The following is a 56,646-nucleotide window of genomic DNA, read 5'->3' as shown; positions in this document are numbered from 1 at the left end:
GGCGCGCGCCGTCCGCTGACGCTGAGCGAGGCGGCCTTCACCGCTGTCTCGGCGCTGACCACCACCGGGCTATCGGTGATCCAGCCGAGCCGCGATCTGACGCTCTTCGGTCAGCTTGTGCTGCTGGTGCTGATGCAGCTCGGCGCGATCGGCTTCGTCGTGCTGGCAGTCACGGTCTTCCGCCTGCTGGGACGGCGCATCACCTTTGCCGAGCGCGTGGCGCTGCGCGACTCGCTGGGCGTGGTCGATCTGTGGGCGATCGTCCAGCTGGCGCGGCGAGTGCTGCTGGGCGTGCTGGCGATCGAGGCGCTGGGCACGCTGCTGCTGTGGTCGAGCTGGGCCGGTCGCTTCGGCGCTGGACGCGCGTTCTTCCTGGCGTTGTTTCACAGTGTCTCGGCATTCTGTAATGCCAGCTTCGATCTGTTTGGCGGCGGCGTGGGCGTGGCGACCAATCCGTTTCCCAACGACTGGTACACGCTGCTGGTGATCGCACTGCTGATCGCGCTGGGCAGTATCGGCATTCCGGTGATCGCCGACGTGCTGAACTGGCGGACGCATCCCAAGTTCACGCTGCATACCAAGCTGACGCTGAGCCTCTGGACGATTCTGACCGTGGCGGGCACCGCGCTGGTCGTGATCAGCGAAAGCCAGGGCGACACCGCCTTCTCGTCCGAGCCGCCGATGCATCGGCTGCTGCTGGCGCTATTTCACGTGATCGCCAGCCGCACATCGGGCTTCAACGTGCAGCCGATCGAGTCGCTGGCTCCCGCGAGCGTGCTGACGCTGCTGGCGCTGATGTTCATCGGCGGCTCTCCGGCTTCCACGGCGGGCGGCATCACCACGGGCACCTTTGGCGTGCTGATGCTGGCGGCGGTGGCCTACGTGCGCGGCGCCGACGAGATTCGCATCGGCAGGCGGGCGATCTCACGCGACTCGATCCACAAGGCGGTCGCGATCCTGTTCGTCTCGACGGCGGTCGTCGGTTCGGGCGCATGGCTGCTGATGGTGACGCAGGGCGCGGCGCTCGAGGCTGCGCTCTTCGAGGCGGTATCGGCGTTTGCTACCTGCGGATTTAGCCTGGGCCTGACCGGCAGCCTCGACGGATTTGGGCGGCTGGTCGTCGCGCTGCTGATGATCTGGGGCCGTCTGGGGCCGCTCACGATCGTCGTGGCGATGGCGCGCACGCAGCGTCCCTCGCCGATCAGCTATCCTGAGGAGCGTATTTTAGTAGGCTAGGCGAAGCGATGGATCTCCCCGCACAGCTCGATCGCGCGCTCCGCTGCTGCGGCTTTCCGCCGCTCCAGTCGCCGTCGTCGTACCGTCAGGTCGGCGCGGGCGCGTGGCACGATGCCTATCTGGTGACACTTGCCGACGGCGAGCAGCTCGTGATTCGCTTGCGCAAACAGGTGATCTACGGGCGGCAGGAAGCCTTCGACGCCCAGGCGCTCCACGAAGAGTACGCGCCGGTCGGGGTGTACTATGCTCAGGCGCATAGGTGCCGTCCCGGCGTCTGCCCGGCGATCTACACGTATCATATCGCGCCCGATCTGATCTGCACGATCGAGTCGTACGCGGGCGCGTCGATCGATCTGTCGTCGCTCACGACCGGCGCTGCCCTGGCCTATGGTCGGCGGGTAGGCGATTTCTTTCGCGCGATGCACGCGATCGATCCGGCCCTCGACGGCTTCGGCCTGCTTGGCTGGCGCGATGGACGAGTGGCAGGTCAGGAGCAGGGCGATCGAGCGGCGATCAGACAGGCCGAGGTTCTTCGTATACAAGAGCAGTTGGAGCGCGTGCTCGCATCCGACCTCCACTTCGACCGCGCCAGAGTGCGGCGCGCGGTCGAGCACGCGCTGGAATGGCGCGGAGGGTTCGACGAGCCGATCGCGCTGGTGAACCGCGATATTACGCCCGAAAACCTGCTGATCAAGGCCGATGGCGCGCTGGGGCTGGTCGATCCCGTGCCGCTGCTGCATCGCCCGACGCGCTACGCGAGCTGGTTTCGGTTCTGCTATACCTTCTTGCTGCCAGCGCTCGGCGACGCGCCCCGCTACGCGCGGCACGAGTTCAAGCGTCATGCGGCGATTATGGCCGCGATTGCCGAGGGCTATACCGCTGGCTACACTCAGGGCGATCCCGCGCTGCGCCACGCGCTCGATATGGAGGAGCGGCTCTGGCTGCTGGGATCGACACACGATAACTATCAATTGCTGAACTCCGCGATCAGCGAAGAGCAGCGGCTGCGTACCGGCGGCAAAGCTGCCATCTCGACGAGTCTACAGCTTGGTCTGCGCAAGCTCGAACAGGCGCGCCTCGACTAAGTCACATCAGGAGCCTATCATGGAAGCACTTGTTATCGGCTGCGGCGTGAGCGGTCTATCCACGGCGATCTGTCTGCAAGAGGCAGGCTGGCGTGTCAAGATCTGGACCGCTGCACTGCCGCCCGATACGACCTCAAGCGTCGCCGCCGCGATCTGGTATCCATACAAGGCCTATCCTGAAGATCGGGTGCTGCAATGGGGTGGCCTGACCTATGCCGTGTTCCAGACGTTTGCGCGCAACTCGGCAACTGGCGTCCAGATGCGCGAGAACATCGAGGTGTCGCGCACGCCGCTGCCCGATCCCTGGTGGCGCGACGTGGTGCCTGATCTGCGGCGGTGCGTGCCTGAGGAGCTGCCGCCCGGCTACGTCGACGGCCTGATGTTTACGACGCCGGTGATTGAAATGCCGGTCTATCTGCGCTATCTCATGGATCGCTTTACGCTGGGCGGTGGAACGATTGATCTGCGGATGGTGCATACGCTCTCCGAGGCCACAGGGATCTATCCCGTTGTATTCAACTGCACCGGCCTCGGCTCGTACTCGCTGGTCCACGACACACAGCTCGTGCCGATTCGCGGCCAGATCGTGCGCGTAGAGAATCCCGGCATCGAGCGCACCTGGCTCGACGAGGACAATCCCGAAGGTATTACCTACATCGTGCCGCGCACGAAGGATTGCATTCTGGGCGGTACGGCGGTGGACGGCGTGTGGGATATGCAGCCAGATCCGGCGGTGGCGGCGGCGATTGTGCGACGGTGCGCGGCGCTTGAGCCGCGTCTCGCCGACGCGCCGATTCTGGAGCATAAGGTTGGCCTGCGCCCTGGTCGCCCGGCGATTCGGCTGGAGCGCGAGGATTTTCCGAACGGCACCTGCTGTATCCATAACTACGGTCACGGCGGCGCAGGCGTCACGCTATCGTGGGGCTGTGCGGCAGAGGCCGTGCAGCTTATCGGATCGTCGCAGCTCTCGCCGGGCCAATGAGCGCCGGTCGATGTAGGGCACGCGCTATAGCGCCTGTCAGCTTGATTGAGCCATCGACGATTCGGAGGGGCACGCCAGCGACGTGCCCTGCCGCCGCGCTGGATGGGCGCGTGCTACTGCGACCACTCCGTCGGGACGCGATCCCAGCGGTGCGCGCGTAGCTGTTCGAGCAGCTCGGCGGGCAATCGCTTGCGGTCGCTGGCGGCGATGTTGGAGCGGACATGGTTGAGCTTGCGCATGCCCGGAATAATCGTGCTGACAGTCGGGTTGCTCAAGATAAAGCGCAGCGCGAACTCCGGCATGGTCATGCCTGCGGGGATCAGCGGCTTGAGCGCATCGGCCCGATCGACGCTGGCCGCGAGGTTTTCGGGCACGAAGTAGCTGTTGCGCCAGTCGCCCTCAGGCCAGCGCGCCTCTTTGGTCAGGGTGCCTGTCAGCGAGCCCTCATCGAAGGGCACGCGCGCGATCACGGCGATTTGCAGTTGATCGCAGAGCGGGAATAGCTCGTCCTCAGGCGCTTGGTCGAAGATGTTGTAGATCACCTGCACCGCGTCGATCATGCCGGTGCGCAGTGTATCGAGGGCGTTCCACGGCTCCCAGCGGTTGATGCTGATGCCGATGCCGCCGATCAGCCCCTCGTGCTTGAGGTCTTCCACCGTGCGCTGCCAGCGATCATCCTGCGACCAGGCATCCTCCCAGACGTGGAACTGCATCAGGTCGATGCGACCGACGCCCAGGTTGGTCAGGCTTTTCTCGGTGTACTCCCGAATATGATCGGGCGGGAATGTTTCGGCCAGCTTGAAGCCGCGCCGCGAGGGCCAGATAAAGTTCTTGGGCGGGATCTTGGTGGCGATGTACAGCCGCTTGTCGGGGTGGCTGCTGACAAGCTCGCCTAGCAGCCGCTCGCTGTGGCCTTCGCCATAGCCCCAGGCTGTATCGAAGAAATTGCAGCCAAGCGCGACGGCCTCATCGAGCGCGGCCATCGACTGATCATCGTCGGAGCCGGTCCAGCCGCCCATGCCCCACATGCCATAGCCGATCTCACTCACCTGCCAGCCGAGTCGCCCGAACGTGCGGTATTGCATCTCCTGCCTCCTATCATAGAACAGAGAACAAAGAACAAAGGGAGAAGCGAGAAAACTCGAAACTCAAAACTTTGAACTTTGAACTTTGAACTTTGAACTCGAAACTCCGAACTTTAAACCACATATGTTTTGTTCTTTGTTCTTCATTGTACTACCGTTGCAGACGATGGACATTCACCACGACATCGGCGTCTTCCGGGTCCGGCCAGGGGCCGACATGCTGTGTCAGCTTGTCGCGCCATCCGCTGGCGAGCGCCGTCTCGACAAAGTGCTGCGCGGGCGGTCGTCCCGGCTCCGCCAGCCAGAGCACGCCGTCGGGCGCTAAAAGCTGCTCGACCAGGCTCAGCAGCGGCTGGACATCGCGCTTCTCGTAGAGCACATCGGCGGCCAGGATGATCGGCAGGCGCGGACGAGCGAGCGCCAGGAGCGGCGGCGAGGGCTGTCGCCAGTTGATGCGGAGTGTCTGAGGCGCAAGGCCGACGTTGCGCAGTGTGTTCAGGCGGCACAGCAGCAGCGTTTCCGGCGAGTAGTCCGTGACGTGGATCTGCGCGCCTGCGGCAAGCGCGGCGGCGGCGGTGACGCCCAGGCCGCTGCCAAGCTCAAGCACGCGCCGCCCCGCGAGCTGCCTCCTGTGCTGCAACAGGAGATCGGCCAGCGCGATGCCGCTGGGCCAGATCGTCGCCCAGTAGGGAAGCTGCTGCTCAGGATCGCGGGCGGCGGCGGTCAGCAGCCGATCGAAGGTCGCGGGCTGAAAGATGCCGTAGGTGATCCCGCTCTGGGGCAGCGGAACGGCCTGCTCGATCAGCCGGAACTTATGGGCCAGCCGAGTCATCAGACGGGCCGAGGCGCGAAACGCGGCGGATGGTGCTGTCAAAAGCGCTGCCTTTCTTGTGTTGTGTCAGGCTGTATGCTCAATGTCCAGCCAGCGCCCTGATTTTAGCGTACAATACTTCTTTTGTGAGTCGGCAAGCGCGCCGCTCGACGGCAAGACAAAGGATGACAAGATGCGATCCACGCACGTTCATAGATCGTACCGGGGTGCTCAACCAAGCGATCGGAGGGATCGCCGATGAGCCGCCGCCGAATCTTTTGGCTCTGGCTGCCGCTGGCCGTGTCGTTTACGCTGATGATGCTCGAAGGTCCGGCGGTGCAGGCGGCGATTGCGCGCCTCGACGACGCGGCGCTCAATCTGGCAGCGTTCGGGCTGGTGCTCTCGATCTCGCTGATCATCGAAAGCCCGGTGATCATGCTGATCTCGACATCAATCGCCCTGGCGCGCGATGCTCAGTCGTACCGCGCGCTGCGGACGTTTTTGATCTGGCTCAATCTGGCGCTCACGGCGCTGACCGCGCTGGTGGCCTGGACGCCGCTCTACGATCTGATCGTCGGCGGCATGCTCGGTATTCCCACCTCGATCGGCACTGCGGCGCGGCCTGCTCTGCGGATCATGCTGCTGTGGACGGCGGCGATCGGCTGGCGGCGCTTTTACCAGGGCATTCTGATCCGCCACGACATGACGACTCGCGTCAGCTACGGCACCGCGATCCGCCTGGTCTGCGCGATCGGCACAGCGGTGGGGCTGGTGATCTGGGGTGGCCTGCCGGGGGCGCAGGTAGGAGCGTGCGCGCTGATGGCGGGCGTGCTCTCCGAGGCGCTGGCGACTCATCTGTTGGCGCTGCCGATCGTGCGGCGCGCGTATGCCAGCCGCGAGATGACCGAGCAGCCGCTTACGCTGGGCGCGATCCTGCGCTTCCATGTGCCGCTCGCGGCGACCTCGCTGCTGACGCTGGTGGTTCAGCCGCTCACGGCGGCGGCCCTGGCCCGTCTGCCACATCCAACCGAGACGCTGGCGACCTGGCCGGTGCTCTTTTCGGCGACGCTGGTGCTGCGTGGCTGGGGCATGGCGCTGCAAGAGACGACGATCGCTCAGGCCGCCGATCAGCGCGCCCACCGACCGCTGCGTGAGTTTACGCTGATCGTGGCGGCGGTCACGTCGCTTGCCGCCGTGGGGCTGGCGTTCACTCCGCTGCTGAGCGTCTATCTGCGCGAGGTGATCACGCTGGATACAGGCTTATGGAGCTACGTGCGGACGGGGCTGCAAGTTCTGATCCTGCTGCCGGGGCTGACGGCGCTGACCAGTTGGCTGCGCGGCCTGCTGGTGGCGGCAGGAACCACGAGCAGCGTGTATCGCGGGATGGGTATTAACCTGGCGGTCAACGGCGCGCTGCTGGCGGCTGGCGTCGCGCTGCAACTGCCGGGAATCGTGGTCGCAGCGGTGGCGGTGCTCGTGGCGATCGGCGTCGAGGGCTTGTATTTGCAGCGCCGCTACGCTGCCGTCGTCGAGCAGCGCACTGCGACGGGGGCCGATCCCGTAACGGTTTCGTGAGCAGACGCGCCGCCGGATCGGTTCAATATCACAGCATGTGCTCGTGTTGGGGCTTGATGCAAGCGGTATAATACAGAGTACCTGCGCCGCGACTGTTAGCCTTTAAGGAGAAGCTTGATGTCATCGCACCCTCCATCTCGTGATCCTGGTCCGACGTCTCGCCTGGCCGAGCAGGAGCCGCCGCGATCGGTGAGCGAACTGCAACGACAGCTTGCCGAAGCACAGACCACGATCCGTCGGTTGACACGCGAGCTGGCGAAAGAACAGGCGCGTCACGCAGAGACATCCGAGGCATACACGAAGACCGTCAGGAATATGGTCGAGATCGCCCGCGAAAACGCGGTCCTGACGCATGAGCTGGAGCGGCTCAAACGCTCCGCGCGCGTGGCGCCGAGCATCAACCTCAGCTTTCTGGATCTCGACATTACATCGCACGAGGCTAAGGCGATTCGCAAGGCAATGGCTCGCCTGCATCATCCCGATGTCGGCGGCGACGAGCAGCGCATGAAGATCTGGAACGCGCTGCTGGATCGGCTGGACGACAGCGCTTGAGCCGCACGCATAGCCTAAAGAGGGTGATCATGCCGCGAGTTCTCTTCCTGTGTACGCATAATTCGGCCCGCTCCCAGATGGCGGAGGGGCTGCTCCGCGCGATCGGCGGGCCTGGTTTCGAGGTCTTCAGCGCCGGAACCGAGGCGACACATGTGCGGCCTCTGGCGATCAAAGCGATGGCCGAGCTGGGGCTGGACATCAGCGGGCAGCGCTCGGAGGTGCTCACCGGGTATCTTCGGCAGCCTTTCGATTACGTGATCACGGTCTGCGATCAGGCCAATGAGTCCTGTCCGATCTTTCCCGGCGCCGCCCACCGGCTCCACTGGAGCTTTCCCGATCCGTCGCGCGCTACGGGGACGGAGGCGCAGCAGCTTGCGGCGTATCGTGAGGTGCGCGATGCAATTGCCGCGCGCATTCGGGAGTGGCTTGCTACCTTGCCGCAGACTCAAAACGGTTAGCCATAACTGTGGCGATCGAAGATCAGCGCCGTCTGCATACGCGGGCGGCGCATTCAGCTTAAGGCGTATTGACAAACATCGATATAAGGTGTATGCTTATCACGTAGCGTATTGACAGACATCGATATAAGGTGTATCCTCTCCACGAAGGAGAGAAATCATGGCAACGGCTGAAACAATCATCTTAGAGCCAAAGCGACAGACGGGGCAGGGCTGCTGCACGGTTGTAACATCTCGGCTGGACGACGCGGCGGCGAAAACGGCGGCGGATCTCTTCAAAGCCCTGGCCGACCCGACGCGCCTACAGATCCTCGATATTCTCGTGCAGCATACCGGGAAGGTCTGTGTCTGCGATTTCGAGGGCGTGGTTGGGCTACCAGACCCGCAGACGGGGCAGCGGCCCAAGCAGCCGACGATCTCGCATCATCTGCGGGTGCTGCGCGATGCCGGGCTGGTGGACTGTGAGAAGCAGGGCTTGTGGGTCTACTACTTCGTTCAACGCGAGCGCCTGGCCGAGATTCACGCGCTGCTGGACACGTTGCGCTAAACTGTGCGCGATAACGTGTCCTTTTTTTGGTGCATATATTGATAAATTTCGATATAGCCGGGAGGCAATCATGAGTCCGCTGCAACTGGAACTGATGGTGCTGAGCGAAAGGCACGAAACCGCCCTGCACGACACGGCACGGAGGTGCCAGCGTACGTCGGCGCGGCAGCAGGCGCGTGGTATCACGTGAGCCTGTTCGCCTGGATCGGCACATGGCTGCAATCGCGGCGGCAAGCAAAAGCTCCGGCCTATGTCCACTGCGCCTGCTGAGTAGTTACCACTCGTCGGCCCGTTTACTTCTCACCGTTTGTCGTTCCGTCTCATCTGCTAGTGAAGCCATTCACCAAGGAGGAAGCTATGTCCACCGAAAATCAGACGATCACCGAAGCCGTCCGCGCCCGCTATGGCTCGATCGCCGCCGAAGTGCTCCAGGGCAGCGAGAGCACGAGTAGCTGCTGCGGCACAAGCTGCTGCGGCGATAGCGCAGTGTCCCAGAGCAGCGAGAGCACGAGTAGCTGCTGCGGCGCAAGCTGCTGCGGCGGCAGCGCCGACAATACGATCTCGCAGGGCCTCTACGCTACCGCCGAGCTTGAGGGTCTGCCGCTCAAGGCGGCGCTGGCCTCGCTGGGCTGCGGCAACCCGACCGCGCTGGCTGAGCTGCATGCGGGCGAGGTAGTGCTGGATCTGGGCAGCGGCGGCGGGATCGACGTGCTGCTCTCGGCGCGACGTGTGGGCTCTACGGGCTTTGCCTATGGCCTGGACATGACCGACGAGATGTTGGAGCTTGCCCGGCGCAATGCGGCGGAGTCCGGCGTGCAAAATGTCGAGTTTCTCAAGGGCGACATCGCGGCAATCCCGCTGCCCGACAACAGCGTCGACGTGATCATCTCGAACTGCGTGATCAACCTGGCTGCCGACAAAGCGCCGGTTCTGCGCGAGGCGTTTCGGGTGCTCAAGCCCGGCGGTCGCTTCGCCGTCTCCGACATTGTGATCCACGGCGGGCTGCCAGCCGATCTGGTCGACACTGGGGAGCTCCGGCGCGATCTCTCGTCATGGGCGGGCTGCATCGCGGGCGCGCTGACCGACGCCGAGTATCGCGCGGGGCTGGCGGCGGCTGGCTTCGAGCAGGTCGAGCTGGAGGTTACGCGGCGCTACAGCACCAGCGATCTGCCGCAGCCGCTGCCGCAGTGGGTGGCACGTCTGGGTAATGAGCGGGCCGAGCAGATCGTCAGCCGCTTTGCGAGCACCTTCGTTCGCGCGACGAAGCCCGGCGCGTAGATGAGCCAGCGCTTAGAGGAAGAACGACGAGCGCAGCACATCGCGGATCATTAATGCGACACTGCCCCTGGACACGCCACGCCGATCAGGGGCGGTGTCTGTTTAGAGCGTGCCCTCGTAGCGCTGCACGGCCATCAGCGAGGCGTCATACGGCACCAGCAGCGCTTGCAGGCGGTCCGGATCAGCAGCGTTGGGATCTAACCACACGGCCTCGGCGTCGGGCGACAGCATCACCGGCATGCGGTTATGAACCTTTTCAACAAGCTCGTTCGGCGTGGTCGTGATAATAGTGTAGGTGTACAGCGGCTCCCCGCTCGGCGTCTTCCATACGTCATACAGCCCGGCAAACGCAAACAGCTCGTTCTCTTCGAGCGAAAAGCTATACGGCACCTTGCGCCCGTTTTCGGTCAGCCACTCGTAGAAGGCACGCGCAGGAACAAGGCAGCGCTTGTGCTTGAAGGCATGGCGGAACGCCGGTTTTTCGGCGATCGTCTCGGCCCGTGCGTTGAAGGTTTTATAGCCAATCTTGGGATCTTTGGCCCACGCGGGAATCAGCCCCCACTGCATCGCGTGTAGCTCGCGCTGGCCCTTGTGCTCGATGACGACCGGCGCGGTATGGGTTGGCTTGATATTGGCGCTCGGCGCAAACGATTCAAGCGTTGGCTGGGCATCGAAGCGCTCGACGAGCTGCTCTACGTTTGTGCCTTCATTTGAATATCGACCACACATCGCTGTACCTCTATCAATAATCTTATTGTTGTAGTCGAGTATAGCACAGCGCTGTGACACGTACTGTCACGTGAGGCGCTCAGGCTGCTCTTGATCATCAAATATGCTTGTCAGTGAGTGCGATCTTAAGCCAATCACGCGATGAGGGACACCAGCAGTGTCCCCCATGATTGCACGAGATGGTTTCCGTGCTACTTCGGCATCAGCTACCGCACGTTATGCTGATTCTGGACGATTTCGCCTGGCCGACTCGGCCAGATCCTCCAGCTCTCGTTCAAGCACCCGCTCGATCGGAAGACGGGGAGCATTGCGCAGCATCTCCTCTACCGTATTTTCAAGCTCTCGGACTCGCTCAGGATCGATGCCTGCCTGACCTTTGGTAGCCAGCACGCGCAGGCCTACCAGGAACCAGTCCCAGCAGAGCCGAACCGTGGGGTTGTACACTTTGACACACGCGGTTTCGTCACAGCCAACCTGAACAATGCCGACGTGAGTAGTGTAGTTGAGGTGGATCACCGGCCCCGGCGCACCGACATACCCGGCGACAACCCAATAGCATCCGGGCGGAACCTCGACCTCCAGATGACCGCATCGGAAGGGTAGATCCTTATATCTACCATTCGGCACTTCTTTCCACTCACCTTCGGGCGTTCGGAAGCGACCGCAGCGCCATTCCAAGATGCCGTTGCAATCGAAGATCGTCATCCTTCCATCCCCTGACCATGTTCCGCAGGGGTCAGCAACGTCACTGACCCAGATGTTCAGCGTTCCTAATCCCATGGTCGAGCCCTCCTTATCACGTGATTGGCTACGTGAGGCTCCGGCGCATTGTCGTCTAGCGATGGCCTATCGAGACTCACCAGCCAAGCGGCGACATACCATGGCAGCGGATGAGCAATTGGGTGCGATGAACGTCGTGCGAATCGGTGTTATTGGGAGATTGTAAGGATACGAAGTAGGAAGCGGTTGTTAATCCGAGTATATACCTGTGGATGCTGGTTTGCAATCGGTGTCTGGGGCGTATATTTGGATAGAATCACTCGCTGATGCTCCGAACTCACGACCTGGATGCGGTACGAGGGGCACACGCGGTGCCCCTCATTGCTGACCTGTTAGAACCCTAGCGACGGCGGCATGACCTCGGCGGTGGCGCCGCTGGCGCTGACGTGAAGCGTCGAGCCACGCCACTGGATCGGGAAGCGCAGCGTGCTCCACTCCTGCGGCACATGCGGCTCGAAACGCAGGCGATCTGCCTCGACGAACATGCCGCCAAAGCCAAAGACTAGCGCCTGCCACATGCCGCCCAGCGCCGCGCTATGCACGCCGCCCGCCGCCGTCACGCCCTTTGTAAAATCAAGATCGATGCTGGCGGCCTGGGCAAAGTAGCGTCTGGCAAGCTCTAGCTCGCCGAGTCGGGCCGCGGCCAGCGCGTGGAAGCTGGGGCTGAGCGAGCTATCGTGCGAGGTGCGCGGCTCGTAGAAGCGGAAGTTGGCCTCGTGAATCTCGCGCGGATACCGATCGCCGAGCAGGAAGAGCAGCATGACCACATCGGCCTGCTTGATGATCTGCGTCCGCGTGAGCCGGTTCCAGCCCAGCAGCACATCCATCGTCTTGTTGCGCGGCTCGAAGCTCTGGAGATCGACCTGCTCCAGATCGTAGTAGCCGCGATGCTGCTCGAACAGCCCGGTCTGAGGATCGAAGTTGTCGACCAGGCCATCGGCCACCTCGTGCCAGGTCGCTAGCTCGCCGTCGTCGAAGCCGATGCTGGCGGCGAGATCCTGCCAGCGCGCGGCGTGCTGCGCTTTGAGCCAATCGACCACCTCCAGGCCACGCCGGAGCACCCACTGCGCCATCCGGTTGGTGTAGGCGCTGTCGTCGGCGTGCTCGTGAAACTCGTCCGGCCCGATGACCTTGCGAATATGATAGCGATCGTCCTCGCCGCGCTCGGCCCGCGACGCCCAGAAGCGCGCCATCTCCAGCAGCATCTCAGCGCCCGCGCTCAGCAAAAACTGCTCATCCTGCGTGGCGTGCCAGTACTGCCAGACCGCGTAGGCTATATCCGCCGAGATATGATGCTCTTGCAGCCCGGTCAGAATTTCGAGCCGCTCGCCCGCCGCGTTATAGACGAATGGCGGCGTCACATCCACGCCGCTATCGGTCGATTCCCAGGCGTAGAGCGCGCCGCGATAGCCGTGGGCGCGGGCTTTGTCGCGGGCGGCGGGCAGCGTATGGTAGCGGTACATCAGCAGCGCGCGCGCCGTCGGCGGGTGGGTATAGACGAAGAACGGAAACACGAAAATCTCAGTGTCCCAGAAAACATGCCCTTTGTAGCGCTCGCCGGTCAGCGAGCGAGCGCCCGGCGAGGCATACTCGTCGTCGGGGTTGGCGCTGCCGATCAGGTGATACAGCGCGAAGCGCGTCTGCCGCTGCATCTGCTCGTCGCCGCCGATCTCGACATCCGCCGTCGACCAGCGCTCGGCCCAGGCGCTTGCGCTGCGCTCAAGCAGCGCCGGAATGCCCAGTGCCACGGCCTCGTTGAGCCGCTCGACCGCTCGATCCGCCGGGTTGGGATCGTCGCGCGAGGTAAAGACCGTCACGATCTTGTGCATTGTGAGCGGCTGGCCCTGGCGCGCTTCGACCTGCCAGCGCTTGATCAATGCCTGACCGGTATCCTGGTCTGCGCTTGAGGCAGCGCCGTGTAGCTCGGCGGCGGTAGCAAAGCACAGCCGGGTCTGCTTCTCGGAGGTCGCGGTGCTGAGCAGCATGCCGCCGTCGAAGGCGCTGCTCTGGTAGCTGACGAGATGCTGCACGCTGCCCTCGTTCGTCACCGCGCCATCCACGATCGCCTCCAGCGTGATCGTGCCCGACCAGTCTTCGGGCGTGATCTCCAACACCTGACAGAGCACGTGCCGCTCGTGCAGCGAGGCAAAGCGCAGCGAGCGCAGCCGTGTGGTCCGTCCATCCTGCCCGATACGCCACTCGCGCAGCAGCACGCCCCGGCGAAAGTCCAGGGTGCGGCGCTGCTCCAACAGCTCGCCGCTCTCGATCGCAAGCGGTTTGTCGCCTGCCATGATCCGCAGCCTCGACCAGTTCGGCGCGACGACGAGCTCCGGCGTCGGCGCGGCGATCACGGCGTAGTCGGGCGTGGCCGCAGCCTGGGCCGCCTGCTTGGTCGATGCGTCGAAGACGCCGTTGATAAAGGTGGCCGGTGTGGACGCCGTGCTGCCCTCCTCGACGGCGGCGCGCGTGCCCTGGTAGCCGTTCACCAGCGCCAGCACCGCCTCGATCCCCGGCTCCTGCTGCGGATTCCAGCCCTCGATCGTCATCCGCCAGCGCGGATCGTCTGTGAGCGCCCAGAGATCGCGCTCCGTATGCGTTGCCATCAGCGTACTCTCCTTCGCTCCAGCCGCCCGGCGAGCAGCGCGTCGAGCGCCACATCGTCGAGCGTCGTCACCACGAGATCCGCGCCCGCCTCCGCCAGCAATGCCTCGTCGTTCAGCCGCGCCACGCCGAGCGCGGTCATGCTGCCTGCCTTCGCCGCCTGCACGCCGGAGCTGGCATCCTCCACGACAAAACACGCCTGAGGCTCAATGCCCAGCTCTGCGGCGGCGGTCAGAAAGATCATCGGGTGCGGCTTGCCCTGCGGAAAATCGCGTCCGGCAACGTTGGCGTCGAAGAAGTCAAGCAGCGTCAGGCCGGGCCTTAAGAAATCGTACCGCAGGCCGTGTGCGTCGGCGAAGGTGTCGAGGCGGATCTGCTTCAAAAACAGCTCGGCGTTTTTCGACGACGACGCCGCCGCGACCTTGATCCCGGCGGCTTTGACCGCCAGAATGAAGCGCAGTGCGTCGGGAAAGGCCAGGAACTCGCCCGCCTCGATCAGCTCGACGACATGCCGCTGCTTGCGCTCGGCATACTCGACGGCCCGCCGCTCGGCATCGGGAATGCCGAAGTAGTCGAGCGCGGCGCGCGCGCCGCTCATGCGCGGCTTTCCGGCCACGAACTCCTGGTACACCGCCGTGGTGTAGCCCTCCGGCGTGTAGCTGGTCTGAGACAGAATATCGCGCCACTCGTCCATCATCAGGTGTTGTAGTGTATCGCGCCAGGCTCGCTCGTGGGGCGAGTCCACCAGCACGCCATCGACATCGAAAATTGCTCCACGGTAGCTCATAGGACTTGCTTTATCCTCCTGTTTCCTTCGTGCCCACATCTATGCCAGGCTGCATCATATTTTAGACCACGAGGCATGCGTTTGATGCACCTGGTATAGTGATCGAGCTGTCGTTTTCAACGTGTATCAGAGCGGGACAAGCCACTATGCAGAGCAAGCGCCGCCGGGTCTATCCCGGCATTCAATCGCCGCAGCTTCCAGCCAGGCTGCCATCGGAGACGCTTTCCGTCGAGCGCCTGGCCGATCAGGCCACATTCGCGCAGCGCACCCTGACAGGCGGCGATCTCAGCGACCAATCCGCCGCCGATGCGCTCTTCGAGCAGGTCCACTTGAAGCGCGTGAGCCTCGCCCGCACGCACCTGACGACGCTCCAGATGCTCGATGCGCGCTGCGAGGTCTGCGATCTCGCAGGGGCAGAGTGGGAGAAGGCGCATCTCAGCCGGATCGAGTGGCTTGGCTGCCGCCTGACGGGCCTGAAGCTGATGGAGTCGGAGATCGCCGACGCGGTGATCGTCGACTGTAACGCCGAGTTTATGCTCTGCTGGTCGTCGGTGTTCAAAGCCGTGCGCTTCGAGAGGTGTAATCTCCACGCGACGTCATTTCATGGGGCCGATCTGTCGGGCGTGGTCTTCAAGGACTGTGATCTGAGCCAGGCCGATCTCCAGGGCGCGAAGCTGGTCGGCGCGGATCTGCGCGGCTCGACGGTCGACGGCCTGAAGGTTGGCGTCAAGGAGATGCAGGGCGCGATCATCGATCCGACACAGGCGGCGCTGGTGGCTAGTCTGCTCGGCATCACCGTGAGGTGGGAGGAGTGACGGAGCACAACGAACAAAGAACAAACGTCTAACTTCGTTGTTTCCTTGCTCCCTTGTTTCCTTGTTCTCTTGCTCTCGACCCCGCGCAAACAATTTGACAACTCGCCTGAGCATTGTTATAATCTTGCCATCAATTCGGGGGCTCGTGGTGTAGCGGCCTAACATGCTGCCCTGTCACGGCAGAGATCGGGGGTTCGAATCCCCTCGGGCCCGCCAGAACTCAAAAGCGTTCAGCACATATGGCTGAGCGTTTTTTGATCCTCGCGATACCTGCCCGATTTGACCGCCTGGCCTCCAATCGCATGCTAGACTATTCCTATTGCGATTGGAGGAAGCGCGATGGATACCAAAGCCGGGTGGGAAACGATGTATAGCACAAAAGATCCTACACAGGTGAGCTGGTATCAGGAACATCCCCGGCTCTCGCTCCATCTCATCCAGAGCACGGGAATCGATCCGACGGCTCCGATCATTGATGTCGGCGGCGGAGCTGCGACGCTTGTGGATGACCTGCTCGCGCACGGATTTCAGAACATCACCGTGCTTGACATCTCGGCGGCTGCGCTTGAGGCCGCACGGAAGCGGCTCGGTCCACGCGCAGCCGCCGTTACCTGGCTAGAGGCCGATATTGCTCAGGTGCAGTTGCCGCACCATGCTTATACGGTCTGGCATGACCGTGCTGTCTTTCATTTCCTGACCGATCCTGACGATCGTCGAAGATATGTCGAAGCGATGCGCCATGCGGTGGAGCCTGGCGGTCATGTGATCGTTGCCACCTTCGCGCCGGAGGGGCCGAGGAAGTGCAGCGGCCTGGATGTCGTCCGCTATGATGCGCGGACGCTTCATGACGAGTTTGGTGACGATTTTACTCTGATATCGAGCGCCAACGAAACGCATCGAACGCCGTTTGGAACCGATCAGAAGTTTATCTACTGCTACTGCCGCAAGCAGTAATATCTGAGGCAAACAAGCTCACGATACGGGTATCTGTTCTTTCAGGAGGTGTATGATGGCTACGTCGATTCAGGTCGTCTTCGATTGCGCCGATCCCGATCGGCTGGCACGATTTTGGGCAGCGACGCTCGGGTACAAGCTGCAAGATCCGCCTGAGGGTTTCGAGAGCTGGCAGGGCTGGCTGCGCGCGCAGCATGTGCCTGAGGAGCACTGGAACTCTGCCAGCGCGATCGTCGATCCCGATGGGCAGGGCGCGCGGATCTTCTTTCAGCGCGTGCCTGAGCCGAAGACCGTCAAGAATCGAGTGCATCTGGATGTCAACGTCGGCGGTCCGGCTGGCACGCCCATGGAGGAGCGGCGCACACGGGTGAATCGCGAGGTGGAGCGGGTGATCGCGCTGGGTGCTACGAAGCTGCGTGAAGCAGAGGAGCGCGGCGATTACTGGGTGGTGATGACCGACCCTGAGGGCAACGAGTTTTGCCTGCAATAGCTGCGGCGTATCAGTGTCCGATGCGCGGCATCGCGCGGTGCTAGTGTGGGGATCATGCGGCGGGGCAACGTCGATACGCGCCCCGCCTTTGATCGGCATGTGGAAACGCAGGTGATAGTCTAGCGCTCGTTGGGCTGCGCCGCGCTCTGGCCCTCAAGGCCCAGGCGTGAGGCCGATGCCCGCAGCGCTGCGATCACCTCGGCGATCAGCTCATCGATCGGCAAGCCCAGCTCCTCAGCGCCGCGCGCGATGTCCTGGCGGTTGACCTTGGCGGCAAAATCTTTGTCCTTGAGCTTTTTCTTGACCGATTTGACCTCCACATCGTGGACGCTCCTGGTGGGCCGCACAAGTGCGACAGCCGTCACAAAACCCGACAGCTCATCCACGGCGTAGAGCGTTTTTTCCATGATCGTCTCGCGTGGCACCCCGCTGTAGTCGGCGTGCGAGAGGATAGCGCGGGTGACTTCTTCGGGCCAGCCCTGCTCACGCAGCCACGCTACGGCCACAAACGGATGGCCCTCGGTTGGGCTTTGCTCGTAGTTAGGAAACTTTTCATAATCGAGGTCGTGCAGCAGGCCCACCGCGCTCCACAGCGATTCATTCTCGCCATGCTTCCGCGCAAAGTGGCGCATCGAGGCGGCGACAGCCTCACAGTGGTTGCGCAGGCTTTCGGATGTTACCCACTCGTATAGAATCGCACGAGCATTCGTCTCGTCGAACATCTCTCCTCCTAAGAAGAACCAAGAACAAGAGAGCAGGTGAACAGGTGAACAAGGGAATAACGAATTTACGCCTTTGTTCCTTTGTTCTTTACTCTACACATTGAACAAGAAATTGCAGATATCGCCGTCTTTGACGATATAGGTCTTGCCTTCCATGCGCACCGTGCCGCGCTTCTTGGCCTCGGCCATCGACCCGGCGGCGATCAGGTCGTCGTAGGCGACGATCTCGGCGCGAATAAAGCCGCGCTGAATATCGGAGTGGATCTCGCCTGCGGCCTCGACGGCGGGCGTGTTCTGCCGCAGCGGCCAGGCGCGTACCTCGTCGGGGCCAGCCGTGAGAAACGAGATCAGGCCCAGCAGGTTGTACGACGCCTCGATCGCGCGGTCGCGGGCGGGCTCGTCGATGTTGAGATCGGCAAGAAAGACCTGCGCGTCGGCCTCGTCGAGCTGCGCGATCTCGGCCTCGACCTTGCCCGCGAGCTGGACGATCGCGGCCTTCTTGTGCGCGTAGGCGATGCCGCCCGCGAGATCCTGGCCGAGCTGCGCCTCGCCGATGTTGAGCACGATCAGGATCGGCTTGGCCGATAGGAACTGAAAGCCGCGCAGCATCTTCTCCTCGTCCGCCGACATCTCCTGATCGCGGATCGGAACATTCTGCTCAAGGCCGCTCTGGAGCCGCAGCAACACATCGCGCTCCTGCACGCGCAGCTCTTTCTCTTTGCCCGTCATCTTCTTGATCTCAGGCTCGATGCGCTGCAACCGGCGCTCGATGATCGCCATATCGGAGAACATCAGCTCCAGATCGACGGTTTCGATGTCGCGGCTGGGATTGACCGAATCTTCGGGATGCGGCACGCTGGCATCCTCGAAGGTGCGCACCACATGCAGCAGCGCGTCGACCTGCGCGATATAGTTGAGAAATGCCGCGGGCAGCCCGCCGCCCTTGCGGTCGCCGCTCAGACCGGCCACGTCGATATACTGCACGTCGGCAAAGGTGATCTTCTTGGGCTTATACATCTGCGCCAGCACGTTGAGCCGCTCGTCGGGCACCTTCACGGTCGCCAGATTCGGCTCAAGCTGGCCCGACGAGTAGGCCGCCGTCTCGGCGTTGCCGCCCGTCAGGGCGTTGAACACGGTGGTTTTTCCGCTGTTCGGCAGGCCGATGATACCAATCTTCATAGCTGCTCCAACATCACACAAAAAACAAACCACATCACGGAAGATCCGCTCGCGGCTGTTGAGATATGTATCATGTGTTGCTGAAAGTATAAGGGGCACCTGGGGTAGCGTCAAACCCCGGATGAGTCACAGGAGCAGACAGCCAGTGGTCCGCTTTTTAGGATGCGTATTTCGTCGGTGGGGCGCGGAAGCGAGCGGAGGCTGGCGATTTCTACGGCGGCTCGCTTACTAAGCAGCGTGTGGGGCCCTGCGATGGCGGCTCAGACCCATGAAGCTGGAAGCAAGCGATGGCCCTCACCTGGGTTGAGTGAGGGCCACGGGCTTACCACAGAATGATCGGCAGGCCGTTGTCGATGCTCTGCTGAGCAGCAGTTTTGAGGACTTGCAGCGCGCGGCGCGCGCCGACCTGAGGGATATTCGCCTGCTGGAAGAGATTCTCGATCTCGGTCAGCTCGCGCATCAGGCCATAGGATGAGCCGAACGACACAGCGGTGTCTTCTTCCAGAAACTCCGCGTCTTCGTCCTCTTCCTCGCCGTAGTCGACCCAGATCGGCTCCGGGAAGTCGGCGGGCAGATAGTAGCCGCCATCGCCCTGGTGCTTGATCAGGTGCGGGAAGCGCGTCTCGGCCTCTTCGTCCCAGATGTCGGCCAGCAGATCGTCGATGTCCTCGCCGTTCGCGTTCTGGTCGTTGAGCAGCGCGCCGACATCGTTGCCGCGCTCCAGGTGGGCCGCCAGCCGACGAAGCTGGTAAAGATCGTAGAAGCTCTCGATGCCGCCTTCCCAGACCTCGGTGCCGGGCTGCGATAGGAGATCGACCTCGACGCCTTCCTCGCGCAGGAGATCCTGCACATCCTGTAACCAATCGCGCTCTTCTTCGTACGCCTCGCGGTCTTCTTGAGGCGTTGTGGTAATCATCGAGCCGACTACCAGATCAAGCTCGGTCATTCGCTCAGCCATTGCTGTGTATTCCTCCTTCAGCTTGCACCATTATACTACAACCGCTACGTGTCGCCGTCTGCGACTCCACATCCTGTGCCAGGAGCACGCGAGCACGCCGACAGGCCAGGAGGGCACCCTTTGGTCCCGGAGAGTCCCGACCTGCGCAAACATGCTCTTTGATTCCGCGCTAGTCGTCCTTGTCGGGCACGAAGATCGACAGGACGATGCTGACGATGCTGACGACGATCGAGCCAAGCAGCGCCGGGATCGGGCCGTCGACCGTGAAGCCCAGATCGAACTGCTGCGCGATGAACGATGTCAGCAGCAGCATCAGCGCGTTGATCACAAAGATGAACAGGCCGAGCGTAAAGAACGTGATCGCGCAGGTCATCGCTTTCAAGATAGGCCGGACGATCGCATTGACCAGGCCAAAGATCACCGCGACCAGCAACAGATTCAAGAATGTTTGTGCAGATGGCAATGCTCCGGGTGTCACGCCTGCCAGATCGACGCCATCGACCAGTGCAATCGCGACAAAGAGCGCCGCCGCCGTTACTATGAGCCGCAGTACCAGCCGTCCCATTGTGCCTCCTTGTTGATCGACAGGAGCTACGCGCCGGGCTGAACGAGCCTTCCGCAGCGCGGTACGATGTACCTCGATCGTATCTTCCTGCGGCAGGCTCACATCCAGCATGAGGCTTCCCAGCACGTACGCCCTGCTGTTGAGCATGAGTTGCGCCAGTGTAGCAGGCCTAGGCCATGCGCTGCAAGCTGTTGGCACAGGCTGTGCTGTTGATTTAACGCGCTACAGAGGTTCGGACAAGTCATGCTATAATGAGCATATTGACAATCTGGTTTGCGGCATATCAAAGCCATAGAGCCCTACTGCCCCACGATATTGCATGTGGCAAGCATAGGTAAGGAGCAATTCGATGACGAATAAGGCGGTTGACGCTTCGCCTGCTGAAAAGGGCCTGGAAGGCATTATTGCGGCCAAGACAGCAATTAGCTATATTGATGGTCAGAATGGTCGGCTTTTTTATCAGGGTATCGAAATTAACGAGCTTGCCGAGCACTCATCGTTCGAGGAAACGATCTACCTCCTCTGGCATGGGAAGCTGCCGAATCGTCAGGAGCTAGCCGATCTCGAACAGCAGCTCAAGGCGCAGCATGGCATTCCCGATGAGCTGATCCAGATCATGCAGCGCTTGCCGAAGGGCACAACGCCGATGAGCGTGCTGCGCACGGCAACGTCGGCGCTCGCCGGCTTCGTCGACGACAGCGAGGCCACCTCACACGAGGCGCTGGTCAAGCACGCGATCTGTCTGACGGCCAGCTTTCCGTCGATCATCGCCGCCTGGGGCAGGATCAGCCAGGGCAAAGAGGTGCTCCACCCGCGCGAGGACCTGAACCATGCCGCCAACTTCCTGTACATGCTCAACGGCGAAGTTCCGAACGAACGCGCCGCGCGGGTGCTCGACGTTGCGCTGATTCTGCACGCCGATCACGGCCTGAACGCCTCGACGTTTGCCGCGCGGGTGACAGCCTCCACGCTCTCCGATATGTTCTCGGCTATCACCTCGGCGGTCGGCACGCTCAAAGGCCCGCTTCACGGCGGCGCGAACGAGCAGGTCATGCGCATGCTCCAAGAGATCAAGACGCCGGAGCGGGCGTCGAGCTGGCTGGAGGACGCGCTGGCGAACAAGAAGAAGATCTCAGGCTTCGGCCATCGCGTCTACCGCGCCGACGATCCGCGCGCCTTGATCCTGCGCCGGATCTCGAAGGATGTGGGCGATGCCAACAACAATCCGCAGTGGTACGAGCTGTCGGATCAGATCGAGCAGCGCATGGGCGAGCTGAAGCCGAACCTGCCGATCAACGTCGATTTCTACTCGGCCTCGACGTACCACGTCCTGGGTATTCCGATCGCGTTCTTCACGCCGATCTTCGCGATGAGCCGCGTCGCGGGCTGGACGGCGCATGTGATCGAGCAGCTTGCCAACAATCGCCTTGTGCGCCCCGAATCTCTCTACACCGGCCCGGTGGATGTTAAGTACGTACCAATCGAGGAGCGCAGCTAGTTTGTCTCGGCAACGACAGCGTGTTGCTGCGCGATCGCGTATCTGCGACGGCGGTCTGGACTGTTACAGGCCGTCGTTGTTTATGTGCCAAAGCTCAAGGAACGCTCTATGCTCGATTTTTCACCCGTAGCGCGGCGCGAGAAAGCGCTGGCCGATCTGGCGGAAGGTCTTACTCCCGGCGAGCTGCATGCCCTGACCGACGAGATGATCGATACGATGCTGTCGATTATCGCGGGCGCGAACGACGCCGATGTCGTCTTTGTGCCACACGATCCCCATGCGCATGATTCCGGCGCATCCGAAGAAGAGGCGACGATGGCCTGGACGCTCGGCCATGTGGTGGTGCATACAACCGCTGGCTCGGAGGAGGCGGCGGCGGTGGCCGCGTGGCTGGCGCGTGGCGTCCACTTCGAGGGGCGCTCACACGCCGAGACGCACTGGACGACCATACGGTCGATTGAGCAGGTGCGCGCGCGCCTGGAAGAAAGCCGCCGGATGCGTCACGCATTTTTGAACGCCTGGCCGGACGAGCCGCGCCTTGACCTGATCGTGACGCCGGTCCCGATCTTCGGCCCGATGAACGCGGTCGCACGCTTTCTGTTTGGGCTGTTCCACGAGGACGGGCATCTCGATCAACTGCGCGAGATTATGCGGCAGGCGCGCGCGGCGCGCGGCGCGTAAGCAGATCCGATGCACCATCGATGCAGCCCCCGCAGATCGTTCGTCTGCGGGGGCTGTTTTCGTGCGGCAAACGGCGCTGCTGCTCAAGCACTGAAACAGCATCGTGCCCTATGCTATAATTTTCAAAAGGTAGAGCCGAACGAGGTGCTCGCATGAAAGCCTATCGAACGTATCTGACTGTCACCGATGCCAAGCAAGTTGTTCTCAATGATGTTCCATTCCAGCCTGGGCAACGAGTTGAGGTTCTGGTGCTTACAACTGGTGAGACAGATCCGGCAGCCGTCCAAGAGCTACAAGCGCTCCTGGCGGAGACTCAAGCTCTGCCACAGATTCAGGCATTGACGGACGACGACATTGCTGCAGAGATCGCTGCCTACCGGGACGGTCAATGAAAGTTATTATTGATACCAATGTCGTTATTTCTGCCGCTTTAAAGGATCGGAATCCTGAGCACGTTATTTTGTTTGTCGTACAGCATCCGGCATTTGAATGGATCGCGTCACAGGAAATTTTGGATGAGTACATTGGTGTTTTACATCGGCCAAAGTTTCGATTGCCGGAGGTTATTTTACAGAGATGGATGGTGATGTTCACACATCTGGTCATGTGCGTCGATGTACAAAAGACAGTAGATTTTCCTCGCGACCAAAAAGATGCTAAGTTTTTAGCATGTGCCATTGCAGCCGATGCCGAATACCTGATCACAGGGGATAGAGATTTTACTGAAGCGTATAAGATAGTGAATACAACTGTGCTCTCAGTTTCACAGTTCAAGCGGTATGTTTGCGATGTGTGGTAGCCAAAGAGGCGACCATAGATGATAGCTCCACGATAACCAAGCCCCCGCAGACAAACGATCTGCGGGGGCTGTTTTCGTGCGGCAGTGCGAGGGCCTGAGGCTAGTATCCCGGCGGCTCCAGCCGGAACCAGTAGAACGAGTGCGGCCCCAGCGTCAAGAAGTAGGGCAGCTCGCCGATCTGCGGGAAGCGCGTCTCGCCAAACATCTCCACGGGCGTCCAGCCCTGATACCGTCTGAGATCCAGCTCGGCGGGCTGTGGGAAGCGCGACAGGTTGTTGATGATCAGCACGTGCTCCTGCTGGTAGCTGCGGGTATAGGCCAGCACCTTCTGGTTCTCAGGATGCAGAAACGTAATATCGCCGCGTCCGAAGACCTTGTAGCGCTTGCGCAGCCGAATCAGGCGCTTCGTCCAGTGGAGCAGCGAGCTGGGCGTGCGTAGCTGCGCCTCGACGTTGACCGCCTGGTAGCCGTACACCGGATCGTTGATGATCGGCGCGTACAGCCGGGCGCTATCCGCTTTGGAAAAGCCCGCGTTACGATCGCCGCTCCACTGCATCGGCGTGCGGACACCATTCCGATCGCCCAGGTAGATGTTATCGCCCATGCCAAGCTCGTCGCCGTAGTAGATGATCGGCGAGCCGGGCAGCGAGAAGAGCAGCGAGTTAAGCAGCTCGATCCGCCGTCGTCCGTTGTCGAGCAGCGGCGCGAGACGGCGGCGAATGCCCAGGTTGAGCTTCATACGCGGATCGCGCGCGTACTCGGCCCACATATAGTCGCGCTCCTCATTCGTCACCATCTCCAGCGTCAGCTCGTCGTGGTTGCGCAGGAACAGGCACCACTGGCAGCTTTCGGGAATGTTCGGCGTCTGCTGGATGATGTCGATGATCGGGCGGCGCTCCTCGCGGCGCAGCGCCATGTAGATTCGCGGCATCACCGGGAAGTTGAACGCCATATGAAACTCGTCGGCGTCGCCGAAGTAGGGCAGCAGATCGGCGGGCCACTGATTGGCCTCGGCCAGCAGAATCCGCCCGTTGTAGCGCTTGTCGAACTCGCGGCGCAGCTCCTTGAGATAGCCGTGCGTCTCCGGCAGGTTCTCGCAGTTGGTGCCCTCGCGCTCGAACAGATAGGGCACCGCGTCGGCTCGAAAGCCATCCAGCCCCATATCGAGCCAGTAGTTCATCACCTTCATAATCGCCCGGCGTACGCGCGGATTATCGAAGTTGAGGTCCGGCTGGTGCGAGAAGAACCGATGCCAGAAGTAGCGGCTGGCCTCAGGGTCCCATGTCCAGTTCGAGCGCTCGGTATCGATAAAGATGATGCGAGCATCCTGGTATTTTTCGCGCGTATCGCTCCAGACGTAGTAGTCGTGGTAGGGCGAGTTGCGATCTTTGCGCGCCGCCTGGAACCAGGGATGCTCATCGGACGTGTGATTGATCACCAGATCGCTGATCACGCGAAGGCCGCGTTGATGCGCGGCCTTCAGAAATTGCTTGAAGTCTCGGATGGTGCCGTAGTCGGGATGGACCGCGTAGTAATCGGCGATGTCGTAGCCGTCGTCGCGTAGCGGCGATGGATAGAACGGCAGCAGCCAGATGCAATCGACGCCCAGATCTTGCAGATAGTCCAGCCGCTCGATCAGGCCGCGAAAGTCGCCGATGCCGTCTCCGTTGCTATCTTGAAATGCCTTGACGTGCAGCTCATAGAAGATAGCATCCTTGTACCACAGTTCGTCGTTATTCAATAGCTGCCTCACTCTGCGTCTAGTTCGAGCTACCCCTTCCGTCGGTTGACGGGATTGTACGCAACTTTGTCGATGTTGCAAGCTCAGCAACCTATGTACCGTGCGTTCGGGCAGAGTCCAGCGATCAGAGCACAAGCGAACAACGAAGTTGTACGTTTGGTTCCTTTGTTCTTTGTTCTTTGTTCTTTCGTTTGGTTCCTGGTTCTCCGTCACGGCTGGACCGGCGTCCACACCAGGTTGGGCAGCCGATCGATGAGCGGCCCTTGCAGGTAGCCGATCGGCCCGGCGATATGCACCAGCAGATCGTCGACCTCGATGACGAGCGCCGCCGCGTTGTCGTTGGAGAGCAGCCAGGCGGTCTGGGATTCTCCGGCGATGGTGACGGGGATCGCGCGGCTGCTGCTCCAGCTCTGCACCGATGTCTGGTAGCGCAGGATATGACGCATCAGATCGTGCGGTCCCTGCGTGATCGTGATCGGAAGATCGTCGGGCGGGAAGCGATAGATCCGCTGATGCCAGATGTCGGAGGGCACGAAGCTATCCCAGCGCTGCTGCCAGAGGCCGCTGTTCGACAGTTGCGTGCGCGAGCCGCGCTGCTGGGGTGGCTCGCCGACGGCCACCTCCGGCGACGCGGGCCAGGCCAGCACGCGCCGGACGGGCGGGTACATCGAGGTATCGATCGCCGTCTCACGTACTGCCGTCACCTGCATCGTCAGCGTATCGGCGGGCAGCGGCGACAGCTCCAGCAGCGCATCCTTCGCCGGCGCAGCGACCGCCCCTCGCTCGATGATGGTTGTGCTCACCAGGGGCGTCTCCTGGCCTTGCGGCGAGCGGTGGAAGAGCGCGAACGCCTTGGGCATGAACGTCTCGCGGTCCAGCCAGAGCCGCCGCACGATCACGCCGTCGATCAGGCCCTCGGTCCAGGGCGTCTGCTGGAGTCCGGGGCTGTTGAACTCGAAGCTAAGCGTGACGAAGCGGTACGGCGACGACTGTTGCAAGACCCACGCGCCGTCCTGATCGAGGATCGTGATCGGCTCGTTGGCGCGTAACAGCGAGCGCACCATCTCGACGCCGGGCTGCTGCGGTTTGAGCGGGAGCACTGCCGCGTCGCCGGTGTAGAGCCGACCATCAACGCTCATATACACTTTGAACTGGCTGCCGTCGCTGGCGATCAGCGCGTAGGGCGTGTCGTCGGGAAGCGCGCGCAGATCGCGGAAGCCGCTTAGCTGGCCGTCGGCGTAGATCTGCCACTGCTTTCTGATCAGCGACTCCGGCGAGCGCTGCGCAGCGGCGATCTGGTAGGGATCGCTCAGGTGCGTCGACTCGGGGTTGACGCGAACGACGGTTTTAGTCGCGCTGTACAGGGCACTGTCAGGCTGTGGTTGCAGCGCGATAAAGGCGCGTCGAATGCTGTCGTGAACCGGCTGCGGCAGCGGTCGCGCGTCGAGAAACCCGGCGTCGAGCGCGATCCAGATCTGGGGATCGAAGAGTTGCAGCGTGTCGATCACGTCCAGTAGCTCTGCTTCGGACCAGCCGCCAGCATATAGCGCGATCGTCGGGCTGAACTTATTGTCCCGCTCCCGCGCCGGGCGCAGCCGCGCGCTCCAGATGCCCGGCCTGGGCTGCGCGGCGACGTCGACCAGCCACGGCCCGCGCGCGATCTGCTTAACCGTAGCCGCGCCAGGATGCCAGTCCAGATCCGAGATCGTAAGCCAGCGATCGTTGCCTAGAAACGTAGCGACGCTGCCACGGGGCACGCCCAGCGGCGTGTAGTCGATATAAGCGACGATCGGGTTGAGCGTCAGCATCGCGGCGCGACTGGTGTCCGGCGGCATCTCACGCGGCAGATACCACTGCTGGGAGTCGCCGACGAGCGTGCTCAGGCTGACCACGTGCTGCGGATTCAGGGCGGGGCATGCTGCATCGAAAAGCTGCTCGCGCGTGACCGACTGAGGCCAGCGTGGTAAATGCGCCGGGATGGATGTCTCGATCTGCTCCTGGGCCTGAAGCCGCCACAGATCGCGCGTCTTGGTCTGACCGCCGCCCAGGGCGACCTCTTGAACGCCGTAGAGCTGCCTGGAGACGGGATCGATCCGCAGCAAGATCTGCCGCGCGGGCTCCGCCTGTCGGTCGGTGTAGCCCAGCACCACCAGCGAGCGCTGCTGCTCCTGCCGCGTACCGAACGAGCGCAGGTCGTCGGCGACCAGCGCTTGCCGCAGCGCGCCGTAGCCCAGGCCGTACGCGCCCTGCGACAGCCGCGCCTCGCGCGCGGCGCGCTGCTGCTCCGGCGTCACCCGGAAGGTCAGCGCGGCCTGATCGAGCATCCGAAACTGGGCGCTGGCGTCGGTGCGCCAGGGACACGAGGAATAGCTCGGCTCGCCCGCGTAGCTCAGGCGGCCCTTGCCGTCGCCAAGCTGCCACTCGACCAGCCGGTTGTTATACCGCACCTCGACGCGATAGTGCTCCGGCGCTGCTCCGCTCAGCCACAGATCGGTGATCAGCGGCTCGGCGCTCTGGAGCCGTGGATCGATCGCCCACACTTGCCGATGCAGCGTATCCGAAACCGGCGCGCTCATCCAGCCGTCGATCGTCTCCTGCACCAGCGCGCGGGCGGTGGCGGGCGCTGCTGCCTGCTGAGCGATACGATTGCCCCAGGGCACGACGAGCAGCGCGACCACCAGGCCGATGCTGAGGAAAAACGCCGGAATCCAGACGCGGCGCTGCTGCCACCAGCGCTGCGGCTCCGCTGCCTGCCGAGCGATCAGCGCATCCTCGATCGCGTCGATACAGGCGGGCGGCAGGTGCTCTTTTTTGAGCGTCTCCTGAAGCATCCCGCGCAGTGTCGCGATCGCGTTCTGCCAGCTTGTCTGAGCCGCCCGGCAGCGCGCGCATGTGCGGAGATGCGCCATGGGCTGCGTATGCAGCCCAAGCTCGGCCTCCAGCCAGGTCCCTAGCGTCAGATGCGCTCCGTCGGGCTGCGTGTCCGCGAGCGGAATATTGGTCGTGCGAGTCAGCAGCGTCGTCAGCCGCGCGATCATCGCCTGCGGAGTCTGCCCGACGATCGCTGCAAGCCGCTCGCCGTCCACATGGCGCAGCAGCCACAGGCCAAGCAGCGCGCGATCAAGCGGCTCGATCCGGGCGAGCGCGCGCGGCAGCACCCGGTTGCGGAGCGGCTGTCGCCAGCGCTGCCGCTCGGTGATCAGCGCGTGGTAGAGCGCCTGCTCGGCCTCGGCGCCGGTCGCGCCGGAAAATACGCGGCAAAATGCTGCCACGGTGGCGGCCTCGGCTGCTGCGCGCTGGTTCGTCAGCAGCAGCGCCAGCTCAAAAACGGTATCTCCCCAGCGGGTAGCTGCGGTGCGCCATGCCTCCATCGTCACTGCTGGTCCTTCCCCTGAGCTTAAGCGACAGGATGTATAAACTATACGATTGGAAGGCGGCGCGCGTCAATATGGGTGCGAGGAGCACGGGCGTTAAGCCTTTGTTCGCTTGCTCCTTTGTTCCTTTGTTCAAAAGCGATTTGCCCAGTAGCCCACAAAAATAAACAAGGCGCACCAGATTCTTTTCTTCCAGCGCACCTTGTAGGAGACAATCGGATATGGTGTAACGTGCTACCGCACGCGGCGACGCTCCACGCCCGCCTGATCGCTGGGATCAGGCCCGACCACATCGGTATCTCCGCGCCGCAGATCGCGCTCTTCGCGGTTCATACCCGGCTCGAACTCATCCGAGGCGGGAGTCGCAGCAGCGCTGCCACCGGTGCCAAGGCCCACCGCGACCGGCGTGTGATCCTCGGTGCGATCGCGTGGCGTCATGCTATGCTCGTCCGCCGCTACCTGCTCCTGCGGCTCGCCTGGCACTTGCTGCGGCGCGTATATCTTCTCCTGCTCGTCTGCGTTTTTGAACAATCGATCTTCGCTCATGCTCCCCTCCTGTACTCCTCGGTATTATAGCCTCACACGGCTAGCCCTTGACCGCGCCTGCAGTAAGGCCGGCCATGATTCGGCGCTGGAAGATTAGCGTCAGCACCACCAGCGGCACCGTCACCACGACAGTCGCGGCCATGATCGGACCCCAGGGGATCTCAAAGCCGCCGCTGGTCTGCGGCGCGAAGTTGAAGATCGCCAGCGTGACGGTGTAGCGATCGGGCGTCTGTGTGAACGAGAGCGCGTAGAGAAACTCGTTCCAGGCGGCGATAAACGCCAGCAGGCCCGTCGTCACCAGGCCGGGCGCGGCGAGCGGCAGCAGCACCTTGTAGAAGGTCTGGAACGGCGTCGCGCCGTCTACGTAGGCCGCCTCCTCCAGCTCGCTTGGCATCGCCTTGAAGAAATTGGTCAGCACCCAGACCGTAAACGGCAGCGTAAAGATCAGATAGGTCAGGATCAGCGCGCCAAGCCGGTTGAACAGCCCAAAGCGGTTGACCATGTTATAGAGCGAGCCGAGCACCGCGATCTGCGGAAACATCGTCATCGACAGCACGAGATACAGCACGGGGCTGCGGCCTCGGAAGCGGAAGCGGCCCAGGGCGTACGCGCCGAACGCGCCGATGATCAGCGACAGAATCGTCACCGACCCGGCAACGATCGTCGAGTTGAGCAGCGCCACCAGGAAGACATTGTTGCGAAAGACAGTCCCGTAATGCGCCAATGTGGGGCTGTTGGGCCAGTACTCGACTGGCGTCTTGAAAAGCTCGTTGGTCGGCGTAAACGACGATTTCAGCGCCCAGTAGAACGGAAACATGGTATAGACTAGAATGACGGCGACCAGAAAGTAAAAGAGGCCACGCGAGACAATATTTGAACGAGATTCCGGCATATTACGCCTCCTCTACTTTCAGGAACGTGACATACAGCGCTACAAAGATGCCGATGATGATAAAGATCGCCATACTGATCGCCGCGCCGTATCCCAGATCGGAGAAGTTGACCAGATTTTGCTGGTTATAGATCGCCATCGTCTGCGTATCCTGGCGCGCGCCGAACATCACGTAGAAGACATCGAAGACGCGCAGCGCGTCCAGCGTGCGGAAGATCAGCGTGACCAGAATCGCGGGGCGCAGCAGCGGCAGCGTGATGCGGAAGAACTGCTGAATCCGGTTTGCGCCGTCCACATACGCGGCCTCATAGACATCGCCGGGGATCACCTGCAAGCCCGCCAGCAGCAGCAGCGCGACAAAAGGCGTGGTCTTCCAGATGTCCACCGCCGCAATCGCCGGGATCGAGGTGCCCGGATCGGCGACGAACGCGACGTTCTGGCTGATCAGCCCAAAGCGCCTGAAGAGATCGTTGATCACGCCGTAGATGTCGTTGTACATCCACTTCCACATCTGGGCCGAGACTACCGTCGGGATCGCCCACGGGATCAGCATCGCCGTGCGCATCAGGCCGCGCCCTTTGAAGTTGGAGTTGATCACCAGCGCCACGCCCAGGCCGAGCAGAAACTCGAAGACGACGGTGAGCGCCGTGAACTGAACCGTAACCCAGATCGATTGGCGAAACTGCTGATCCTGAATCAGGTAGGCGTAGTTCTCCAGGCCGATAAATTTGGTAGGCGACGTGCTGGCGAGACGCGCGTTGGTGAAGCTCAGATAGATCGTTTGCAGCAGCGGCCAGAGCGCAATGAAGGCGACGATGGCGAGCGTTGGTGTGAGCAACAGCCAGGCCAGGCGGGTACGCGCACGTGTGAGATCGGTATCTTTGCCGCGTTTAGGCGCAGTGGTTGCCTGCCGGGTACTGACAACCGGTTGTCCTTGTCCCATGAGAAACTCTCCTTCTGGGCGAAGAGGGGGAGCCAGGCTGCTCCCCGCTCCCCGCCCGCGTGCCGGTTACAACCGAGTCACGTTGTTCGCGTTGTAAGGGTGTAGCTCCCTCCTCGGCGAACCACTGCCGACATGTTAGCGTGAGCCGACGATCCGCTCGATGCGCTGCTGGACGCCCGGTAGCACCTGCGCGGCATCCTGCCCGTTGAGGATCTGGTTCATGCCCTGGAAGAACGCGGTCGAGACTTCGTTGTAGCGCTCGCCGGTGGTGGCCGATGGGCGCGTCACGCGCTGCACGTCCGCCAGGTTCTCCAGGAACGGCATAGCCTTGATCACCGCCGCATCCTCGGCGACGCTCGCAATCGTGGGCACGTAGCTGCCGATCAGCGCGCGGTAGGTCTGGACCTCAGGGCTGGTCATGTAGCGCACGAACTCGATCGCGGCGTCCTTGTTCTTGGAGTAGTTCGAGACGGCGAGCTGCCAGCCGCCGACGGTGCCGACCGGCTTCTGGTCTTCCGCTGCCGGCAGCGGCGCGACGTCGAACTTGCCCTTGATCGGCGAGTCCGCGCTGTTGCCCGCGGAGTAGGCGTACGGCCAGTTGCGCATGAAGGCGGCGTTGCCGCCCTGGAAGGTGTTGCGCGCTTCTTCTTCCTGGTAGCCCGTCACGCCACGCGGCGAGATCGTGCCGATCCAGCCACGCGCCTTGTTGAGGATCTCGACGGCCTGCGGATTGTTGACTGTCACCTTGCCGTCCTCGTCGATGATCGTGCCGCCGTTGCTCGACGCCAGCCACTCAAGCGCGTCGCAGGTCAGGCCCTCGTAGGCGTTGCCCTGGAAGACGAAGCCCTGGAAGTCAGGCGTGCTGGCGCGCTCGCCGTCCTGAATCTTCTTTGCCATCTCCTCAAGCTCGTCCCAGGTCTTGGGCGGCGCGCTGTAGCCGTACTTCTGAAGCAGGTCGGTGCGATAGAAGAGCATGCCGAAGTCGCCGAACCAGGGCATCGCCACGAGCTTGCCCTCGATGGTGTTGTTCTGGATGATGCCCGGATAGTGCTGCTTGGCCTCCTCGCCCAGCGCCTGGGTCAGATCGGCCAGATGCGGAGCGAACGCGCCCGGCCAGATCACGTCGACCATCAGCACGTCGATGTCGCCCGACTGTGCCTGGAACAAGCGCTGGTAGGTAGCGTAGTTCTCCGTCGCGTTCTGCGGCTTGGGCACGATGTTGACCTTGATGCCAGTCTCCTGGGTGAAGCGATCCGCGAGCGCCTTGTCCAGGTTCGCGCCGATGCCGACCGTATCGCCGTAGTAGGTGATGGTCGCGCCGCTGTACTGCTTGGCCTGCTCAGCGCCCGCGAAGGCCGGAGCTGTCTCAGCCGAAGGCTCCGCGCCGATCAGCGACTCATCGCCGCCGCCCGTGGCGCCGCCCGCCGTGCCGGTGGCGGCTGTGTCGGTTGCCGATGGCGATGCCGCCGCGCCCGTCGTTGCCGCAGGAGATGCCTCGGTGGTGGCTGCCGGTGATTCTGCTGGTGATGGTGATGCTGCCGGTGACGCCGATGCGGCTGGTGATGCTGCCGGTGACGCCGATGGCGATGCCGCCCCGGTTGTTCCCGCCGGTGCTGCTCCCTCGCCACCACCGCACGCGACCAAGATCGGCACGAGGAGCGCGATCAAGAGTAGCCAGGCGAAACTTCGTCGATGGACCATATATGCTCCTTTGCCGCCGTTGATTCCCACGCCGTCGCGGGACAACAAGACGGCACTGACCACTATATCAGCCAGCGTAACAGGGGAACGTGCCTAGATGTCTACGGTACGATCACCCTGTAGCAGCAACATACATACCAACATAGCTGTGATGGGGGGATAGGTTGGAGCACGCTGCGAACTGGCGAGTTGCGCGAGTTGTTCAGGGGCGGCGATACCCCTATTTGATCGGCCTCTTCGTCGAGCGCCGAGGATGCGGACGAGTTGTTAGATCTGGCGGAGCGCTGCCTTTTTCACGGTCGGCGATCTCGTCGCGCGGCACGTAGCCCGATGCGACCAGCAGCAGGCGTGTGTTTTCCGCGCTCCAGAGGGCAATCACGCCGGGCACGATCGCGAAGAGCGGCGGGATGAAGACCAGCACGACGACCAGCAGGAGCAGCAGGACGAGCGAGATGAGCACGCCGGGCGCATTGGCAAACACCATGATCAAGGCATTGCGCAATGTCGTCCGTAGATGCTGCTCCTGCTGCCGCAGCGCGAGCGGAAAGGCAAAGAGCGCTATGCCCAACCAGATGATCAGGAGCGTCCCAAAGAACACAGCGATCACCTGAAAAACCGCTGAGTCGGATGCGCCATAGAAGCCGATGTTGAGCCGGATGATGAAGAAGCCGAGCGCGAGGATGATCGTCAGCAGCGAGCTCCAGCGAAGATCGGCGCGCAGGTGGCTGAAAAAGCTACGCCAGTCGGCGCTGCGCTCCTCGGTCATCGGCTGTACCACCCGGTGCAGCGCTGCCGTGCCTACCCCGATCGGCAGGATCAGGATCGCGGCGGCGTACCACAGCAGGCTCACGAGCAGCAGCGTGCCGAGGTTTTCGTACCCATGACGTAGGGTGCGCATCAGCGTGCGAAAGGCAATCGCAACCGACGGCGCGCGACGCCGAGCGGGTGAACGATCGGGTCGGTCAGATGTCATCACGCTCCCTTTCGCTGCTTCCAAGGTTGATCCTACCTGCGCTCGCCAATACCGTCCAGATGATCATAGCTGCCAGTTCAGAATCAAAGCGCTGTGTGAGAAAGCCCTGGCCTTACGGCGCACGAGCGAGATCTTGCGCTCCTTCTGGGGCGATTCCGTCAATGCTTTCTTCAATACTACCACAATCTCGCAATCTGCTTGCAGCCATACAGGACCTTTGGGCCTTGCCTGCTGCGGCGATCGATGCTCCGCTCTCGCGTGGGATACAGCTATGGGAATGTGTGCCTGTCCCTGTGATCGTATGTTGCCCAGGCTGGTATAGCAAGGCTGACCCCGCGTATGGGACGAGCCTTCGGGCAGGGCGGTACTGCGTTTCTTTTGGTGCATCGCTTTGCGCTGAAAGCGCGAGGCGATGCACCTTCACCTGGTTCGTAGCTTGCTGCCGCAGGATAAAAGCTGTATGAGAGCGGATGACCGGGTACGCTCTGGTGATCTATTGTCCCGCCAGGCCGCTGTAGCTGGTGCCCTCGATGTAGTATTTGCTGAAGATAAAGAAGAGAATCAGCATCGGGATCGCGTTGAACATCGCGCCGACCAGAATTGCGGTCAGGTCGTTGGTATACTGGTAGCGGAAGAAGCTCATGCCAACGGTCAGCGTCATCAGCTTCGGGCTTTGCAGGAAGAGCAGCGGCGCGACAAAATCATTCCACGAGCCCTGGAATTGCAGAATCGCGAACGTCAGTAGCGCGGGCTTCGACAGCGGCAGCGCGATATTCCAGTAGGTGCCGAAGCGCCCCAGGCCGTCGATATAGGCCGCCTCCTCAAGCTCCTTGGGGATCGACCTGAAGAATTGTGCCAGCATCAGAATGCCCACCGGCACGATCAGCTTCGGGACGATCAGCGGCCAGTACGTGTTGATCCAGCCCAGGCGCGAGTAGAAGACGTAGCCCGGAATCAGCGTGACGGCTGCCGGGATCGCCATGCTGGCGATGATCGCCGTAAAGATCAGATCGCGGCCCGGAAAGCGAATCCGCGCGAAGGCATAGGCCGCCAGCGAGCAGAAGAAGAGCTGGGCGATCACGTTGACCAGCGCCAGCCAGGTGCTGTTGAAGAGCCAGCGCGGCAGCAGACGTCCCTGGACCGCCGGGATCGAAAAGCTCCAGACACGCACCCAGTTGTCGACGCGCCACTGCTCAGGCACGATCGTCGGTGGAAACGCATTCACCTCGGCGGCGGTCTTGAAGGTGCCGAGGAACGACAGGATGAAGGGCGTAAAAGCAAAGAGCGATAGCAGCGCCAGCAAGAGGTAGCGGATCGTGATGCCGATATAGGCCGACGCCGGACGCTCCTCGCGCGCGCTGGTCGCTGCAACTGGTTGCTGTTTTGCCGAGACAGCCATACAAATCCCCCTTTTCGTCGCAGCTACTCGCCGAGATTCGCGCGCTCGATATAGCGGCGCTGGATGATGGTAATCAGCACGATGATCGCCGCCAGGATGAACGCCATCGCCGCGCCGAAGGACGCTTCGGGCTGCGTGCCCTTGCCGAGCGTCTTTTGATAGATTAGCAGCGTCGGCGTGAGCGTCGTCTTGAGCGGCCCGCCCTCAGTCAGTACGTACGCCTGGTCGAAGACCTGGAAGGTGCCGATCGTACCCAGAATCACCACCAGCGTAATCACCGGACGGAGCATCGGCAGCGTGATATACCAGAAGGCGCGCGGCCCGGTCGCCCCGTCGATCGATGCGGCCTCGTACAGGTGGCCGGGAATGTCTTGCAGCGCCGCCAGGAACATGATCATGAACGTCGGAATGGTTGTAAAGATGTTCATGACCATCAGCGCGGTCCAGGTGATGCTCGGCCCGCGAAAAAAGTTCGGCGGGCTGGTGACGCCAAAGACCTGAAGGATCGGATCAAAGATGCGGTCGGCGTTGCGCAGCCAGGCAATATCGGTGCCGAGCGCGTAGTTGATAAAGCCGCGCCGCTGGTAGAGCCAGAAGAAGATCAGCGAGATCACCACCGACGAGGCCACGCTGGGCGAGTAGAGCAGCGTGCGGAAGAAGCGAATGCCCTGAAGCCGCGTGTTGAGCAGCACCGCCAGCAGGATCGCGCCGATCGTCTGGAACGTGGTGACGATCACAAAGTACCAGAAGGCATTCGTCAGCGACACCCGAAAGTCTGGCTCGTTCAGGGCACGGATGTAGTTACGCAGCCCGACAAAGGCCGGTGGCTTTTGCGCGAACGAAGCCGTCAGATCGGTGAAGCTGATGTAGAACACGTAGGCCAGCAGGCCATACGTGAAAATACCAGCGATGATCAAATAGGGCGCAATAAACAAATAGCCGGTCAGCGCCTCCTGCCGCGCCAGTGTGCTGCTGCGCCGTTGGGGCGGAGTCGCCGCATTGGTTGAGGCCGCCATGCCTCGCCTCCTTCTAGCCGGTAGACCCTTGTGGGCGACGCGCCCAGGTGGGTACGTCGCCCACGCGAGCTGCCTACCGCTGCATAATTTGATCGACTTCCTGTGCCGCCGCGTCGAGCGCCGACTTCACATCCGAGCCGCCGACCAGAATCGCCTCGATGCCGTTCTGGTTGATCGCGCGCACCACGTCGGCTTTCTTGGCGGGTCCGCCGAAGACCACCTCTGAGACGCGCCCGTTCTGCGCGGCCTGGACCAACGTCTGCGCGACCGGGTTCTGCGCGAAGTACGGATCGTCGGCCAGGCTCTGCAAGCTGGGCTGCGCCAGGCCGCTCGGGATCAATGCCTGCTGGTTCTGCTCGCTGGTCAGGAAGAGCACGGCGGCTGCCGCAGCCTTGGGATACTTGGTGTTGGCGTTGGCGGCAAAGCCGTTGGTGAAGAGCAGCGAGGTCTGCTGCCCGCCCTCAGGCGTCGGCAGCGGCACGGCGGTATATTTCACATCCTGGCCGCCCTGCTGCGGATCGGCCATGAACGGCACCAGCCAGCCGCCCTCGACGACCATCGCCGCCGCCTGCTTGGCGAACGCCTCGCCGCACCAGCCCGCGCTGAGATCCTGGAACGTGGCGGCGGAGCCTTCTTCCTGAACGTCTTTCCAGAACTGGATCGCCTGAATGCCCTTCTCGTTGTTGAAGACCGCCTTGCCGTTCTCGATGATCGGGTTGCCGTTCTGAAGCATCGACGCGCCGTAGCGCTCGATGTCCGGCGTGAGGCACAGCCCGTAAACTTTGCCCGCGCCTTCGCCCTGCGTCATCTTCTTGGCGGCGTCTCTGAGATCGTTCCAGGTCTTGACGCTGGCCGGATCGACGCCCGCTTTCTGGGCAAGATCGGTGTTGACGAACAGCACCAGCGGGTTGAAGTCCTTGGGCAGGCCATAGGTCTTGCCGTCGGCCTGGTAGAGGCTGATCAGCGACTCGTAGTAGTCGTCTGCCGCCCGCCCAACCTGGCTCATCGTGTCGTCGAGGGGCAGGAGCAGCCCTTGCGGGGCGAGCGTGCCCATCAACTGCCCGTTGAGCAAGAAGACATCGGGCGCGTTGCCGCCGGAGAAGCCAGCGGTGATCGTCGTCTCATACTCGGCGGGCACCGGCTCGAAGGTCAGCTTGGCATTGGGGAAGAGCTGGTTGAAGCGCTCCGCGCCCTCGGTGTAGAGCTGCTGCTCGGTGTTGTTGCCCGACGCGAGGAAGCGGAGCTGCGCGCCGTCTTCGACTTCCAGCTTGCTGAAATCGAGTTCAGCGCCGCCAGCGCCAGGCGATCCCGCAGGCGATCCGGAGGGCGATGCATCTGCTGCTGTCGTCGAGGTGGCGGCGGGGGATGCTTCACCAGTGGCCGCTTCTGATGCAGCAGGCGATGGCTCAGCGCTCGCCGCCGGAGATCCTGGCGCGGATGCAGCTGGCGAGCCTGCGCCGGGGGTGGTCGTGGTTCCTGCACCGCCACCGCCGCATGCCGCGAGGAGCGGCAGGAGCAGCGACAGGAGCAGCGTCACGAGATAGATTCGCTTGTTAGACATCTTCATCGACTCCTTACTGTTGTGAGCGAACGCGGCTTAATCCATCGGCTGTGATTCGGTGTGAGTGCGGCCTCACCTCCTCCCGATGTCTACGAAATCGCGGTAGCACGAGCCGAGCTATAGGCTGGGGAGCAGCTATAGATTATACTCGCAATCGATGCCGCGTTTTGCTCCGTATACGCCGACACAGCGCATCCCAATCATCGAGCGGCGCTGTGTCGGCTGTGTTTGGGAGGGTTGTGCCGCCTAGCCTTTGCCCTGGGTGGTATCGCGCGCGCCCTCATTGTCCTCGCGCTCGTGCGTGACAATCGGCACCGGCACAGGCGAGTTGATGCCGGTATCGGGGCGGACCGGCACGACGCCTACTCGATCGGCGGTATCCTGTCCACGCCCGGTTTCTCCCACGCCGCGCTCGTCCAGCTCGTCGCTGATCTCGCCCGGCACCTGCTGCGGGGCGTAGATGCGCTCCTGCTCGTCCATGTTCTGGAAGAGCGGCTTGTCGCCGGATGAGCCGGTGTTTTGATTTCGATCGCTCATACCATCATTCCTTTCCGAGGTCCGAGTTTCAAGGTTTCAAGCTTGTCGAGCCTTGAACGTTGAACTTCGTTCTTTCGCCCCCGCCTAGAGCTCGCGGCTGCGCGTCGGCTCGTCGCGGTCAAGCGGGTCGATCGCTTTGGCTCCCGGTATCGGCGTGTCGATCGCTGTCGTCGGGGTGCCCGGCACGATCGGCTCCGTGCCCGCAGCCCGCGCGCCGCGCTCGTCCAGCTCGTCGCTGATCTCACCCGGCACCTGCTGTGGGGCGTAGATGCGCTCCTGCTCATCCATGTTCTGGAAGAGCGGCCTGTCGCCGGAACTACCCGTATTTTGCGTTCGATCGCTCATGCTGCGCTCCTTCTCGCCGTCAGGCCACTTCGACCGACACCGCCGCCGAGCGGCGGTCGCCGTACGCGATCTGTGCTCGTCCGGCATCGATCTGCACTGCAACCTGCTGCCCGACGCCGACTTCGAATACCAGGCTATCGCCCAGCATGGTGCTGTGTCGCGCTGGCAGACTTGGACTGTAGCCGGTCGTTTCGATCGCTGCAACTGCTGTACCACGGGGCGAGAAGCTAATGCCGATGGCCTGCGGGCCTTGCAGGTGCTCGACGGTGCAGCCGCTCCTGGCGACAGTGATGTTGAGCAGGTGCGCCCCAACCCGTAGGCCGCTCACGGTCGCAGAGGGCCATGCCTCCGGCAGCACGGGCGCGATCGACAGCCGGTGCTCGTGAGCGCGCGGATCGAGGCCGAGCACGCCTTCGAGCCAGCCCTGGAGGTAGAGCCCCGCCGACCACAACTGGACGAAGCATAGGCCCTCCGGGATCAGCTCTTTGAACGCGCCCAGCATGCCCTGGCGCACCGTCAGCGAGATGTTGCTCAAGAAGCGCAGCGCGTGCTCGACACGGCCATAGCGGAGCTCCGCCAGCACCATCAGCCCGGTCGGCAGCGTCCACACGCGATCCTCACGATCGCGGGTATGCACCAGGCCCCAGCGATTGGTGAACTCGCGCTCCAGCGTTTCCAGCACCCGCACCGCGCGATCGGGCCGCGCGATGCCGAGCTGCACCGGCACGACCTGCGTCCAGTGTCCGTCGAGCTGTGGCCGGTAGTCCGAGTGCAGCGAGTCGGCGTACAATCCCTGGTCGGGCAGCCACCAGTCGCGCTCGAAGCGATGGAGCCAGTCGTTGGCAAGGCGGGCGTAGTCCTCTGCCTCAGGCCGGCCCAGCACGCGCGCCATCTCGGCCAGCGCGCGCCACGCCCCGTAGAGGTAGCAGGCCGAGTCGAGCTTGAGCGATCCCATGCCGGTCCGCTCGACCATCGCGTCTCCTGTGGGATAGCCGTCGCGGTCCCAGTCCCAGATACCCGGCAGGTAGTCCATCACGCCTTCGCGGCAGACCGGGTAGATCACGCGCAAAAAGGAGATGTCGCCGGTCCAGCGGATATAATCCCAGACGGCCATCGCGAACTGCGGCGTTTCCTGGGTGTTGCCCGGATTGAAGACCCGCCCGTTGGTGGTGATCTCGTGCGGCACGCGGCCACAGGCGCGGCGAGCATGATCGCCCAGCAGGCCAAGCGTGGAGCGCATGATCGTCGTAAAGCCTGCGGCGGTCGCGCCGGGCGTGGTGTAGGTGTTGTCGCAGCCGAAGAGCTGGGGATATTCGGGAATGCCAGCCAGAAGAAAGCCGGGCAGATACGGGCCGTAGTCGGCCTCAAGCATCAGCAGATTGGCCTTCGCCAGGATCCAGTCGTGGTTGATCTGCTGGTCGGGCGTGCTCAGCGCTACGCCTTCCAGGGCGGTCTTGTGGTAGCGCTCGCGTTTGTGTTGCAGCAGCTCAGCGCCGCGTCCGGTCGCGTTGCCAAAGAGCTGGAGCGCGCCGTAGTGTCCGTTCTGGTGATCGCAGGCTACCAGAAACTCCAGATTGACGCGCTCGTCGGGCTGGAGCGTCAGGTTGTAGCGCAGCTCCGCCGTGTGGCTGCGGTCGCGCTTGCCGAAGGCGATCTCGCCGGGCATCGTTGAGCTGCCGAAGACGACGCCCCAGCGGCCCTGCCAGAGCTTATCGAAGGCCACGACCAGGCCATGATCTTGCAGCATCTCGACGCCGCCGCGCTCCCAGCCGCTAAACCACGTCGGCAGGATATTGACCTGCGCCACAAAGCCAAGCTTTCCGCTCCAGGCGGTCGCTCCGGTGTTGGCGATCTCGATCAGCGAGAAGAGCACAGCTTCGTCGTCGGCTACGAAGTCGGTGCGGCTGATGCGGAGCGGCCCGTGCGCGAACTGCATCGTGACATCGCTGAGATGGCCTTCAAATGCCTGGCAGCGCAGCAGGTCGTCGCGGCCCAACTGATCCTGGATCGAGAGATACCAGCCGTCTAAAAACTTGACCGGATGCGCCCAGACGCCGCCCATCTCACCCACCAGATGCTCCGCGCCGACGGGTTCGAGCGCGCCGTTGGTTGTGCCGATCGCGTACAGCTTCCGCCCCGACAGAAAGTATGGCGCCGGCCTGGGATCGGACGCTTCCAGGGCGACCGGCCCGAAACGCAGCGATTGTTGTGTTGTGCGAATCATTATTCCATTCAAAGCTGGCAGATGAGCCAGCGCGGATCGCGCCCGGACTCATCGCCAGTCTAACTACGTGCTATCGAGCCACGATATGTATCCAGTCCATACATTATAGCAGCCGAAACGGGCACATCCAGCAGCCCAGGATCAAAAATCGACTGAGCCGGTAGTCTATGCCACCAGCACAGTCGTAGGAGTAGGCGCGCAGTTGAGCCTTTATCACCTTCGGCGGCTCGTCGGGCGCAGCGAAGATCGCGGCGATGCGCGTCTCGCCGTAGCTCAGTCACAACCGCCGCTGTGGGGGGTGCGCCAGTCTCAGCCATGACCTTCTGACTTCTGCCGAACAAGGCATGTGCCGTGCTCGCAGGTTACGCATGTGAATCGATGCTACTCGCGGTTGAACTCCTCGGCGTTCCTCGGCGTGGTCGGTACGGGAACGTGCCGCCCGACCTCGGCGTTGCTCGATCCCACGGTGCCAACGTGCTCATCGCCGCTCTGCTCCTGACCACCCCGCAGACTCGGTCGATCGGTGTACTCGTGCTCTACCTGCTCGGCGATAAAGGCCTGATGCTCCGGGTCTTGCTGCGCGGCCACGTACTGCTCCTCAAGCTGCCGCTGCACGCCCTGGATCGCTTTGGCGGCGGCCTCACGCTCCCGCTGCAATTTGCGCTGCATCTCCTCGAAGCGCGCGCGATTGGCCTCGACCTGATCTTCAGGATTCGGGTTATGCTCGTAGCCGTGCGCGCGATCACCGATGCCGTCCGGCAATTCTCCTTCTACGCTTCGTCGTTCGCTGCTCATGCGATCGTCTCCTTGCTCCGCCGGATGCGCTGTCCGCTCCGGCTGCTGACGAGTTTCCTGCTCTCGCCCCTGCAAGGGATGTACCGCTGATTGCTGAGTTTCGAGTGCAAAGTTCCAGGCTTCAAGTTTCCCTTGCTTTTTGTGCTTGGTTCTCCGCCTAAAGCACCGCCTCATCCGGGTCGAGCTGGTAGGCGGGGATGGTATGCACGCCGATTACCTGCGGCCTGCCGCGCGCGCCGAGGCCAAGCACGAGGTAGATCTCGCCGACGATGCCGTGCAGCGTGTCGTGATCGATCTCGCGATACTCTTCCTCGCTCAACTGCTGCTGGCCCCACTTACGCCAGTACGGATCGAAGACTGGCACGCCCTCCTCGCTGTAGAGCCTGCCGATGCGGGGCATCAGCCGCGCCTCGAAGCGCTGTGCCTCCTCGTCGTAGGAGAAGAGCGCCTCGACGGTGTCGGGCCGCACCAGGCACACCGAGCGCTGCGGCTGCCGCCCAAGCACCTCGATCGGCGCGGGGTCGATGTGTTTGGGAAAGAATGCCTGGCGGCGCGCATCCGTCAGCTCGCGGATAAACGCGGGCGGTCCCTGGTTCCAATCGACGATCATGTTCTCGACGAAGGGCGGCTCCGGCTGTGGCTGGAGCACCTCCAACTGCACGACATCGCCCAGCCGGATCAGGGTGCCGTCTTCGTAGCGCACGTCGTCAACCGTCACCGGGCCGTTGGCTTTGATGGGCCGAATCCAGCGCAGGCCGGTGATCGGATCGGGCTGCGTTGTCATCCCCGCGATCGTCACACCGCTTCTGGTGCGGGCCATACCCAAAACTAAAACATCAGTCAGCACAGGGCTTCCCCCAAACATAGAAACAGACGCAACGTTGCCGCTAAGAACGGCGCTTGATCACGAGGACTGGTCGTGTTCGACCGCGTACAACTCTGCGCGCCTATCGTAGGAGACGGCGCGGCCTGTGTCAAGTGTGGAGTTGTGCTTGGGAAGCTGGAGGGTGGACCTGGGTCTATGCGGATGTTAGCGAGCCGGCGACTCGCTCGGTATCCCGCCCGCGCCGTTGATCGCGGCATCGACCTCGGCCAGCCCGGCCTCGACCTCGGCGATGCGCCCCTGCTTGATGTAGGCTGCCATGCGCTGCGCCTCTGGTGTCGTCGGCAGCCAGCCGGTCAGCACCCGTGGAAAGGTCAGCCGCCAGCCCTTGGTCGCGTTAGCCGACTGTCGATGCGGGTAGCGCAAGACCCGGCGCCCGATATGCAGCGCGTGCTCGTTGGTGGTGACGTTGCCCTGCCGCCCGGCCAGAACCTCGGACCACAGCGCGTTGCCGAAGGCCATCGCGCACTCCGAGCACGCATGTGGCCCGCCGCCAAGCTCACAGCCGCACGCCGTGCAGCGAACGAAGCTCATCGCCAGATCGACGACGGTCCAGGGCTGGCGCTCGAACTCGACCAGCACCACCTGCGCGAGCAGCAGCTCGTCGGCTGAGCCGGGCTGGATCTGCTCCTGATCGAGCAATGCCTGCCAGTCGGCCAGCCAGAAGACCTCGACGGCCTGATAGCACGAGGGACACTGCGGGTAGTTCGTGCCGCGCGGCTGCCCGCAATCGACGCACGGCAGCACGGCGCTTGGCCGTGGGTGGCGGCGCGCGGCGACCGGGATCTGGAACGCTTGGCTCATCCGTGCAGCCCTCCGCTCTGGATACGATTGCTCGCCTATTGTAGCTACTCCTGCCAGATGATACAATGGCTGTGCTCGTGCGTCACCTCTTCACCGCTCAACGTATACCATATGCGACACAACAGATCTAGCTCGGTATCGAGCTGCACGATCAGCGGCTTGCCGATCGACGCAGGCAATCGTCCGGCAGCGTAACATGCCTGCTGGTGCAACAGCCAGGCGCAAGCTATCGCTTGAAGCGAGGCCACTCATGGAACCGATCAACCTCTTCGCCCCTGAGTTCATCGCCGACCCGTACCCGTTCTACGCGAAGATGCGCGAGCAGCGCCCGGTGGCTCCTGTGGAGCCGGGCGGCTTCTGGGGCATCAGCCGGTACGCCGATGTCGACGCGGTCCTGAAATCTCCGGATCGCTTCTCGTCCGCCGGATTCGACCTGGCCTTCGAGCCGGAGTGGCTGGGGCACAACCCAGGCGCGCACACGATGCTCTCGAAGGACCCGCCCGCGCACACCAAATACCGCAATCTGCTCAACCGGGCATTCCTGCCGTCGGTCATGACCCGCATCGAGCCGAGCGTCCGCGCGCTGGTCGAGCGTCTGGCGGATCGCCTGGCGGACGGTCGTGAGGTCGAGTTTGTGAGCGAGTTTGCCACGCCGCTTACCGCTGGGGCGCTCGGTCAATTCCTGGCGCTCGATCCAAATCTGTACCCGCAGTTCAAGCGCTGGTCCGATTCGCTCGCGAGCGTCTCGCCGGTGCCGCACAGCCCGGAGCACGCGGAGGATGTGCGTAGAACCGTCGCGGAGCTCGAAAGCTACTTCGGATCGGTGATCGACGAGCGCTCGGCAGCGCCCGGAGAGGATATTATCAGCCTGCTGACGCAGGCGACGATCGACGGCGAGAGCCTGACCAGAGACGATCTGATCGCCTTTATGTTCCTGCTGGTCGTCGCCGGGATCGAGACGACGGTTCATCTGCTCAGCAAATCGCTGCTCATGCTCTCGCGGCAGCCCGATGTGCTGGAGCGCGTGCGGGCCGATGCGGCGCTCATTCCGCGCTTCATCGAGGAGATGCTGCGCTACGATCCTCCGACCCACAACCTCTATCGTCAGGCCACCCGCGATGTCGAGGTTGCCGGTGTGCGAATTCCGGCGGGCACGTTCGTGATGGTGATGCTGGCATCGGCCAACCGCGACCCCGATCAGTTTCCCAATCCCGACATGTTCGATCTCGACCGCCGCAATCACGGGCATGTCGCGTTCGGACATGGGCCGCATTTCTGCCTGGGCGCTGCCCTTGCCCGCCTGGAGTCGCGCTTGGCGCTGGAGTGCCTGCTGTCGCGCTTTGACGGCTTTACGATCACCACGAGCGACATTCCGTGGCATCAGACGCTCACCGTGCGCGGCCCTGCACGCCTGCCGATCCGATTCTTCGGCGGGTAAGGGTTCCAGGTCCGAGTCCCAATGAGCCTATCGACCCTACCCGACGCGCTCTTTCCACGTTACACTACACTCCGCCGACACGAGAGGACAGAAGCAAGCGGAGCAGCCCGGTGAAATATAAGCTCGTCATTTTTGATTTCGACGGCACCTTAGCCGATTCGTTTCCCTGGTTCCTGGGGATCGCCAACTCAATCGCCGACACCTACAACTTCAAGCGCATCGAGGCTAGCGAGATCGAGGCGCTGCGCGGCTATAGCGCCCGGCAGATGATCCAGCATCTCGGCGTGCCGCTCTGGAAAATGCCGCTGATCGCCCGACACGCGCGGAGCCTGACGGCGCGCGACATTGAGCATATCACGCTCTTCGAGGGCGTCGATCGTCTGTTGCGGCGGCTATCGCAGATGGGCGTGACGCTGGCGATCGTCAGCTCAAACTCCTACGACAACGTTCGGCGCGTGCTCGGCCCCGACAATGCGGCGCTGATCGCGTACTACGAGTGCGGCGCGTCGCTCTTTGGGAAGCGGGCGCGGTTCAGAAAAATCCTCAAGCAGAGCGGCGTGCTGCCGAGCGAGGCGCTGTGCATTGGCGATGAGATCCGAGACATCGAGGCGGCGACCAAAGAACATATTCCGTTCGGCGCTGTCGCCTGGGGCTTTACCAGGCTAGAGGCGCTCAAGGCGTATGCGCCTGCCCAGGTCTTCGCGCGGGTCGACGAGATTGCCGAGTGCATTGCCTGAGGTACGAAAGAACAAAAGAACCAAGAACCAAGCGCCAAAGACTACCCCTCTCCTGCGGAGGGTGCCCTCTGGGCTTGGAGAGCGGTGGCGCGCACGCGCCGGGGTGATGGCCTCGGTCGGTTGTCGCCGGTAGCAGGTCATGCTACACTTCGGGCGATAGATTGGCCGGGTTGCGCATGCCACCTGAATCTGTACTGCTGCCGCATGCTCGACAATGCCGTTGATAGATAGGTGATCCATGCCCACAGAATCGATTATTGTGCTCGACTTTGGCTCGCAGTACAGCCAGCTTATCGTGCGGCGGCTGCGTGAGGCGGGCGTCTATAGCGAGCTGCTGCCGTTCTACGCCGAGGCCGAGCAAGCGCTGATTCTCAATCCGCGCGGCGTGGTGCTGTCGGGTGGTCCCGCGAGCGTCTACGCGCCGGGAGCGCCGCAGATGCCCGCCTGGGTGATCGAGAGCGGGCTGCCGGTGCTGGGAATCTGCTACGGCATGCAGCTGATCGCGCAGACGCTCGGCGGCGGCGTCGAGGCGTCGATCAAACGCGAGTTCGGCCCCGCTGAGATCACGATCGACCATCCCGAATCGCCGCTTTTTGCCGCGCTCGATCAGCAGCAGCGCGTCTGGATGAGCCACGGCGATCGGCTGACGGGCCTGCCCACGGGCTTCCACCCGATCGCGCACTCGACGAACTCGCCCTACGCCGCGATGGGCGACGAGCGGCGGCGCTGGTATGGCCTGCAATTCCATCCTGAGGTGGTGCATACGCCGCAGGGCCGCGAGCTGATCCGCAACTTCGCCTACCGCGTCTGCGGCTGTGAGGGCGGCTGGACGGCAGAGGCGATTGCCGAGCAGGCGATTGCGCGCATCCGCGAGCAGGTCGGCGCGGGCCGTGTGATCTGCGGCCTCAGCGGCGGCGTCGACTCGGCGGTGGCGGCGGCGCTGATCGGCAGGGCGGTCGGCGAGCAGCTCACGTGTATCTTTGTCGATACCGGCCTGCTGCGCCTGGGCGAGGCCGAGCAGGTGATCGAAACCTTCCGCAATCATCTGCATATTCCGCTGGTCGCGGTCAATGCCGCCGAGGAGTTTCTCAGCGCGCTGGAGGGCGTCTCCGATCCTGAGGCCAAGCGCAAGATCATCGGCGAGAAGTTTATCCGCATCTTCGAGCGCGAGGCCGAGTCGCTGGGCGATGTGCAGTTTTTGGCCCAGGGCACGCTCTACCCCGACGTGATCGAGAGCACGGCGGCGGATCGCAACGTCGCGGCTAAGATCAAGACGCATCACAACGTCGGCGGCCTGCCCGAAAAGATGAACCTGAAGCTGGTCGAGCCGCTGCGCTACCTGTTCAAGGACGAGGTGCGCGCGGTGGGCCTGGAGCTTGGCCTTCCCGAAGCGTGGGTCTGGCGGCATCCCTTCCCCGGCCCCGGCTTGGCCGTGCGCATCCTCGGCCCGATCACGCACGAGCGGGCGGAGACGCTGCGCCGCGCCGACGCGATCTTCCTGGAGGAGCTGCGCCACTTCGGGCTGGAGCGCGAGGTGCAGCAGGCGTTCGCGGTGCTGCTGCCTGTGCAGAGCGTGGGCGTCATGGGCGATTATCGCACCTACGCCGATGCAATTGCGCTGCGGGCGGTGACGACCGAGGACTTTATGACGGCGGATTGGGCGCGTTTGCCCGCCGATCTGCTTCAGCGCGCGGCCAACCGGATCGTCAACGAGGTGCAGGGTGTTAACCGCGTCGTCTACGACATTACCTCCAAGCCGCCCGCAACCATCGAGTGGGAGTAGACGCGGTGCTGATCAGCCGAATGCCGCCGGGTACGCTGTATCCGGCGGCGTTTGTGTCCGGCGGCTGGGGTGTGGGTGAGAGAAGCAGTGAGTCCGTGCGCCGAGGAGTGATCGAACGCTCCGCCGTCACTCGGCATGAGTCAGCGGATCGATAGAATCGAGCGCGCTCAAAGCTTATATAATGCAGACGGACGCTGCACGCTCGCGACTGGTACTTTGCCCCGTGCCACGCTTAAGCGATGCAGCGTCCCTACGCTATGTTTAACGGAGCAAAGCGCGGCAGTGAATCTCTAGCGGCTATACTGGCCGCTGGAAGAAGAGCGCGACCTCGCCGCGCGGGTAGAACGCCTCGCTATATCCGGCAAAGCGCAGGCCACGGCGCATATAAAAATTGGCCGCGGGATGATTCCGCGCCGAGCAGTGCGCTACCAGCATCTCAAGGCCAACGGCCCGGCTCCACTGAGCTGCCGCGCTGAGCAGCGCGCCGCCGATCCCGCGATGCCGCATCTGTGGCGCGACGACCAGCCGCGCGATCGTAGCGGCGGCAGATGTCGCGCCGATCGTCAGCACGACATAGCCCGCGATACCGTCAAGCTCCTCCGCGATCAGCGCCTCTGCCGCCCGCGACCACAACTGCTCGATCGGCTCGGCGCTGGCTGGCCGCACCATGATCGGGCGCGGCAGGCGCGTGCAGTGGAGCGTCGCGCCCAGCTCGTCGCCCACCTGCGACACGCTCGGATCGTAGCCCAGGCGCAGTTGCCAGACATGCGTGCTCTGGACGCTGGCCGACAGCGCCGCGCAGTATGGCAGATCGTCTGGCTCAGCTTGACGAACGTCCATCGGCAGGCTCGCTACGCTGGCGCTTGCCAGTCTTGGGCTCGGTCAGATCGCCGTGGCCCGGCGGCGCGGCCAGCGGCGTCGGCGGCGTGTCGAGCATGCGATGCTCTTCGGCCTCGACATCCGCGATCGGCGTCGGCGAGTCGACCAGCTTGGAGTACAGGTAGATCAGGATGATGCGAATCGTCGCCGCGACCGGCACCGCGATCAGCAGGCCAAGCGCGCCGCCCATCGCGCCACCCGCCAGGATCGAGAAGATCACGATGATCGGGTGGAGCTCGACGATATGGCCGACCAGATTTGGAATGATCAGGTGATCCTCGGCCTGACGCAGAATGAGATAGATCACGCCGACGACCAGCGCCAGCACCCAGCCGGGCCAGCCGAAGGTGTTGGTGGACTGAAGGACCGACACCAGCATCGCCGATCCGGCGGCGGTGTAGGGTCCGACAAACGGGATGATCTCAAGAAAGCCTGTCGCGATTGCCAGGATCAGCGCGTACTGCACGCCCAGGATCGAGAGCGGGATATAGGTCAGCACGGCCATGATCATGATCAGTAGCAGCTGGCTGCGAATGTACGCGCCCAGCACCCGATCGATCGAGCGGCCTAGCTCGCGAATCTCGTGGCGCTGCGGCGCCGGGATCAGGCCATAGATCCGCTCGGTGATCTGATCGGCTTGCAGTAGCAGGTAAAAGGTGACGACCAGATAGACCAGCAGCAGCACCAGCCGCTCAAGCACGCCCAGCACCAGCTCAGGCACGCTCGACGGCAGCTCGCGGCCTAGCTCGGTGAAAAAATTGGCGACTTCCTGCTCGTCCGGCCTGAGATCCAGCGTCGTGCCGCCCAGCTCGACCACGCCGTTCTCGGCAATCCAGTGCTCCACCCGCAGCGCGAAATCCGGCAGCGCCCGCACCAGATCGCTGTACTGATTGGCAAGCCGTGGCACCAGCCAGTTGATGCCCAGGTAGAGCAGCAGCCCGGCGACGATATACAGCAGCACGACCCACCAGAGCCGCGCGATGTGGGTGCGTGTCGTCAGCGCCGAGACAAGCGGGTTGAGCAGGTAGGCGGTGATGATCGCCCAGATGAAGGGGTTGAGCAGCCCGCCGACCGAGCGCAGCAGCAGAATCGTCAGCACGATAATGATGCTGACGGTGGTGATCTTCGCCCAGAGCGGAAAAACAATCGGTTTATGCTGTATCGGTTGCATCAGGTTCGTGACCGCCGTACGGGAATGTCGGCTTTCAGGTGATCGCTCTCCTCGCCGCGCATCAGGCTTACATCGATCGCATCGGGATCGGCGATGTCGACGTACTTGGAGATGACCTCGATGATCTCCTTGCGCATCGCCTCCAGCATCTCCGGCGTCAGCTTCACGCGGTCATGCACCAGCACCGTCAGCAGGCGCTCTTTGGCAATCGCCGAGCTGCTCTCGCGTTTACGGCCAAGTAACGTATCCAAAAAGCTCATGTCATTTCCTTATGATCGCTGGCGCTCGTCCGAGCTTACCTGGCCGCCCGGCGTGGTCGCAGGCCGAGCGCGCCAAAAAATTTATCCAGCAAGCTTTGGTCTTCGGTTAGCACAATCATCGGCACGTCTTCGCCCAGCAGCCGCCGCGCAATATCGATGTAGGCTTTGCCGGCCAGCGATCCTTTCTGCATCACCGCGACCTCGCCCCTGTTGGTTGACGTAACGATCGTCTCGTCATCGGGAACCACGCCGATCAGGTCGATCGCCAGGATCTCAACGACATCCTCTTTGCTCATCATCTCGCCGCGCGCCACCATCTGGGGCCGAATACGATTCAGGATCAGCCGGGGATGATGCTTCTCGAACGCCTCGACCAGCCCGACGATCCGGTCGGCGTCGCGCACTGCCGAGACTTCGGGCGTCGTGACGATCAGCACCTCGTCGGCACCGGCGATTGCGTTGCGAAACCCGCCCTCGATGCCTGCCGGAGAGTCGATCAGCACGAAGTCGAACTCGCGCCGCAGCTGGTTGCACAGCTCGATCATATCTTCGGGACTGACCGCGTCTTTATCGCGGGTCTGCGCTGCCGGGAGCAAGAAGAGTTCGGGGAAGCGCTTGTCTTTGATCAGCGCCTGGCGCAGACGGCAGCGGCCCTCGACTACGTCGACCAGATCGTACACGATGCGATTTTCCAATCCCATCACGACATCCAGGTTGCGTAGGCCAATATCGGCGTCGACGGCAACCACGCGCTGCCCCTGCGTCGCCAGTGCGGTCCCTAGATTAGCAGTGGTAGTTGTTTTTCCTACGCCACCTTTACCGGACGTAATGGTGATTACTCGCGCCATCGGTACGCTCCTTCACTAGACCAGTGTCGCTCGTCGGCGTTTCATCGTCTGCCGACCAAACGCCGCCTGAACCATCGGGCGCTGCCGGTTGCGCGGCGGCGCTGCCACACAATCACATCGGCACCCCTACGACACATCAGGCCGTCTCAATCTACGCTCGATCCTGGATGCTCACGCGGGCCGAGGTTTGATCCCTTCCCACTGCTCGACGACGATCTGCTCGTCCTGAATACGCGCCGTCTCAGGGCCGTTCGGTCGCTGATCGGGCGGTCGCGACATCAGATCGGCGATCCGCAGCAGCGACGGCATCAGCTCCAGCGCGCAGACGACAGCGCTTTGATCGCCGAGCGCGCCAGCATGGACTGTGCCCCGCAGCCGCCCCCAGACCAGCACGCTGCCACCGGCAACGACCTCCGCGCCTGGGTTGACATCGCCGATGATCGTAATGTGGCTCGGATGGCGCAGCACCTGGCCGGAGCGGAGCGTGCGCATCACAAGCAGCGCGCTCTCCGGCTCTTTCTCGCGCGGCACCACCGACGGCTGCCGGTTGGCCGGTCGTGTCATCAGGCCCACGCCTCGCCCCGCGCTGCGCCCTTCGCGCGAGCTGGTTGCCAGCGCCGAGGGCTGAAGCCCGTGCTCGCGCATCAGGCTCAGCAGCTCAGCGAGCTGCTCTTCCTGCAATGGCCGGTCGCCGATGTCGATCGTCAGCTCCGCGCCGTGGAAAAAATCGGTGCCGCGCTCCAGTTGGCTGCGCACTGCGGCCAGTAGCTCGTCCCAGCCTGTATCCTCGGCCAGCATCAGCCGGAGGCCGTCTTTGTTTCCTTTGATCGCGATCGGTGTACTCATAGTTGTGCCGGATTATAATCGAGATGTCAACTATGTTGTAGGGGAGCGATGTCGGCAAGATGACAGTTGTGCTCGAACCATCTTCCTGGTTCGGATTAGGAGTATCGGTTGCGCCAATCCCGCGCAACGTGAGGATCATCTTCGGCCCGGCGGTTTGATGCGAGAGGGATTTTTCGTGGGCTTTCTCCCGCCCTTTTGTTCCAAGTCCTGAGTTTCGCGTTCAGGCCCTCACCACGCCGGGTGCCATGCGGGTGCCCATGCCCAGAGGGCACCCGCATGGGCACCTGCATGGGCACCCGGTTCTTGGTTCTTTCGCTGCTAGTGACACGGCAGATTGTACGGCGGGATCGGCTTGGCCGGATCGATCGGCGGCGTTACCTTGAAGTAGGATTGCATGATCTCGGTGACAGCCGGGACCGCGATCGTCGCAGAGCCGTCGTTCATATCGCCCGCGCCCTCGACCAGCACCACCACTTCGATCTGCGGATCGTCGTAGGGCGCGAACCCGGCGAACCAGGCGTGCGAGCGCTTGCGAATGTTGTCCTCGGTCGGGCCTTTGTCCGGATCAAGCCGCTCAAGATACTCTGCGGTGCCGGTCTTGCCCGCGATGTCCAGGCCCGAAACATCCTTACGCGCGCACACGTCGAGGCCATCGGTGATCGCCAGCCGCATGCCCTCGCGGATCACCCGCAGATGCTCATCTGAGACGGGCAGCTTACCGTTGACTACGGGCGGGATCTCGCGCACAAGCTCGCCGTTCGGATCGATCACTTTCTCGACGACCTGGGGCTGGTAGAGCGTGCCGCCGTTCGCGACCGCCGCCGACGCAATCGCGAGCTGGAGCGGCGTCACCTGCAAGTTGCCCTGCCCGATCGTCGTGTTGTAGGTATCGCCGATCGTCCAGGCCTCCTGGCCGAACGCGCCCAGCTGCTTTTTCTTCCACGACTTCGACGGCACGACGCCGCTGTACTCGCCCGGCAGCGGGATGTTGGTTGGCCTGCCGAAGCCGAACGCAAACGCCATATCGGCCAGCTTCTCGCCCGTCTCGTCCAGACCGGGGATCTTCTCGCCGTCGGCCAGGTTGCGCACGTACTCCGTCCCGCCGATCACCGACTGGAAAAAGACGTTGGACGAAACTTGAAGCGCCTGGCGCACATCGATCCAGCCGTTGTCGCGCCGGATCGAGTTCGGAAACCGCTGATCGTACTTCCGGTCGTGCTCGAAGTAGGTGTTTTTCACGTCGAGATAGCCCGGATCGCGCAGCTTGGTATCGGGCCGGATCACGCCGCCTTCGAGCGCAGCCGCCGCCGAGATCTGCTTCCAGGTCGAGCCGGGCGGGAACAAGCCCTGAATCGCCTGGTTGATCGCCGGGGCCTGCTTCGGGTAGGGCGGGCTGAAGATCGTATCGACCTCTTGCTGGCTGCGGCGGCGGTTGAAGATGTTGTTGTCGAAGGCCGGCCAGCTCACCATCGACAGAATGCGGCCCGTCTTCACCTCAAGCGCGATTGCCACGCCGGCCTCGATCGGGAAGTATTGCCGCTTGTCGGGCTGTCCCGGCTTTGAGGGCGGCGGCGAGGTCTGGCGGCGGCGCTCGGCCTCGGCGATCCATTTGCGCAAGATCTGCTCGGTCTGCTTTTGCAGCTCGTAGTCGATCGTCAGCACCAGGTTGTTGCCCAGCCTCGTCGGACGCACCTCGACCGGCTCTGAAACCAGCCGCTCCTGCGCGTCGACCTCGATCTTCTTTTCGCCGAGCTGGCCGCGCATATCTGCCTCGTAGGTATATTCCAGCCCGTCCTTGCCGATCCGGTCGGTCAGCAGGTATTGAATACCGGCCCGCTCGTCTTTGCGCGCCAGCTCGAACGGGTCGAGGCCGCACGCCTCGATCAGGGCGGCCCGCTTTTCTTCAAGCGTCGACGTGATCTGCCCGGTGATATAGATCGGGCTCCAGAAGCGCTCAGGATTGTGCCTGATAATGCCGCACTGGTCGATCGGCCCGACGTAGCCCAGCAGATGCGAGAGCGACATCACCTCGACGCTCTTGGGATAGGAGCGCTGATAGTTCGGCTCGACCTGCACGCCCGGCAGGCCAGGCGCGATCGATTTGTTCTCCTCGATGATCCGCCCGATCGCCAGATCCCGCGTCGTGGTCAGCGGTACCGTCTCGTAGGCGGGCAGGCCCGCGTGGGCCAGAATATGCTCGATCGGCGAGTGAAACAGGAGCGTGGTCGAGTAGGTGCGCGTCAGCTGAAAGGCCTCGACCGAGCGCGAGATCGGCACGGTGATAGTAAACGCCTCGGTGACAGACGGCGTCGGCGTCTCGAACGGACCCGTGATCAGCTCCATGTCCTGCTTCATGCGCGGCTCGTACGTGAGCTGCTCGCTGGGCGTGACCACCAGCGTGCTCTGGAACTTCAGCAGATCGTCGAGCCAGGCGAACATGGCCTGCCGCTCAGGGCCGCCGGGCTTGCCCGGCAACTGGCTGGGCAGGATGCCGATCGTGTAGCTCGGCAGGCTCTCCGCCAAGATCGTTTTGCTGTCGCGGGCAAAGATCTCGCCGCGCAGCGGACGCTCATAGACCGGACGCTCGGTATTGCCCCGCGCGTTGATCGCGAGCGACGCGCCCTCCTGAAATTGCAGCACCCAGAGCTGGCTGACCAGTGCGACGAAGGTGAGCAGCACGAAGATCCGAAAGACGACAAGACGACGCATACAGGTTACGCTTCAATGGTTGGCTGCCCGCGACGGTGTAAGCGCCGCAGCAGGGCAAACGTTGGGATCGCGACGATCGTGTTGACGATCGCGGTCGGCACGATCTCGACCAGGGGATAGTGCTGCCAGGGCACGTTGAAGTTGGTCAGCGGCAGCAGCAGCGCCAGCGTGAAGCCGTAGAGCAGCGACGCTCCCAGCATCGCCCCGATCAGCAGCAGCGGCTGCTCGCGGTCCAGCGGCTCGACGACTACCGCGACGACGACGACGCAGAAGAGCAGCGCCAGCAGATGGCTGCCGATCGGCAGCGTGCCCAGCAGATCGAGCGACAGGCCGCCGTAGATCGCCCAGCGCACGCCCGGAATCAGGCCCCGCAGGAGGGTCCACCCGATCACGGCGATCAGCACCCAGTCGGCGCGAAAGCGCCAGAACGTCGGCGCGAGCGCGGTCTGGAGCAAGGCCACACACAGCAGCATCAGCGCGCGCAAGATCTGGCGCAGGATGCGCTGTTCTATTTTTGGCCGGTAATCACCCATATGTTCCGTACTCGATCCGGGTCGACGAATGGCTGGACCTCGGCGGTCTGGCTGTGGCCGGTCTGTGACACGCTGATGATCGTGCCGATCGGCACGTCGGGCGGCACCTGCGCGATCGGCGTGTCGGTAGCCAGGGCTTTGCTCAAGCCCGCCGTGACGATATACTGCCCGATCTCAAGCGGCACGTCGCGGCTGACATCCGTCAGCTTGATCCGGCTGCCGAGCTGCCACTGGCCCGCGATCAAGCCCTCGGCGGGCGTTTCGGTTCCCGCCGTGCGCGCGCTGATCGTCGAGCCGTAGTCGGTGATCAGCAGCACGTCTGCGGTCTGCGCATATACTCTGTCGACCACGCCGATCAGCGCCGCCGGGCTGCCGCCCTCTTTGCTGACGACGCCCATGCCCGGCGCGATGCCATCGACCCGGCCACGGCTGATGCGTACGATCCGCCGACCGTTGTCGGTGCTGCCCCGCACGACCGTTGCGCTCAACGTCTGCCAGTTGTAGGTCTGGCGGATCTGAAGCTCCTGTTCCAGCAGCCCGATCTTATTCTGGTAGGTCTTGAGGCGAATATTCTCTTCGCGCAGCGCGCTCACCTCGCGCTCGAGCGCGTCGATCTGCCGCTGCATGGTGCCCATGCCCGTCACGCTGCCGATCGTCTCGCCGACAGCGATGCGCGTCTGGGTCAGCGTTTGCTCGATCGGCTGTAGGATCGCCTGCGCACGGCCTTTGACCGGATCGAGCTGGCCGCCTTCGTCCAGCAAGATCAGCCCAAGCGCGATCGCGGTCAGCAGCAGCAACAGCGTGACCCGACGACGGCTCAGGTTGATCGAACGGCGTTCGTTTGGTGCGTCGAAGGTAGTTCGCATGATCGATCATCCCATACCAAAGCAGCGAAGGTGGATCAGACTCCCTCGCCTGCTGGCTGCTGTAGCTCCGGTTTAGCGTCGCCCAAAGCGGCCTTCGAGCATGCGCGGGCGTCCGCTGTTCTGGCTGCGCTCCAAGATCCGATGATACTTCGGATTGGCAAACTCTTCTACCATCCGGCCAGCGCCGCGCGCCACGCAGCTTAGCGGATCGTCGGCGATATGCACCGGCATGCGGGTTTCCGCCGCGATGCGCTGGGCCAGGCCGTGCAGCAGCGCGCCGCCGCCGGCCAGCATAATGCCGTGCTCCATGATGTCCGCTACCAGCTCCGGCGGTGTTTCTTCCAGCGCGGTGCGTACCTCTTCCACGATCGACGAAACCGGGCCGGAGATGCCATCGCGCAGCTCGACGCTCGAAATCTCGACCGCCTTGGGCAGCCCCGTCAGCAGATCGCGGCCACGCAGCATGACGGTAATCTCTTCGTCGAGCGGATACGCCGAGCCTGCCGCGATCTTGGCTTTCTCGGCCATGCGCTCGCCGATCAGCAGGTTGTACTCGCGGCGGGCAAACTGGATCACCGCCTCGTCGATCTCGTCGCCCGCGATGCGCAGCGAGTGATTGACGACGATGCCGCCGAGCGAGATTACCGCGACCTCGGTGGTGCCGCCGCCAATATCGACGATCATCGAGCCGATCGGCTCTTCCACGGGCAGCCCCGCGCCGATCGCCGCCGCCATCGGCTCTTCGACGACAAACGCCTGACGCGCGCCCGCGTTTTCGGCGGCATCTTTGGCCGCGCGCTTCTCGACCTCGGTGACGCCCGAAGGCACGCCCACGACCACGCGCGGGCGCGGCGAGCCGGCCTTCTTGATGAAGTACTCCAACATCTTTTCGACGACGTTGAAATCGGCGATCACGCCGTCTTTGAGCGGACGGACCGCGACGATGCTGCTGGGCGTTTTCCCGACCATCGCCTTGGCCTCCGCGCCGACCGTCAGGGGCTTTTTCGTGCGGCTATCCATCGCCACCACGGACGGCTCCGAGATGATGATCCCTTTGCCGCGCGCGTAAACCAGCGTATTAGCCGTCCCAAGATCTATTCCCAGGTCGCGACTGAACGCACCGATCAATCCCGAAAGAGGATTTGCCATTGTTGAACTTTCGACCCCACGTCACGTGTGTGCGAACATTGGCAAGAAAGTTGCTGACGCACATAGATTTTGAATGTTTCGCGCCATTATAACATGGCTCCACCACAACCGGCTGATAGCCCGATGGTATAATGCTCGCTCGACTCTCGACAGGAGGCTAGACGTGTCTTTGGGAGAAGGAATCAGCGCCAGGGCTTTTCCTCGGCGAGTCATACGCCTGGCGTTCATCGAGCGCGATTGGATCTTGGCGGGGCTGGCCGTGCTTCATGTGCTGGCGTACTGTAGCTTTTTTGTGGTGATGCATCTGCGGAGCCGATCCTGGGCACCCGGCCAGGTGCTCGATCCGCTTGGCGGGTACTGGCGCTGGTTTTATCAGACGCTTTTTTCAGAAGAACGGGTGATGGCGTCGCGTCGCTCGCAGGAGGCGGCTGCCGATCCTTTTTGGATGTTCGGAAGCCTCGCGCTGATCAGCATCGCGTATCTGATCCTGCTGTACTGGTTTCGCCGCTCATCGCCTGAGCAGCAG

54 protein-coding genes and 1 tRNA gene (1 of these 55 only partly in view) are annotated in these 56,646 nt (G+C 62.9%); 20 read left to right on the top strand and 35 right to left on the bottom strand.

The window, feature by feature from the left end:
- The 3 genes in view from VFZ66_01615 to VFZ66_01605 are tightly spaced (at most 19 nt apart) and all read left to right on the top strand, a layout consistent with a single transcriptional unit that may run on beyond the window.
- A protein-coding gene (locus VFZ66_01615; GenBank protein HEX6287853.1) for a potassium transporter TrkG crosses the window boundary here: on the top strand, window positions 1–1,236 show its 3' portion. Its footprint begins 111 nt before the window's first position; the window shows 1,236 of its 1,347 coding nt (coding positions 112–1,347); the start codon falls outside the window, past its left edge; it ends in the stop codon at window positions 1,234–1,236.
- 8 nt (window positions 1,237–1,244) lie between these two features.
- Window positions 1,245–2,321 (top strand): phosphotransferase, encoded by a 1,077-nt coding sequence (locus VFZ66_01610; GenBank protein HEX6287852.1) that lies wholly within the window; start codon window positions 1,245–1,247, stop codon window positions 2,319–2,321.
- Between the two features lie 19 nt (window positions 2,322–2,340).
- Window positions 2,341–3,303 carry an FAD-dependent oxidoreductase gene (locus VFZ66_01605; protein ID HEX6287851.1) on the top strand — a complete coding sequence of 321 codons (963 nt, stop codon included), beginning with the start codon at window positions 2,341–2,343 and terminating at the stop codon, window positions 3,301–3,303.
- A gap of 113 nt (window positions 3,304–3,416) precedes the next feature.
- Here the strand turns inward: VFZ66_01605 and VFZ66_01600 are convergent, their stop codons facing one another.
- Both VFZ66_01600 and VFZ66_01595 read right to left on the bottom strand, forming a co-directional pair.
- Window positions 3,417–4,388: an aldo/keto reductase gene (locus tag VFZ66_01600; protein HEX6287850.1), complete on the bottom strand. Its 972-nt coding sequence runs from the start codon at window positions 4,386–4,388 to the stop codon at window positions 3,417–3,419.
- A 151-nt stretch (window positions 4,389–4,539) separates the two neighbouring features.
- Window positions 4,540–5,262, bottom strand: coding sequence for a methyltransferase (locus VFZ66_01595; GenBank protein HEX6287849.1), 723 nt, complete (start codon window positions 5,260–5,262; stop codon window positions 4,540–4,542).
- 195 nt (window positions 5,263–5,457) lie between these two features.
- On the opposite strand from VFZ66_01595, the gene VFZ66_01590 reads away from it, so the two are divergent.
- The 5 genes from VFZ66_01590 to arsM all read left to right on the top strand — a co-directional run bounded on the left by VFZ66_01590 (window position 5,458) and on the right by arsM (window position 9,609).
- Window positions 5,458–6,774, top strand: coding sequence for a hypothetical protein (locus VFZ66_01590; GenBank protein ID HEX6287848.1), 1,317 nt, complete (start codon window positions 5,458–5,460; stop codon window positions 6,772–6,774).
- Between the two features lie 189 nt (window positions 6,775–6,963).
- Complete coding sequence (locus VFZ66_01585; protein HEX6287847.1) at window positions 6,964–7,326, top strand: hypothetical protein; 363 nt, start codon at window positions 6,964–6,966, stop codon at window positions 7,324–7,326.
- 29 nt (window positions 7,327–7,355) lie between these two features.
- Window positions 7,356–7,784: an arsenate reductase ArsC gene (locus tag VFZ66_01580; protein HEX6287846.1), complete on the top strand. Its 429-nt coding sequence runs from the start codon at window positions 7,356–7,358 to the stop codon at window positions 7,782–7,784.
- 160 nt (window positions 7,785–7,944) lie between these two features.
- Entirely contained in the window at window positions 7,945–8,331 is a 387-nt protein-coding gene (locus tag VFZ66_01575; GenBank protein HEX6287845.1) for a metalloregulator ArsR/SmtB family transcription factor, read from the top strand.
- Between the two features lie 357 nt (window positions 8,332–8,688).
- Entirely contained in the window at window positions 8,689–9,609 is a 921-nt protein-coding gene (gene arsM / locus VFZ66_01570) for an arsenite methyltransferase (protein HEX6287844.1), read from the top strand.
- 102 nt (window positions 9,610–9,711) lie between these two features.
- Here the strand turns inward: arsM and VFZ66_01565 are convergent, their stop codons facing one another.
- The 4 genes from VFZ66_01565 to VFZ66_01550 all read right to left on the bottom strand — a co-directional run bounded on the left by VFZ66_01565 (window position 9,712) and on the right by VFZ66_01550 (window position 14,506).
- Window positions 9,712–10,338, bottom strand: a complete 627-nt coding sequence (locus VFZ66_01565; GenBank protein ID HEX6287843.1) for an SOS response-associated peptidase — start codon at window positions 10,336–10,338, stop codon at window positions 9,712–9,714.
- Window positions 10,339–10,554: 216 nt separating this feature from the next.
- The gene (locus VFZ66_01560) at window positions 10,555–11,043 is read right to left on the bottom strand and encodes a hypothetical protein (protein HEX6287842.1); all 489 of its coding nucleotides are present in this window, start codon (window positions 11,041–11,043) and stop codon (window positions 10,555–10,557) included.
- Window positions 11,044–11,450: 407 nt separating this feature from the next.
- Window positions 11,451–13,721 carry a glycosyl hydrolase family 65 protein gene (locus VFZ66_01555; protein ID HEX6287841.1) on the bottom strand — a complete coding sequence of 757 codons (2,271 nt, stop codon included), beginning with the start codon at window positions 13,719–13,721 and terminating at the stop codon, window positions 11,451–11,453.
- Window positions 13,721–14,506 (bottom strand): HAD-IA family hydrolase, encoded by a 786-nt coding sequence (locus VFZ66_01550; GenBank protein HEX6287840.1) that lies wholly within the window; start codon window positions 14,504–14,506, stop codon window positions 13,721–13,723. Before VFZ66_01550 ends, VFZ66_01555 begins: the two co-directional genes overlap by 1 nt.
- A gap of 146 nt (window positions 14,507–14,652) precedes the next feature.
- On the opposite strand from VFZ66_01550, the gene VFZ66_01545 reads away from it, so the two are divergent.
- The 4 genes from VFZ66_01545 (at window position 14,653) to VFZ66_01530 (ending at window position 16,765) form a co-directional block, all read left to right on the top strand.
- Window positions 14,653–15,321, top strand: a complete 669-nt coding sequence (locus VFZ66_01545; GenBank protein HEX6287839.1) for a pentapeptide repeat-containing protein — start codon at window positions 14,653–14,655, stop codon at window positions 15,319–15,321.
- A 139-nt stretch (window positions 15,322–15,460) separates the two neighbouring features.
- A tRNA-Asp gene (locus VFZ66_01540) sits at window positions 15,461–15,537 on the top strand.
- Between the two features lie 123 nt (window positions 15,538–15,660).
- Window positions 15,661–16,275, top strand: coding sequence for a class I SAM-dependent methyltransferase (locus VFZ66_01535; protein HEX6287838.1), 615 nt, complete (start codon window positions 15,661–15,663; stop codon window positions 16,273–16,275).
- A gap of 52 nt (window positions 16,276–16,327) precedes the next feature.
- Window positions 16,328–16,765: a VOC family protein gene (locus VFZ66_01530; protein HEX6287837.1), complete on the top strand. Its 438-nt coding sequence runs from the start codon at window positions 16,328–16,330 to the stop codon at window positions 16,763–16,765.
- A 119-nt stretch (window positions 16,766–16,884) separates the two neighbouring features.
- Here the strand turns inward: VFZ66_01530 and VFZ66_01525 are convergent, their stop codons facing one another.
- The 4 genes from VFZ66_01525 to VFZ66_01510 all read right to left on the bottom strand — a co-directional run bounded on the left by VFZ66_01525 (window position 16,885) and on the right by VFZ66_01510 (window position 20,189).
- Window positions 16,885–17,487: an HDIG domain-containing protein gene (locus VFZ66_01525; GenBank protein HEX6287836.1), complete on the bottom strand. Its 603-nt coding sequence runs from the start codon at window positions 17,485–17,487 to the stop codon at window positions 16,885–16,887.
- Between the two features lie 93 nt (window positions 17,488–17,580).
- Window positions 17,581–18,666 carry a redox-regulated ATPase YchF gene (gene ychF, locus VFZ66_01520; GenBank protein ID HEX6287835.1) on the bottom strand — a complete coding sequence of 362 codons (1,086 nt, stop codon included), beginning with the start codon at window positions 18,664–18,666 and terminating at the stop codon, window positions 17,581–17,583.
- Window positions 18,667–18,988: 322 nt separating this feature from the next.
- Window positions 18,989–19,624, bottom strand: coding sequence for a hypothetical protein (locus VFZ66_01515; protein HEX6287834.1), 636 nt, complete (start codon window positions 19,622–19,624; stop codon window positions 18,989–18,991).
- A 169-nt stretch (window positions 19,625–19,793) separates the two neighbouring features.
- Window positions 19,794–20,189, bottom strand: coding sequence for a phage holin family protein (locus VFZ66_01510; GenBank protein ID HEX6287833.1), 396 nt, complete (start codon window positions 20,187–20,189; stop codon window positions 19,794–19,796).
- 349 nt (window positions 20,190–20,538) lie between these two features.
- On the opposite strand from VFZ66_01510, the gene VFZ66_01505 reads away from it, so the two are divergent.
- The 4 genes from VFZ66_01505 (at window position 20,539) to VFZ66_01490 (ending at window position 23,167) form a co-directional block, all read left to right on the top strand.
- Window positions 20,539–21,687, top strand: coding sequence for a citrate/2-methylcitrate synthase (locus VFZ66_01505; GenBank protein HEX6287832.1), 1,149 nt, complete (start codon window positions 20,539–20,541; stop codon window positions 21,685–21,687).
- 108 nt (window positions 21,688–21,795) lie between these two features.
- A complete protein-coding gene (locus tag VFZ66_01500; protein HEX6287831.1) occupies window positions 21,796–22,368 on the top strand; it encodes a DinB family protein in 573 nt (190 codons plus the stop codon).
- Window positions 22,369–22,520: 152 nt separating this feature from the next.
- Window positions 22,521–22,760 (top strand): hypothetical protein, encoded by a 240-nt coding sequence (locus VFZ66_01495; protein HEX6287830.1) that lies wholly within the window; start codon window positions 22,521–22,523, stop codon window positions 22,758–22,760.
- A complete protein-coding gene (locus VFZ66_01490) occupies window positions 22,757–23,167 on the top strand; it encodes a putative toxin-antitoxin system toxin component, PIN family (protein ID HEX6287829.1) in 411 nt (136 codons plus the stop codon). The genes VFZ66_01495 and VFZ66_01490 overlap by 4 nt, the downstream gene beginning before the upstream one ends.
- 100 nt (window positions 23,168–23,267) lie before the next feature.
- On the opposite strand, the gene treS is transcribed toward VFZ66_01490, so the two are convergent.
- From treS to VFZ66_01410, 16 genes are all read right to left on the bottom strand, one after another.
- Window positions 23,268–24,908 carry a maltose alpha-D-glucosyltransferase gene (gene treS, locus VFZ66_01485; protein HEX6287828.1) on the bottom strand — a complete coding sequence of 547 codons (1,641 nt, stop codon included), beginning with the start codon at window positions 24,906–24,908 and terminating at the stop codon, window positions 23,268–23,270.
- A gap of 209 nt (window positions 24,909–25,117) precedes the next feature.
- Window positions 25,118–28,279, bottom strand: a complete 3,162-nt coding sequence (locus tag VFZ66_01480) for a hypothetical protein (protein HEX6287827.1) — start codon at window positions 28,277–28,279, stop codon at window positions 25,118–25,120.
- Window positions 28,280–28,516: 237 nt separating this feature from the next.
- Entirely contained in the window at window positions 28,517–28,828 is a 312-nt protein-coding gene (locus VFZ66_01475; GenBank protein HEX6287826.1) for a hypothetical protein, read from the bottom strand.
- Between the two features lie 40 nt (window positions 28,829–28,868).
- Window positions 28,869–29,720, bottom strand: coding sequence for a carbohydrate ABC transporter permease (locus VFZ66_01470; GenBank protein ID HEX6287825.1), 852 nt, complete (start codon window positions 29,718–29,720; stop codon window positions 28,869–28,871).
- Between the two features lies 1 nt (window position 29,721).
- Window positions 29,722–30,663, bottom strand: coding sequence for a sugar ABC transporter permease (locus VFZ66_01465; protein HEX6287824.1), 942 nt, complete (start codon window positions 30,661–30,663; stop codon window positions 29,722–29,724).
- 135 nt (window positions 30,664–30,798) lie between these two features.
- Window positions 30,799–32,364, bottom strand: coding sequence for an ABC transporter substrate-binding protein (locus tag VFZ66_01460; GenBank protein ID HEX6287823.1), 1,566 nt, complete (start codon window positions 32,362–32,364; stop codon window positions 30,799–30,801).
- Between the two features lie 220 nt (window positions 32,365–32,584).
- Window positions 32,585–33,337, bottom strand: a complete 753-nt coding sequence (locus VFZ66_01455) for a DUF624 domain-containing protein (GenBank protein ID HEX6287822.1) — start codon at window positions 33,335–33,337, stop codon at window positions 32,585–32,587.
- Between the two features lie 493 nt (window positions 33,338–33,830).
- The gene (locus VFZ66_01450) at window positions 33,831–34,736 is read right to left on the bottom strand and encodes a carbohydrate ABC transporter permease (protein ID HEX6287821.1); all 906 of its coding nucleotides are present in this window, start codon (window positions 34,734–34,736) and stop codon (window positions 33,831–33,833) included.
- Window positions 34,737–34,759: 23 nt separating this feature from the next.
- Window positions 34,760–35,752 carry a sugar ABC transporter permease gene (locus tag VFZ66_01445; protein ID HEX6287820.1) on the bottom strand — a complete coding sequence of 331 codons (993 nt, stop codon included), beginning with the start codon at window positions 35,750–35,752 and terminating at the stop codon, window positions 34,760–34,762.
- Window positions 35,753–35,825: 73 nt separating this feature from the next.
- Window positions 35,826–37,313 (bottom strand): sugar ABC transporter substrate-binding protein, encoded by a 1,488-nt coding sequence (locus tag VFZ66_01440; GenBank protein ID HEX6287819.1) that lies wholly within the window; start codon window positions 37,311–37,313, stop codon window positions 35,826–35,828.
- A gap of 246 nt (window positions 37,314–37,559) precedes the next feature.
- Complete coding sequence (locus tag VFZ66_01435) at window positions 37,560–37,850, bottom strand: hypothetical protein (protein HEX6287818.1); 291 nt, start codon at window positions 37,848–37,850, stop codon at window positions 37,560–37,562.
- 84 nt (window positions 37,851–37,934) lie between these two features.
- Window positions 37,935–38,195 carry a hypothetical protein gene (locus VFZ66_01430; GenBank protein HEX6287817.1) on the bottom strand — a complete coding sequence of 87 codons (261 nt, stop codon included), beginning with the start codon at window positions 38,193–38,195 and terminating at the stop codon, window positions 37,935–37,937.
- A gap of 19 nt (window positions 38,196–38,214) precedes the next feature.
- Complete coding sequence (locus tag VFZ66_01425; protein HEX6287816.1) at window positions 38,215–40,419, bottom strand: glycosyl hydrolase family 65 protein; 2,205 nt, start codon at window positions 40,417–40,419, stop codon at window positions 38,215–38,217.
- A 381-nt stretch (window positions 40,420–40,800) separates the two neighbouring features.
- Window positions 40,801–41,214, bottom strand: coding sequence for a hypothetical protein (locus VFZ66_01420; GenBank protein ID HEX6287815.1), 414 nt, complete (start codon window positions 41,212–41,214; stop codon window positions 40,801–40,803).
- Between the two features lie 157 nt (window positions 41,215–41,371).
- Window positions 41,372–41,998, bottom strand: coding sequence for a hypothetical protein (locus VFZ66_01415; protein ID HEX6287814.1), 627 nt, complete (start codon window positions 41,996–41,998; stop codon window positions 41,372–41,374).
- A gap of 246 nt (window positions 41,999–42,244) precedes the next feature.
- Entirely contained in the window at window positions 42,245–42,901 is a 657-nt protein-coding gene (locus VFZ66_01410; protein HEX6287813.1) for a hypothetical protein, read from the bottom strand.
- A 250-nt stretch (window positions 42,902–43,151) separates the two neighbouring features.
- Between VFZ66_01410 and VFZ66_01405 the strand changes: the two genes are divergently transcribed.
- The 3 genes from VFZ66_01405 to guaA all read left to right on the top strand — a co-directional run bounded on the left by VFZ66_01405 (window position 43,152) and on the right by guaA (window position 46,859).
- Complete coding sequence (locus VFZ66_01405; GenBank protein HEX6287812.1) at window positions 43,152–44,339, top strand: cytochrome P450; 1,188 nt, start codon at window positions 43,152–43,154, stop codon at window positions 44,337–44,339.
- A 110-nt stretch (window positions 44,340–44,449) separates the two neighbouring features.
- Window positions 44,450–45,076 (top strand): HAD hydrolase-like protein, encoded by a 627-nt coding sequence (locus VFZ66_01400; GenBank protein HEX6287811.1) that lies wholly within the window; start codon window positions 44,450–44,452, stop codon window positions 45,074–45,076.
- Window positions 45,077–45,314: 238 nt separating this feature from the next.
- Window positions 45,315–46,859, top strand: a complete 1,545-nt coding sequence (guaA, locus tag VFZ66_01395) for a glutamine-hydrolyzing GMP synthase (GenBank protein HEX6287810.1) — start codon at window positions 45,315–45,317, stop codon at window positions 46,857–46,859.
- Window positions 46,860–47,156: 297 nt separating this feature from the next.
- Here guaA and VFZ66_01390 read toward each other — a convergent pair whose 3' ends face one another.
- The 9 genes from VFZ66_01390 to VFZ66_01350 form a co-directional block, all read right to left on the bottom strand.
- Entirely contained in the window at window positions 47,157–47,699 is a 543-nt protein-coding gene (locus tag VFZ66_01390) for a GNAT family N-acetyltransferase (protein ID HEX6287809.1), read from the bottom strand.
- Complete coding sequence (locus VFZ66_01385) at window positions 47,680–48,909, bottom strand: AI-2E family transporter (GenBank protein ID HEX6287808.1); 1,230 nt, start codon at window positions 48,907–48,909, stop codon at window positions 47,680–47,682. Before VFZ66_01385 ends, VFZ66_01390 begins: the two co-directional genes overlap by 20 nt.
- Window positions 48,909–49,169 carry a cell division topological specificity factor MinE gene (minE, locus tag VFZ66_01380; protein ID HEX6287807.1) on the bottom strand — a complete coding sequence of 87 codons (261 nt, stop codon included), beginning with the start codon at window positions 49,167–49,169 and terminating at the stop codon, window positions 48,909–48,911. Before minE ends, VFZ66_01385 begins: the two co-directional genes overlap by 1 nt.
- Before the next feature lie 35 nt (window positions 49,170–49,204).
- A complete protein-coding gene (gene minD / locus VFZ66_01375; GenBank protein ID HEX6287806.1) occupies window positions 49,205–50,017 on the bottom strand; it encodes a septum site-determining protein MinD in 813 nt (270 codons plus the stop codon).
- A gap of 171 nt (window positions 50,018–50,188) precedes the next feature.
- Window positions 50,189–50,863 carry a septum site-determining protein MinC gene (minC, locus tag VFZ66_01370; GenBank protein HEX6287805.1) on the bottom strand — a complete coding sequence of 225 codons (675 nt, stop codon included), beginning with the start codon at window positions 50,861–50,863 and terminating at the stop codon, window positions 50,189–50,191.
- 318 nt (window positions 50,864–51,181) lie between these two features.
- Window positions 51,182–53,572 carry a penicillin-binding transpeptidase domain-containing protein gene (locus VFZ66_01365; GenBank protein ID HEX6287804.1) on the bottom strand — a complete coding sequence of 797 codons (2,391 nt, stop codon included), beginning with the start codon at window positions 53,570–53,572 and terminating at the stop codon, window positions 51,182–51,184.
- A gap of 5 nt (window positions 53,573–53,577) precedes the next feature.
- Window positions 53,578–54,105, bottom strand: coding sequence for a rod shape-determining protein MreD (gene mreD / locus VFZ66_01360; protein HEX6287803.1), 528 nt, complete (start codon window positions 54,103–54,105; stop codon window positions 53,578–53,580).
- Window positions 54,081–54,971, bottom strand: coding sequence for a rod shape-determining protein MreC (gene mreC / locus VFZ66_01355; protein ID HEX6287802.1), 891 nt, complete (start codon window positions 54,969–54,971; stop codon window positions 54,081–54,083). Before mreC ends, mreD begins: the two co-directional genes overlap by 25 nt.
- Before the next feature lie 72 nt (window positions 54,972–55,043).
- A complete protein-coding gene (locus VFZ66_01350; GenBank protein ID HEX6287801.1) occupies window positions 55,044–56,120 on the bottom strand; it encodes a rod shape-determining protein in 1,077 nt (358 codons plus the stop codon).
- Window positions 56,121–56,283: 163 nt separating this feature from the next.
- On the opposite strand from VFZ66_01350, the gene VFZ66_01345 reads away from it, so the two are divergent.
- A partial coding sequence (locus tag VFZ66_01345) for a hypothetical protein (protein HEX6287800.1) occupies window positions 56,284–56,646 on the top strand: 363 nt, incomplete at its 3' end.

It is taken from the genome of Herpetosiphonaceae bacterium, from assembly GCA_036374795.1.
In the GTDB taxonomy this organism is placed as follows: Bacteria; Chloroflexota; Chloroflexia; order Chloroflexales; family Kallotenuaceae; genus LB3-1.
Note: the sequence above shows the minus strand (reverse complement) of the source record. Positions and strands in the feature narration are given on the sequence as shown.

Coding starts and splice junctions, on each gene's coding strand:
- VFZ66_01610 (HEX6287852.1), top strand. CDS start 1,245: ATGGATCTCCCCGCACAGCTCGATCGCGCGCTCCGCTGCTGCGGCTTT.
- VFZ66_01605 (HEX6287851.1), top strand. CDS start 2,341: ATGGAAGCACTTGTTATCGGCTGCGGCGTGAGCGGTCTATCCACGGCG.
- VFZ66_01600 (HEX6287850.1), bottom strand. CDS start 4,388: ATGCAATACCGCACGTTCGGGCGACTCGGCTGGCAGGTGAGTGAGATC.
- VFZ66_01590 (HEX6287848.1), top strand. CDS start 5,458: ATGAGCCGCCGCCGAATCTTTTGGCTCTGGCTGCCGCTGGCCGTGTCG.
- VFZ66_01580 (HEX6287846.1), top strand. CDS start 7,356: ATGCCGCGAGTTCTCTTCCTGTGTACGCATAATTCGGCCCGCTCCCAG.
- VFZ66_01575 (HEX6287845.1), top strand. CDS start 7,945: ATGGCAACGGCTGAAACAATCATCTTAGAGCCAAAGCGACAGACGGGG.
- arsM (HEX6287844.1), top strand. CDS start 8,689: ATGTCCACCGAAAATCAGACGATCACCGAAGCCGTCCGCGCCCGCTAT.
- VFZ66_01565 (HEX6287843.1), bottom strand. CDS start 10,338: ATGTGTGGTCGATATTCAAATGAAGGCACAAACGTAGAGCAGCTCGTC.
- VFZ66_01560 (HEX6287842.1), bottom strand. CDS start 11,043: ATGACGATCTTCGATTGCAACGGCATCTTGGAATGGCGCTGCGGTCGC.
- VFZ66_01555 (HEX6287841.1), bottom strand. CDS start 13,721: ATGGCAACGCATACGGAGCGCGATCTCTGGGCGCTCACAGACGATCCG.
- VFZ66_01550 (HEX6287840.1), bottom strand. CDS start 14,506: ATGAGCTACCGTGGAGCAATTTTCGATGTCGATGGCGTGCTGGTGGAC.
- VFZ66_01545 (HEX6287839.1), top strand. CDS start 14,653: ATGCAGAGCAAGCGCCGCCGGGTCTATCCCGGCATTCAATCGCCGCAG.
- VFZ66_01535 (HEX6287838.1), top strand. CDS start 15,661: ATGGATACCAAAGCCGGGTGGGAAACGATGTATAGCACAAAAGATCCT.
- VFZ66_01530 (HEX6287837.1), top strand. CDS start 16,328: ATGATGGCTACGTCGATTCAGGTCGTCTTCGATTGCGCCGATCCCGAT.
- VFZ66_01525 (HEX6287836.1), bottom strand. CDS start 17,487: ATGTTCGACGAGACGAATGCTCGTGCGATTCTATACGAGTGGGTAACA.
- ychF (HEX6287835.1), bottom strand. CDS start 18,666: ATGAAGATTGGTATCATCGGCCTGCCGAACAGCGGAAAAACCACCGTG.
- VFZ66_01515 (HEX6287834.1), bottom strand. CDS start 19,624: ATGGCTGAGCGAATGACCGAGCTTGATCTGGTAGTCGGCTCGATGATT.
- VFZ66_01510 (HEX6287833.1), bottom strand. CDS start 20,189: ATGGGACGGCTGGTACTGCGGCTCATAGTAACGGCGGCGGCGCTCTTT.
- VFZ66_01505 (HEX6287832.1), top strand. CDS start 20,539: ATGACGAATAAGGCGGTTGACGCTTCGCCTGCTGAAAAGGGCCTGGAA.
- VFZ66_01500 (HEX6287831.1), top strand. CDS start 21,796: ATGCTCGATTTTTCACCCGTAGCGCGGCGCGAGAAAGCGCTGGCCGAT.
- VFZ66_01495 (HEX6287830.1), top strand. CDS start 22,521: ATGAAAGCCTATCGAACGTATCTGACTGTCACCGATGCCAAGCAAGTT.
- VFZ66_01490 (HEX6287829.1), top strand. CDS start 22,757: ATGAAAGTTATTATTGATACCAATGTCGTTATTTCTGCCGCTTTAAAG.
- VFZ66_01480 (HEX6287827.1), bottom strand. CDS start 28,279: ATGGAGGCATGGCGCACCGCAGCTACCCGCTGGGGAGATACCGTTTTT.
- VFZ66_01475 (HEX6287826.1), bottom strand. CDS start 28,828: ATGAGCGAAGATCGATTGTTCAAAAACGCAGACGAGCAGGAGAAGATA.
- VFZ66_01470 (HEX6287825.1), bottom strand. CDS start 29,720: ATGCCGGAATCTCGTTCAAATATTGTCTCGCGTGGCCTCTTTTACTTT.
- VFZ66_01465 (HEX6287824.1), bottom strand. CDS start 30,663: ATGGGACAAGGACAACCGGTTGTCAGTACCCGGCAGGCAACCACTGCG.
- VFZ66_01460 (HEX6287823.1), bottom strand. CDS start 32,364: ATGGTCCATCGACGAAGTTTCGCCTGGCTACTCTTGATCGCGCTCCTC.
- VFZ66_01455 (HEX6287822.1), bottom strand. CDS start 33,337: ATGACATCTGACCGACCCGATCGTTCACCCGCTCGGCGTCGCGCGCCG.
- VFZ66_01450 (HEX6287821.1), bottom strand. CDS start 34,736: ATGGCTGTCTCGGCAAAACAGCAACCAGTTGCAGCGACCAGCGCGCGC.
- VFZ66_01445 (HEX6287820.1), bottom strand. CDS start 35,752: ATGGCGGCCTCAACCAATGCGGCGACTCCGCCCCAACGGCGCAGCAGC.
- VFZ66_01440 (HEX6287819.1), bottom strand. CDS start 37,313: ATGTCTAACAAGCGAATCTATCTCGTGACGCTGCTCCTGTCGCTGCTC.
- VFZ66_01435 (HEX6287818.1), bottom strand. CDS start 37,850: ATGAGCGATCGAAATCAAAACACCGGCTCATCCGGCGACAAGCCGCTC.
- VFZ66_01430 (HEX6287817.1), bottom strand. CDS start 38,195: ATGAGCGATCGAACGCAAAATACGGGTAGTTCCGGCGACAGGCCGCTC.
- VFZ66_01425 (HEX6287816.1), bottom strand. CDS start 40,419: ATGATTCGCACAACACAACAATCGCTGCGTTTCGGGCCGGTCGCCCTG.
- VFZ66_01420 (HEX6287815.1), bottom strand. CDS start 41,214: ATGAGCAGCGAACGACGAAGCGTAGAAGGAGAATTGCCGGACGGCATC.
- VFZ66_01415 (HEX6287814.1), bottom strand. CDS start 41,998: ATGACAACGCAGCCCGATCCGATCACCGGCCTGCGCTGGATTCGGCCC.
- VFZ66_01410 (HEX6287813.1), bottom strand. CDS start 42,901: ATGAGCCAAGCGTTCCAGATCCCGGTCGCCGCGCGCCGCCACCCACGG.
- VFZ66_01405 (HEX6287812.1), top strand. CDS start 43,152: ATGGAACCGATCAACCTCTTCGCCCCTGAGTTCATCGCCGACCCGTAC.
- guaA (HEX6287810.1), top strand. CDS start 45,315: ATGCCCACAGAATCGATTATTGTGCTCGACTTTGGCTCGCAGTACAGC.
- VFZ66_01390 (HEX6287809.1), bottom strand. CDS start 47,699: ATGGACGTTCGTCAAGCTGAGCCAGACGATCTGCCATACTGCGCGGCG.
- VFZ66_01385 (HEX6287808.1), bottom strand. CDS start 48,909: ATGCAACCGATACAGCATAAACCGATTGTTTTTCCGCTCTGGGCGAAG.
- minE (HEX6287807.1), bottom strand. CDS start 49,169: ATGAGCTTTTTGGATACGTTACTTGGCCGTAAACGCGAGAGCAGCTCG.
- minD (HEX6287806.1), bottom strand. CDS start 50,017: ATGGCGCGAGTAATCACCATTACGTCCGGTAAAGGTGGCGTAGGAAAA.
- minC (HEX6287805.1), bottom strand. CDS start 50,863: ATGAGTACACCGATCGCGATCAAAGGAAACAAAGACGGCCTCCGGCTG.
- VFZ66_01365 (HEX6287804.1), bottom strand. CDS start 53,572: ATGCGTCGTCTTGTCGTCTTTCGGATCTTCGTGCTGCTCACCTTCGTC.
- mreD (HEX6287803.1), bottom strand. CDS start 54,105: ATGGGTGATTACCGGCCAAAAATAGAACAGCGCATCCTGCGCCAGATC.
- mreC (HEX6287802.1), bottom strand. CDS start 54,971: ATGCGAACTACCTTCGACGCACCAAACGAACGCCGTTCGATCAACCTG.
- VFZ66_01350 (HEX6287801.1), bottom strand. CDS start 56,120: ATGGCAAATCCTCTTTCGGGATTGATCGGTGCGTTCAGTCGCGACCTG.